Origin of the sequence: Tardiphaga sp. (assembly GCF_044340795.1) — a bacterium.
Classification (GTDB): Bacteria; Pseudomonadota; Alphaproteobacteria; order Rhizobiales; family Xanthobacteraceae; genus Tardiphaga.
Genome location: NZ_JBIISY010000002.1, coordinates 1 through 57671, shown reverse-complemented (window position 1 = coordinate 57671; position 57671 = coordinate 1). Strand labels below are relative to the sequence as shown.

Sequence of the window (57671 nt, the reverse complement as noted above, 5' to 3'; positions counted from 1 at the left end):
GTTTGCCGTCGTATTCCGCGCCGATCGGATGGCGTTTCGGATCGGACGCGGCGATGACCCGGTCGTCCGCATTCGTCACGACCGTTTCGATGGGGCGGAGGCTGCGATAGCCCGCCTGGGCACGCTCGATCGCATCGAAGACCTCCCAACTGTCCTCCCGCAAGACGGAGGGCCCGATGGCCGACGCCAGGCCGTCCAGGTAGCTGCGCGACAGGTCGTCGAACGACTGCACCTGCCTCTCGTCGAGCTTGCTCACGACCTGATGCGAGAGCAACGCTCCGACGACGACCATCAGACACACGACGGCCAGCGGCACCTTCGCGGTCAACGGCCAGGGACGTTTGGCTTTGGCGACCATGTTCATCGGGCTACCCCGCCGCGGCGACGAGCGCCGCCTTGATGGCGATGGGATCGAACAGCTCGGGAGCTTCCGAGGAGAACCTGTCCAGTTGGAGCATCTCCAGCACCGCGCGGCCGTCCTCCGTCTGATGCATGGTCAGGAGCGCGTTCTTCAGCAGCGAATGCAGCTCCGCATCCGGCGGCAGCTTCGGCGCAGCGATCGGCGGAAACCCCAGCCACTCCGACGCCGACACGATCCGGGTGCGCGAGGTCAATGCGGGCTCGAGCTTCGAGACCACGTCGTAAACATAGCCATCGACCGAGCCCGATTGCACCAGACCGGCCGCGACCGCGCGGATGACGTCGCGATGCCCGTACGTGAAGAGAGTCTTGGCGAAGAACGTTTCCGGACGGAAGCCGCGAGATATCAGGGCCGCCTTGGTGACGAGGCATCCGGAATTCGAGTCCGGGTCGGAGAAGGCGTGCACGTCTCCTCGGAGCGACGTCAGGTCCGATGCGTCACGATCGGCGTCGCAGATCGCGAGGCTGCGGTAGAGCGGACGACCACGCCATTGTGGCACCGCCAGTAACTGCAGCTCGGTCCGGTGGCTGACGAAGGGGTAGCCGCAGATCCATGCGCCGTCGATCTGCCCGGATGTGAGGAGCGTCGTCACCTCCTGATAGGTTCGGCGGTTGACGAGACGGACCGCGCATCCGGTGCTTCGCTGGAGGTAGGATTGCAGACGACCGAGCAGTTCTAGATCGGAGGTGAGGAAGACAGGTGTCAGGCCGAATTGGACAACAGCGGTCTTTGCGATGGCCGGTGTGGCCAAACGCGTAGAAACAAGCGTGGCGCCGCATAACGAAAGCACGTGACCGGCTTGGCTTCGGGTCCGGAGAATACGACACCTCGCACTCCTATCCGACCGCGCCTCTCATGGCCATTTGCCGAAAGCGCAGGTCCTAAATTCCTTGGTCGAAACACCTCACTTCGCCGGCGTACGGGCCGGAACTCAAAAACACTTAATCTGCAATCGCGCTCGAACTCACAGCGCTTTCGAGAGGCTCAACCGCTCGGACAGTTTCTCGGCCGATTCCTTGCGCTCGCTATAGCGATCGGTCAGGTAGCCGGAGACGTCGCGCGTCAGCAGAGTAAACTTTACCAGCTCTTCCGCAACATCGACGATGCGGTCGTAGTACGGCGAAGGCTTCATCCGGCCTTCGTCGTCGAACTGTTCGTACGCCTTGGCGACGGACGACTGGTTGGGGATCGTGATCATCCTCATCCAGCGGCCGAGCACCCGAAGCTGGTTCACCGCATTGAACGATTGCGAACCCCCACTGACTTGCATAACCGCCAGCGTCTTGCCTTGCGTCGGACGAACCGCGCCGACCGATAGAGGTATCCAATCGATTTGCGCCTTCATGATGCCGGTCATCGCGCCGTGGCGTTCCGGACTGCACCACATCTGCCCTTCGGACCAGGTCGTGAGGTCGCGCAGTTCCTGCACCTTCGGATGCTCGGCCGGAGCGCCGTCCGGAAGCGGAAGGCCCGTCGGATCGAAGATGCGGGTCTCGGCGCCGAAGCTCTGAAGTAGACGCGCCGCTTCCTCTGTGGCGAAGCGGCTGAAGGAACGCTCGCGCAAGGATCCGTACAATAGGAGAATGCGGGGCTTGTGCAGCGACGGACTTGCGCGGAGCGCACCTTGGTCCGGCACTGTGAACGCCTGCTCGTTGATGTTGGGTAGATCAGGCTTCGACAACTTCGCCGTCCTCCTTCACGAAACGGCCGATCTTCCGCGGAAGCAGGTCGAGGACCTGCTCCGAGGGACGGCATAGACGAACGCCCGTCGGCGACACGACGATCGGTCGGTTGATGAGAATGGGATGGGCCATCATCGCATCAAGGAGGGCGTCGTCCGACAGCGTCGGATCGTCCAGACCAAGTTCCGCATACGGCGTTCCCTTTTCGCGCAGCAAGGCGCGGACGCCGATGCCCATCGCCGCGATCAGCTCCTTGAGCCGTTCCCGGTTCGGCGGCGACTTCAGGTATTCGATCACGACCGGCTCCTCGCCGCTCTGCCGGATCATAGCCAGGGTGTTGCGCGAAGTGCCGCAATTCGGATTGTGATAGATGGTGATGGTCATCGGGGAAGCTCCGCGCTCTTGTTGCCGGCGCGATCGCTGCCGGCTTCGTACCAATCCTTGGATGCCGTCACGATCTTCACGACGGTCAGCATGACGGGGACCTCGACCAGCACGCCGACGACGGTCGCCAGCGCCGCGCCAGAGTTGAGGCCGAACAGGCTGATCGCAGCGGCAACGGCGAGTTCGAAGAAGTTGCTCGCGCCGATCAGCGCTGCGGGCGCGGCGACGCACCAGGCCACGCCGAGATAGCGGCTCATCACGTAGGCCAGTCCGGCGTTGAAGTAGACCTGAATAAGGATAGGCACGGCGAGGATCGCGATGACGGTCGGCTGCGCGATGATCTGTTCGCCTTGGAAGCCGAAGAGCAGGACCAGCGTGGCCAGCAGGGCGACGAGCGACAGAGGCTGCAGGCGCGCCATCGTGCGGTCGAAGGCGCCCTGTCCGGACGCCAACAGCGAGCGGCGCCACAACTGGGCGACGATCACCGGCACGATGATGTAGAGCGCGACGGAGAGGAGGAGCGTCGCCCACGGCACGGATACCGACGCGACGCCGAGCAGCAGTCCGACGATGGGAGCGAAGAGGAAGACCATCAGTACATCGTTCAGCGCGACCTGGCCGAGCGTGTAGTTGGGATCGCCGTTGACCAGGTTGGACCAGACGAACACCATCGCGGTACAGGGAGCCGCCGCCAGCAGGATCAGTCCGGCGATATACGATGGAATCTGGTCGCCCGGTAGAAACGGCGCGAACACATGGGCGATGAAGAAGGTGCCAAGGAGAGCCATCGAGAAAGGCTTCACGGCCCAATTGATGAACAGGGTCACACCCACGCCTCTGGCATGCTCGGTCACTTTGCCCAGCGCTCCGAAGTCGATCTTTAGCAACATTGGGATGATCATGAGCCAGATGAGGACGGCGACGGGCAAATTGACATTCGCCACTTCGGCGCCGGCGACCGCCGAGAAGAGTCCCGGCAATGCATGACCCAATGCGACGCCTGCGGCGATGCAGAGGATGACCCAGAGAGTCAGATATCGTTCGAAGATGCTCATGGACGCTTTCGGCTCGGAATGGTCGGGGTGGGTGTGATGTCGTCTCTCGTCGGCAGCGGGCCGCTACAGACGCCAGCGAAGGCTTGGGCCGTCCTTTGTGGCCTACGCCGGTCGAATTCGTTTCCAGCGCCTCGGCTGCCGACGGTAGGCGAACGCGTTAACCCCCGCCATCCGGTCGTGTCAGGCACGGGATCGCTCCTTAGTCTTCGCTTTCGTCTTGGGCGGCGCGCAGCAGGACGCAAGTTGCTCGATCACCGGCGCGCAGAATTCGGCACGTCCGCCGCAGCAGTCCTGAAGCATGAAAAGGATGATCGCCTGCAGCGAAGAGATCTCGGCGCGGTAGACGATAGAGCGACTGCGGCGCTCGCTCACGACGAGCCCGGCCCTCGCCAAAATCGACAGATGGGCCGAGAGCGTGTTCTGCGGAACCTCAAGCAGCCGTGCCAGGTCGCCGGCCGGGAGACCCTCCGGTTCGTGCTGTACCAGCGCGCGGAACGCTTGAAGACGAGTGCCTTGGGCGAGCGCGGCGAGCCCGAGGACTGCTTGTTCGTTTTCCATATATCCAGACTTACGGAAATGACGCGGCGCGTCAACCCAGCATCGGCGATAATTTCGAATATTCTAGAAATATGGTTGACTGTCTGGGGCGGCGAGCTCATCTTGCCCCCATGAAGATTGAAGACGCAGCGGCCAGGCTCGAAGCGCTCGGCAACCCAACCCGCCTCCGGATCTACCGCGCGTTGGTTCGCGCCGGCCAGGCCGGGATGCCGGTCGGCCGTCTGCAGGAGAGGCTCAAGATTCCGGCCTCGACGCTCTCACATCACATCAAGGCGCTGGTGGCGGTCGATCTGATCTCGCAGGTGCGGGAATCGACGACGCTCGTCTGCCACGCGCAGTACGCCAATATGCAGGGGCTGGTCGATTTCCTGGTCGCCGAGTGCTGCGCGGACGAGAAATGCGCGGATACGCAGTCGGCCGCGTGATGGGCTTCGTCCGTAATTTCGATGATACTAGAAGGATCGGAGAACAACATGCCGAAAACAGTGGCGATCATCGGAGCGGGCCCCGTGGGCCTGGCGGCGGCGGCTCACGTCATGGAGCGCGGCATGATGCCGATCGTGCTGGAAGCCGGCCATGCCGCCGGCGCCTCCGTACGCGAATGGGGACACGTGCAGCTCTTCTCGCCCTGGGAATACAATATCGATAAGGCTGCGGCCCGCCTGCTCGAGCCAACGGGCTGGAACTCTCCCGACCCGCACGTCTATCCGACGGGAGCGGAGCTCATCGAGCGCTATATCGAGCCCCTCGCCACGCGGACCCCGCTGTGGGACGTGATCCGGACGGCGAGCAGAGTCGAGGCCATCGGTCGGATCGGCTTCGACAAGGCAAAGTCGGCCGGCCGGGAAACGGCGCCGTTCGAAATCAGGTACCGGAACGGCAAGGGGCCGGAGACCCTCCTCGCCGATGCGGTGATCGACGCATCCGGATCCTGGTCGTTGCCGAACCCGGCTGGCGCGAACGGGCTTCCCGCGGCCGGCGAACGCGAGTCCGCAGACCGGATCGCCTACGGAATGCCGGATGTGCGCGGAACGGCACGCGGGCGCTACGCCGGCAAAACGGTGGCGGTGCTCGGCGCGGGGCACTCGGCGATGGGCACCCTGACGGAGCTCGCGCATCTCCGCGCGGACGTCCCCGATACGCGGGTGATCTGGCTGCTGCGCGGGAACGACCCTTCCAAATCCTACGGGGGCGGAGTGAACGACAAGCTGGCCGCCCGCGGCGAGCTGGGCACGACCTTCGCTTCGCTGGTGGCATCAGGCCGGATCGAGCTTGAGCAAGGATTCGCGGTCTCGCATGTGGCCTCGTCCGGAGACCGCCTGCGCGTCGGAGCCGGGTCCGCCTGCTGCGGCCGGCACGTGGTCGTGGACGAACTCGTCGTCGCGACCGGCTTCCGTCCGGACCTGTCGATCCTGAGCGAACTGAGGATCCGCCTGGATCCCGCGATCGAGGCGCCCGTCGCGCTCGCGCCGCTGATCGATCCCAACGAGCACTCTTGCGGAACGGTCAGGCCTCACGGCGCGCGCGAACTCGCGCAGGACGATCCGGGACTCTACATCTCCGGCATGAAATCGTACGGCCGGGCACCGACCTTCCTCATGGCGACCGGCTACGAACAGGTCCGCTCGATCGCCGCGGACATCGCCGGCGACCGTGCCGCGGCCGAGCGGGTCGAACTCGAGCTGCCCGAGACCGGCGTCTGCACGCGCGGGGGCGTCGAGAGCGGCGTCGCCGTGGCAACGTCGTGCTGCGGGACACCGCCCCCGGCTCCCTCCACCGGTTGTTGCGGTCCGCGCCCATGACTGCCGTCCGGACGTCGATCGTAGGCGCCGAACCTTCACGGTCGTTCCGCGAATGAGGTGGCGCGGCAATCTTCAGGGGAAGCCTGCCATCTTGGCCATGTGCGTCGGCCAGTTGGGCAATCTGCTGCCGCATGTCGCCGTGCCGTCGATACTGGCGCAATTTCTGATTCCGGAATGGGGCCTGACCGGCACGTCCGCGGGTTTGCTCGCCGGGAGCTTCGCGGCCGGATACATGCTGGCCGTCCCGGTATTGTCCACGCTGACCGACAGGATCGACGCCCGTCTGATCCTGATCGCCGGCTCTGCGTTGAGCTCGGTCGCGACGGTCGCCTTCGGAATGTTCGCGAACGGCTTCTGGTCGGGAGCGGCGCTCTGGGCCTTGGCCGGCATCGGCTTCGCGGGCGCCTACATGCCCGGCCTGAAGGCTCTGACGGACCGCCTTGAACCCGGCGACTCTTCGCGCGCGGTCACCCTGTACACGTCGAGCTTCTCGCTCGGCGTCGGGCTGTCGTTTCTCGTCTCTCAGATCGTGGCGGAGCAATTCGGCTGGCGCGCCGCATTTTACACCACCGCTCTTGGACCTTTGGTGATGATGGCCGTCTGCCTGTCCCTGACGCCCGTCACGCCCAAGGCCACCACCACCAAGTTGCTCGCGTTCGGACCGGTGCTGCGGAACAAGCCCGCGATGGGGTACGTGCTTGGCTACGGAGCGCACTGCTTCGAGCTCTACGGCATCCGGACCTGGCTCGTCGCCTTCTGGACATTCGTCGTCGCGCACAACGGCGGCGCCGGCGTCCTGACGCCGGTTGCCGTGAGCTTCGGATTCTCCCTCCTGGCGATGCCTTCCAGCATCATCGGGAACGAGCTCGCGATCCGGTTCGGCCGCCACTGCGCGGTCTCGGTCGTCATGATCGTGTCGGCTTGCGTTGGGCTGTCTATCGGCGCGCTTGCCGGGGCTTCGCCCTATGCCTTGCTTCCCCTCCTCATCCTGTACGCGATCACCGTGCCGGCCGATTCCGGCGCGCTGACCGCAGGCATGGCGATGTCCGCTCTTCCGGAGAGCAGGGGCGCGACCATGGCCGTCCATTCGACCGTCGGCTTCGGACTGTCCGCGCTCGGGGCCTGGTGCGTTGGAGCCGCGCTCGACGCGTCCGGAGGTCCCAACGTGCCGTCCGCGTGGTTCGCGGCATTCGCGGTGCTCGCCGCCGGAATTCTTATCGGTCCGCTGGCATTGAGATGGTCGCGAGCCGCTCCAATCCCGACGACATCGTCTCTCGATATGGACTCCATGGAATGACCGATCGCCAGCTTCCCATCATCCTTTCGCTCGGAACGACGCAGACGCTGGCCTGGGCATCCAGCTACTATCTGCCGGCCATCCTCGCCGATCCCATCGCGCGCGATCTCGGTATATCGAGCAACTGGTTCTTCGCAGCATTTTCCGCATCGCTCGTCATTTCGGGATTGCTCGGCCCCCGTGTCGGCCGGCAGATCGACCGCGTCGGCGGCAGGCAGGTCCTGTGCGCCTCGAACCTGCTGTTTGCCGGCGGCCTCGCGTTGCTCGGGCTGGCATCTTCGTTGTGGATGCTCGGCCTCGCCTGGTTGCTGCTCGGCATCGGAATGGGACTCGGTCTCTACGATGCGGCGTTCGGCGCCCTCGGGCGCATCTTCGGCGACAAGGCCCGGCGCCCGATCACCGGCATCACGCTTCTCGCAGGATTCGCCAGCACGATCGGATGGCCGTTGAGCACGCTGGGCCTCGATACGATCGGATGGCGGGGCACCTGCTTCGGTTGGGCGGCCGCTCACATCGTGATCGGGCTGTCGCTCAACATGCTCTTCCTTCCGAAGACCGAGCGTGCGGTCCGCAGCGAGGCGGAGCCGCCGGCCGCGAAGCCGCACGTCGCGATCGACGGCACGATGATCCTACTGTCCTTCGCGTTCGCCGCGGCTTGGACCGTCACGTCGGCGATGGCCGCGCACCTCCCCCGGATCGTCGAGAGCTTCGGAGCCACGCCCGCCCAGGCCGTGTTCGCGGGAATGATGATCGGACCCGCACAGGTGGCCGCACGCATCGTCGAGGCCGGGCTGTTGAACCGCTTCCATCCGCTCTTCTCGACGAGCCTCGCCTGCATCACGCATCCGATCGGGGCCGGCGTCATCGCGCTGTTCGGAGGGGGAGCGGCCGCGGCATTCGCGCTTTTGCACGGTGCCGGCAACGGCATCCTGACGATCGCCAGAGGCACCCTGCCTCTCTCGATCTTCGGTCCAGAGAATTACGGCTATCGACTCGGATTGCTCGGGGCGCCGTCGCGCATCTGCCAGGCCCTCGCTCCCGTCGCGTTCGGCGTGCTGATCGAGATCATGAGCGGGCGGGTGCTGATCATCACCTCGCTGCTGAGCCTCGCGGCACTATCCGCCCTTCTCCTGCTGTCGAAGCGTCCCCGCCCCGCCGGCGAGACGGCCGCAGCACGCGCGGGCTGAAGGCGGTCACGACGTTCATGATTGACGGTGAAGCGAAGCAGCGCGCGTTCGCACTGCCTACGATCGGTCCGGATTGGTCGCTGGGCGGAATCCTCGGAAGCCGCACCTCAATTTCGGGCACAAATGCAGTCCGCTGATCCGCGCGGGTCACCTACAGCGGTTCGACGCAACCCGAAGTCTCAGAAGCAGGCAACCCTTTCTTGGCTCGTCGAATTTCTTGCCGGTCCCGTCGCGTCAGGACCCTGCGCACGAACCAGAACCGCAGCGGTCGCGAGGAGCAGACGTTTCCATTGCGCATTGACTTGATTGTGATGGCCTTTGCTCGGTGAATTTGCTATCCGGGGCTGGATGCAAACTGCCATCGACAAGCGTTGTTCGGCAAGGCCGGGAGGGCGAAATCCTCCGCGGGTTTAGAATCTTTCTGGCGTTATTCTACCTGACCGCTTGCCTTACCTATCAAGTTTCTTGCGTGGATCAGGTCACCTCCGCTTTTGGCTCAGAACAGGTGTCCGACGCCTCCCGTGACGGCGGCTCGGTCCCGCAACTCGCACTCTGCGATCACTGCCCGACATGTTCGGCGGCCGTGGTCCCGTGTTCGGTTGCGGAAACGATCACATCCGCCACGTTCGGCTTCACCAGCACGCACGCGGGTCCTTTCGCGGCCTCCGACCACGCGTGGCTCGTTTTCCCGCCACCCAAACACCTGACCTGAGCTCAATCACCGGGCGCGTCGCGCCCTGAGTCCGTCCCTGTCAGGTCTCCAATATGTTATCGAAAAATGCCACGCGTATCGCGTGCGCCATCACGTTGCTCGCCTGTTTGTCGCCGGCAGGCGCCGCGCACTCGCAAACCCTCACCATGGGAGCTGCCCTAAGGCGCGCGCTCAACGCCAGTCCCCGGCTGACGGCTGCCGAGCGCGATGTAGGCGTCGCCCGCGGTCAGCGCATCCAATCCGGCGCCCTGATCAATCCGGAAATCTCATACGAACAGGACGATTCGTTCGGTACCGGTGCCTACCGGGGAACTCGGTCTGCCGAAACGACGCTGCAAATCAGCCAGATGTTCGAGCTTTCGGGAAAGAGGGATGCTCGCATCGCCGCGGGCCAGGCCGGCCTGGATCAGGCCTCGATCGAGCGGCAGGCGGTCAGACTGGAGGTGCTGGGCGAGACCGCGATTGCCTTCCTCAACGTTCTCGGCCTGCAGCGGAGGATCGAGATCCTCAACGAGCAGATCGGAGCCATCGACCGGATCACGCCACTGCTGCAGCGGCGCGTAGAGGCGGGGGCATCTTCCATCGCGGAAACGGGACGAGCGGAAGTCGCATCAGCGCTCGTCAAGGCCGATCGCGAGCGCACGAAATCGTCGCTGGCCACGGCGCGCCGCGAACTGGCCGTCCTGATGGGCGATATCGAACCCAAGTTCGGCGCGGTATCGGGACGCCTCGACACGACAGGTCGGCCCCCGGCCTTTCAGGCCGTGGTCGCGGCGATAGATGCCAACCCTCAACTGGTGCGCTGGACGGCGGTATACGCGCAGCGCAACGCCCAATTGATCCTCGCGCGTCTGAAACCCTATCCCGATGTCACGGTCTCGGCCGGATGGCGGCACTACAACTCGACGGGCGATGACGCGGTACGGCTGTCGGTCTCGATTCCAATTCCCGTGTTCGATCAGAATCAAGGCAACATCATCTCCGCGCAGGAAAGCCTGGCCAAGACAGCGGCCGAGCGGAAAGCCAACCGCAACACGCTGATCGTGGTGGCCGGCCGCGCATACGACACGCTGCAGGGCTCGCTCCGCGAACTCGCAATTCTCCGCGAGGCCGCTCTACCAAGGTCGAACGATGCGGCTAACGCTATTTTCGAAGGATACGGTCAGGGCCGCTATTCGCTGCTCGAAGTGCTGGACTCACAAGCAAGCGTCGCACAGGCGCGGCTTCGCGAACAGGAGGCCCAGCAGAATTTCCACGTCGCCGTCGCCACCATCGAGGGTCTGGTCGGCAATCCATTCGCGCTGGCGCGGGGGAGCGCACGATGAACAAGAAAACTTTCGTCATTGCCGTAGCGGCGTTCGCGGTCGCTGTTGCGGGATACGGCGTCTACGCATCCGCAGCGGGTAAGCCGTCCGAGCCTACCGGAAAGCAACAGAAGAAGGCCGAGAAAGGCGAAGACGAAGAGGGCGGTGTCGCGATGAGCGATGCGAAGGTCGCTGCCTCAGGGATCGAAGTAGCCCGCGCCGGCGAGGCGACGTTGCGAAACGCTTTGGTTCTGAATGGGATCATCCAGCCGAACCAGGAAACACTGGTGCATGTCACGCCACGCTTCCCGGGCATCGTGCGTGAAATCAAGAGGCGCATCGGTGATACCGTTGCGCAGAACGATTTGTTGGCGAAGGTCGAGAGCAATCAGAGTCTGACCACTTACGAAATGCGTGCGCCGATCTCGGGAACCGTAATCGACCGTCAGATTTCGCTCGGCGAGTACGCATCCGAGCAAAAGCCCGCGTTTACCGTCGCCGACATCTCGAATGTGTGGGTAGATCTGTCCGTGTACCGGCGCGATCTGCCGCGGGTGAAGCTTGGCGACGCGTTGATCATCGACGTCGACGACGGATCGGACCCGATAGAGGCGAAAATATCGTACGTCTCGCCGGTCGGAAGCAGCGACACTCAGAGCGCGCTGGTACGTGCTGTCGTCCCGAACGAGGGCCTGCGCCTCCGGACAGGATTGTTCGTATCCGCGCGCCTCATCCTCTCCGCCAAGACGGTGGCGGTCGCAGTAAAAACGTCGGCTCTCCAAACCCTTGAAAACCGCAACGTCGTCTTCGTCCGAGAGGGTGCCAAGTTCGAGGCGCGCGATGTCGAGATCGGGGCGCGAGACGCCGAAAATGTAGAGATACTGTTCGGGCTGCTCGAGGGCGACCGGTATGCGGCCAGAAACAGCTTCATCGTCAAGTCGGAGATGGGCAAGGGCGGTGCCGATCATGACTGATTCTCCCTATGTCCTACGCGAAGGTGCTTGGCCGCCGACCCGAGACCGCTCACTCGTCGTCGTAGAAATTGGCCCGCGCCTCTTCCCAATCGGAGGCCGACGATGATCGACTCGATGCTCGTCTTCTCGGTCCGTCACCGGTGGCTGGTGATGATCGGCGTTTTCGTCATGGGCGCCTTCGGAATCTGGAATTTCACGCGGCTGCCGATCGACGCGGTGCCGGACATCACGAACGTGCAGGTCCAGATCAATACCAGCGCGCCGGGCTACTCCCCGTTGGAGGTCGAGCAGCGCATCACCTTCCCAATCGAAACGGCAATGGGCGGCTTGCCGAAGCTCGTCAATACGCGATCGCTGTCCCGCTACGGCTTGAGCCAGGTGACGGTCGTCTTCAAAGACAGCACCGACATCTACTTCGCCCGCCAACTCGTCAACGAGCGCGTGCAGCGGGTGAAGGACAGTCTTCCTGTCGGTGTCGAGACCGCTATGGGACCTGTCTCGACCGGATTGGGGGAAATCTACCAATTCACCGTCGATTCAGCGCCCGACGCGAAAAATGCCGAGGGGAACCCATACACGCCGAGCGATCTGCGGACGATTCAGGATTGGATCATCAAACCACAGCTTCGCAACGTCCCGGGTGTCAATGAGGTCAACACGATCGGCGGCTTCGAAAAGCAGTTTCATGTCCTTCCGGATCCGAGCAGGTTGATGGCCTACCGCCTGAGTTTCCGCGAAGTGATGACGTCGTTGGCCGCGAACAATGCGAATGTGGGTGCCGGGTACATCGAAAGGAACGGCGAGCAGTATCTGGTCCGTACGCCCGGCCAAGTATCGAACATCGAAGAGATCCAGCAGATCGTCATCGGATCGCGAAACGGCATTCCCGTTCGAATCCTGGACGTGGCCGAGGTGAAGGAAGGCACGGACCTTCGTACCGGTGCAGCGACGCTCGACGGCAAGGAAGTCGTGATGGGTACGGCGATGCTATTGATCGGCGAGAACAGCCGGACGGTGGCGCAGCGCGTTTCCGCGAAGATCGATGCGATCGGCAAGTCCCTTCCCGACGGCGTGATCGTGCGAGCGGTCTACGACCGAACGCATCTAGTGGATGCCACGATCGCCACGGTCGAGAAGAACTTGGTGGAGGGCGCTCTTCTGGTCGTCGTCATTCTCTTTCTGATCCTCGGCAACTTCAAGGCGGCATTCGCCACGGCGTTGGTCATTCCCCTCGCCATGTTGTTCACCGTCACCGGCATGTTCGAGAACAAGGTCAGCGCCAATCTCATGAGCCTGGGCGCCATCGACTTTGGCATCATCATCGACGGTGCGGTCATCATCGTCGAGAACTGCCTGCGCCTGCTCGCGCACGAACAGAGCGCGCGAGGCCGCATGCTGACGCGCGGAGAACGCTTTGACACCATCATCAGAGGCTCGCGCGAGGTGATTAAGCCTAGTCTGTTCGGCACCCTGATCATCGCAGTCGTCTATCTCCCGGTCCTCACCTTGACAGGCGTCGAAGGCAAGATGTTCACGCCGATGGCTTTGACCGTGCTCATTGCCCTCCTGGGAGCGAGCATCCTCTCGATGACGTTCGTGCCTGCCGCGGTCGCGATTTTCGTCACGGGTAGGGTGTCTGAATCCGAGAACTGGTTCATGCGCCTGGCCCACCGGTCTTACGTTCCGGTATTGGACCTGGCCATCCGGTATCGGAGCCTGGTAGCGGTCGCGGCTGTCGCGTTGATGATCGTCAGCGGCTATATGGCTTCCCGGATGGGCGGCGAATTCATCCCCAGCCTCGACGAGGGCGACGTCGCCATCCAGGCGATTCGAATTCCCGGCACCAGCCTCACTCAATCCGTCGAGATGCAGAAGTCCTTGGAGAGAAGGCTTCTGGAGATCCCGGAAGTGAAGGAAACGTTCGCCCGCACCGGCACCGCGGAGGTCGCCACCGATCCAATGCCGCCGTCGATCTCCGATGGCTACGTCATGCTGAAACCGCGCGACCGGTGGCCCGATCCGAGCAAATCAAAGTTATCGCTCGTCAAGGAAATCGAGGAGGCAGCCGAAGAAATCGCCGGTAGCAACTACGAACTGTCGCAGCCGATACAGCTTCGCTTCAACGACCTGATCTCCGGCGTGCGCAGCGACGTGGGGGTGAAGATATTCGGAGACGATCTCGAAGTCCTGACCCAGATCGCCGCCCGGGCGCAGTCTGTGCTCGAAAAAGTGGACGGCGCCGCCGACGTCAAGACCGAGCAGGTCGCAGGCCTCCCTGTGCTGACCGTCAGGCTCGAACGAAGAGCCTTGGCCCGGCTCGGCATCAGCGTATCCGACGTGCAAAGCCTGGTCGAAGTCGCAGTCGGCGGGAAGAGCGCAGGTCTTGTATTCGAGGGTGACCGTCGTTTCGATCTTGTCGTGAGGCTGCCGGAGAATCTGCGCTCGGACGTGGAGGCCCTGAAAGCGCTTCCGATACCGCTGCCGCCAATCGACGGCCAAACCAGAGCCCAGCCGACGGCGCTGGTAGCGTCTCCACTCGCGCAGATGCGATACGTGCCATTGTCCGAGCTGGCCGAAATCCTGGTGGCCCCTGGTCCGAACCAGATAAGCCGGGAGGACGGCAAGCGCCGCATCGTCGTGTCCGCCAATGTCCGCGGCAGGGATCTCGGCTCATTCGTGACCGACGCGCAGAACCAGATCGCAGAGAAGGTGAAGCTGCCCGCCGGCTATTGGATCGGATGGGGCGGACAGTTCGAGCAACTCGTTTCGGCGACCCAGCGTCTCATGATCGTTGTACCGATAGCTCTGCTGCTCATATTCCTGTTGCTGTTCATCAGCCTGGGATCGTCTGCCGACGCTCTTCTGGTCTTCAGTGGTGTCCCGTTGGCGTTGACTGGTGGGATATTCGCCCTGGCATTGAGAGGCATCCCTCTTTCGATCAGCGCGGGCATCGGCTTCATTGCGCTTTCCGGCGTTGCGGTGCTGAATGGTCTGGTGATCATAACCTTTATCGAGAGGCTGCGCGGCGAAGGCAGAACCATCATGCAAGCCGTCCAGGAAGGAGCCTTGACCCGGCTGCGACCGGTCTTGATGACCGCACTCGTCGCCTCTCTCGGCTTCGTGCCGATGGCGATCGCCACCGGCGCGGGCGCAGAGGTTCAACGACCGCTGGCCACGGTCGTGATAGGTGGGATCATCTCTTCCACCGTCCTGACGCTCCTCGTCCTCCCAGCGCTCTACATCCTATTCCGGCGCGAAAGGTCGCCTGCCCGCGTGGAGACGAACTCATTCAACACGATCGAAGGAGAACATCGGTGAAGAAGATCCTGATCATTGTAGCCGTCCTGCTGACTGCCGGACCAGCCATCTCGCAACAATCCAGCCAAAAAGGTCCTAACGGCGGCCCGATGGAGGACATAGTGGGCGTCGATGTCGAAATGGTCGCGAAGGGTAAGACGATCCTGTTCAACATCTTTGACGAGAAGAGCGGCAAGGCGATGTCGGCAGAGGGGTTCTCTGGCTCAGCGCTCCTTGTATCCGGCAGCGATCGCGAAGCGATCAAGCTCGTTCCGGACGGAAATGCGCTGAAAGCCGAGGTCAAAAAGGAAGTCGCGCCAGGCTCCGCGATCAGCATAACGCTCAAGAATCCCGAAGGCAGGTCCGGACAGGTCAAGTTCAAGAATTGAGGACCTCTGCCCAGGCCGTCGTCGATTGCGAATGCAACGGGTCAAGGCATGGAATAGCGCCAACGGAAGCGGGGTGCGGGCATCCAGACCCGATGCCCGCGTTGCGACAAGGTTGATCATCAAGGCGGATCGCCGGGGTCGATGTTGAAACTGGTGGCAAGGCGATGATTGAGGAAAGTGCGATGAAGAAAGCTACGGCAGTCAAGACCCGCTTGCGCGTGGCCGGAATGGATTGTGCCTCCTGCGCAATGAAGATCGAGAATGCGCTACAAAGGCTGGATGGCGTTTCCAGCGTCAACGTTTCGGTTCCGACCGGGACAGTCACCGTCGATTACGCCGGGCCTGATCGCGATTTGCTGCGGCAACGCGTCGAAGGACTTGGTTACAAGGTGATCGATCTCGGACGGGGAGCGGAGCCGAGCGGCTCGATCCCCGCCGCAGACAACCAAGCGGCAGCCGGCGGTGGAGAGATGGCTTGGTGGCGGACGGGAAAGGCGCTCTTGACCGCCGCGTCCGGAATGGCCTTCGCCAGCGCCTACGTGTCGGGGCAGCTTTTTCCTCAGACCGAGAGATGGGCGTTTTTAGTTGCTCTGCTTGTGGGGCTCGTTCCCATCGCGCGGCGCGCGGTCGGGGCCGCTCTGACGGGCACGCCCTTTTCCATCGAGATGTTGATGTCGATCGCCGCAATCGGCGCGGTGTTCATCGGCGCGGCCGAAGAGGCGGCGGCGGTGGTCTTTCTCTTCATGATTGGCGAACTGCTGGAGGGGGTCGCCGCGGGGAAAGCGCGGGCCAGCATCCAGGACCTGACCCGCCTCGTTCCGAAGACGGCCAGGTTGGAAGAAGACGGTCAGGTCCGCGAGGTCCAAGCCGAAGCCCTGGCGGTGGGTTCTGTCATCCTGATCCGACCGGGAGACCGGATCTCCGCCGACGGCGTCATCGTCTCCGGAGAGAGCGCGATCGACGAGGCTCCCGTAACGGGAGAGAGCACTCCGGTGCGCAAGGGACCGGACGCGAGGCTGTTCGCGGGAACGATCAATGGTGACAGCTTGTTGCGCATGCGGGTGACCGCTGCTGCCGCCGACAATACAATCGCGCGCATCGTCCGCTTGGTCGAGGAGGCGCAGGAGTCGAAGGCGCCGACCGAACGCTTCATCGACCGCTTTTCGAGGTACTACACGCCCGCAGTCGTCGCGGTCGCGGTGTTGGTGGCGGTCGTTCCGCCTGCGCTTTTCACCGGCGGCTGGAGTGACTGGATCTACAAGGGCCTGGCCGTTCTTCTGATCGGCTGCCCGTGCGCGCTGGTGATCTCGACGCCGGCCGCCATCGCGGCCAGCCTCTCGGCGGGTGCACGCCGCGGCCTTCTGCTGAAAGGCGGCGCCGTCCTCGAACGGTTCGGAAAGGTGACGCTCGCCTGCTTCGACAAGACCGGCACGCTGACGGTTGGAAAGCCGCAGGTGACCGACATCCTTACTTTCGGCACTGCCGAAACGGACATCATCCGCTTTGCGGCGGCGCTTGAGACCGGGTCTAGCCACCCGTTGGCCAACGCCATCTTGGCGCGAGCCTCGGCCGATAAGGTGACACCGCCCGCGGCGACGGATGCCGCCGCCATCGGAGGCAAGGGCGTCACAGGCTTGGTGGAGGGCAGAAAGGTTTTCCTCGGCTCGGCGCAAGCTGCGAGCGAGATCGCCCCGCTTCAAGTGCACCTTGAGCGCATCGCAGAGCTGAACGACCAAGGCAAGACCGTCTCCGTTCTTCTGATCGACGGAAAACCGGCGGGCGCGATCGCGATGCGAGACGAACCCCGTCCGGATGCAGCCAGCGGGTTGGCACGCTTGGCGGACGCAGGGATCCGGACGGTCATGCTGACAGGGGATAATCGCCGGACCGCCACGGCAATCGGGCGGCAGCTTGGGATGGATGTCGAGGCCGAACTGCTGCCGCAAGACAAGCAACGGATCGTCGCGAGATTTCGGCGCGACGGCTTCACCGTGGCGAAAATCGGGGACGGAATCAACGATGCACCGGCGCTTGCAGAAGCGGATGTCGGCATCGCCATGGGCGGCGGGACCGACGTCGCCTTGGAGACCGCGGACGCGGCCGTACTGTACGGGCGCGTTTCCGATGTCGCTGCGATGGTAGAACTGTCGAAGCGTACGATGGCGAACATCAAGCAGAACATCGCGGTAGCGCTGGGCCTCAAGGCGGTGTTTCTGGTCACGACGGTCGCCGGTGTGACGGGCCTATGGCCAGCGATCCTCGCGGACACCGGGGCCACGGTGCTCGTCACCCTGAACGCGCTGCGCCTTCTCGGTTCGCCTCCATCCGGCGAAGATCGGGCTGCGGGCTGATGGACGGGAGAACTGACCCGCAACGGCTTAGCTCACCACCGAAGCGTGTAGCGGTCTCGTCCGACCGCCGCGCTGTTCCTCTATAGCCGGTTCGGCCACAACAGCACCGCTTCGTCACAATCGGCACCGGCAATGCCGAAGAGACCGTCTTGGCGCGTCGATTAGAATGGATATGAGATGACACGCGGATCAATCTTCATGTTTCAGAGAACAACACGCATTGCTCTTGCGACACGCGATTGGATGCGCGCTGCCGGCTCCGGAATGTCACGGTGTCTCGCTTCGTGTTTCCTGGTGTTCTTTCTGGCCGTCGCCTCGCCGGCATGCGCGGAGACCGCTCCCGCGCAGACGATCTGGCGTCTCCTCGACTACATCGCGGTCGATTATCCGGAGGCGGTAGCCAACGGCGAAATCGTGAACCAAGCCGAATTCGACGAAATGCGCGAATTTTCGTCGACCGCTCACAGACTTGTCAAAGAGCTTCCGGAAACGTCTTCGAAGGGAATGCTCGAAAGACGATCGGCCGAACTGGAAGACCTGATCGCCTCGAAATCACCTCCGCCCGCAATCGCGAAAGCCGCAAGGTCGCTGGCTGCCGATCTGCTGACGGCCTATCCCGTTCCGTTGGCGCCTACGGTCGCGCCCGACCTGAAACGCGGCAAGGCATTGTACGCGCAGCTTTGCGCCGGTTGCCACGGATCTGCCGGCGATGGCAAGGGTCCGCAATCGGAAGGGCTGGATCCGCCCCCGATCGCGTTCACCGAACAAGCCAGGGCACGCGAACGCAGCGTCTTCGCGCTTTATCAGGTGATCGAACAGGGCCTCGATGGGACCAGCATGGCCAGCTTCTCAGACCTGCCCGCGCAGGAGCGATGGGCGCTCGCATTCTATGTTGGCACACTTGCATATCCGGATGAGGCAACCGCGCGTGGAAAAGCCTTGTGGGAGGCCGACGCAGGCCTTCGGAAACGTCTCGGTCTCGAAAAACTGGTCGGTATCACGCCAGCAGCCTTCGCCGAGGAGTTCGCCTCGGTCAACTCCCCGGACCTCGTCGCTTTCCTTCGTCGGCATCCCGAGGTCCTTGATGCCGGCCGGGCGTCGGGAAGCCTCACACTCGCGCGTACGAAGCTCGACGAAGCATTGGCTGCATACGGACGCGGAGACAAGAAGGCGGCGACGCAAATAGCGTTATCCGCCTATCTCGACGGCTTCGAGCCTGTGGAAGCGCTACTGTCGGCACGCGACCATGCGCTGATGGTCCGTATCGAAGGCGCTATGGCTGAACTGCGCGGCTCCATCGCTGCGGGTGAACAGGTCGATGCCATCCGGGAACGCGTGAACACGGTAGACGGGCTCTTCGAACAGGCTGAGAAGGTGCTGGCGGACCAGGCATCGGCCACGTCGAGCTTCATAGCGGCCTTTACCATCCTGGCTCGGGAGGGTCTGGAGGCGTTGTTGATCGTCGTCGCCATGATCGCCTTCCTCAACAAGGCCGGCCGCCGAGACGTGCTCGGCTACGTGCACGGCGGCTGGATAGCGGCTCTCGGCGTCGGAGCGGGAACCTGGGCGGCCGCTACATGGCTGATCACAATCAGCGGAGCCAGCCGCGAATTGACGGAAGGATTCGGGGGAATCTTCGCCGCAGCCGTTTTGATTTGGGTAGGCATCTGGATGCATGGCAAGAGTAGTGCCGATGCGTGGCAGCTATACATCCGTGAAAAACTCGGGAGAGCCCTCGATCGCCGCTCCGCATGGTTTCTCTTCCTCCTCACTTTCGTGGTCGTCTATCGCGAAGTGTTCGAAACGATACTGTTCTATGCAGCGATCTGGAGTCGTGGCGACGCCGGTGCGGTCGTTGCCGGCGCGCTCACGGCGACGGTCGTATTGGCGATCGTCGCGATCGCCATGCTTCGGTTCAGCAGCTATCTGCCGGTCGGCAAATTCTTCGCTTACAGCTCCTTCCTGATGGCGATCCTCGCCGTCGTTCTTGTCGGTAAAGGCGCTGCAGCGCTCCAGGAGGCTGGCTATCTGCCGGTTACCCTCTGGCGCGGGTTGTTCCGGAACGAGATGCTCGGCATCTATCCCACGCGAGAAACGTTGCTTGCGCAGCTCGCTGTCATCGCCTTGCTCGCGATCGGCTTCGGACGAAACCGGCTTGCTTCGGTCGGCTCCCCGCATGGTCACACAGGTGGAGGTTCAGGAATCGAACATGGTCGGCAGGACGAATGAAGCGCGCGCGAAGACGCAAAATGGTCATTTGGTTCCGGCCGGTCCAACGATCTCGCAGCACGTCCCAACTCAGCCCAGCGAACCCAATGCCGGAAATGTCTCCAGAAACCAAATCGCTAGGGTCGCGAGGTCCCCGGTCATCATCGCAACGCCCATGGCAATCATGATGCCTCCGGCCAGCAGGCGGAGAACGCGTCCAGCTTTCCGCAAGGCAGCCGCGCGCTTCATGAAACCGGTGAGAAACACCGCTGCGAGAACGAAGGGTAAGCCCAGACCGAGCGAGTAGATGGCAAGCAGCGTAACGCCCCCCGAAGACGACGCGGCAAGGGCGAGGATCGCGCCCAGAACGGGGCCGATGCAGGGGGTCCATCCGAAGGCGAACGCCATTCCCAGAAGGTATGCCGGCAGCGGCCCGGAGCGCGGCAGACGCGCATGTACCCGGAGCTCGCGTTCGGACCACGCCGGCCTCCACAGCCCCAGCGTGAAAATCCCGAACAGGATCACAAGAGCGCCGCTGACGAGTGTGAGCTGGTGACGGTAAGGGGCCAGAGCGGCGTTGAGAACATTCGCGCCGGCGCCGAGAATGACAAAGACGGTCGTGAAGCCGAACACGAAGAACAGGCTGAGCCAGAGCGAGCGGGCGCGCTTCTCCGCCCGCCCCTCCACGGATTCGCCGGCGATGTATGAGACGTAGGCCGGTACCAGCGGCAATACGCAGGGCGAAAGGAACGACATCGCGCCGGCCGCGAACGCCGTCGCGATTCCTACGGTGGAGAGGTCAACCGTCATGACGTACGCAGCGCAGAGGCGCCAAAGCCAGAAACAGGAGCATTGCCCCGATCGTTATGCATACGTCCGCGAGGTTGAATATCGGGAAATGGTACTCGCCCAAGCGCACCGATATGAAGTCGGTGACATATCCGTCAGGTATTCTATCAGCGATGTTGCCCAATGCCCCTCCAAGTATCAGCGCCAACGCGACCCGCTCCGTCGGGATCCGCGCGGTCGCCATCACGCAGACGATTGCCAACGACAGCAACGAGGTCGCGACCAAAATGACGTATCTATTCGCCCCTTCGTCGGAGGCGAACCAGGAGAAGGCGATGCCGGAGTTGAATCCGAGACGTAGGCTGAGAAAGGACAGAAGTTCGCGGGTAGTCTCGGCCAGACTGCGCTGCGCCCAAGCTTTCGAGGAGGCGTCGAGCCAGAACGAGGTCGCCGCGACGATGAAAGGAAATATCCACTTCACGCTGCGCGGCTTTCAGATGCGACCAGATCCATATCGCGCCGCGCATCGCGAATGATGACGAAGGCGGACTGGAGAAACAGGCCTGCGATGACGGCGGCGACGACAAGGTCGGGCCAAGGTGAATTCGTCCATCCGACCAGACCGGCGGCGATCACGACAGCGAGATTGCCGAGCGCATCATTCCTGGAAAACAACCACACCGCTCGCACGTTCGCATCTCCGTGGCGATAAGGAAGAAGCGCGACCGCGGCGAGCACGTTCACCACAAGGGCAATCGCGCCGAATAGTCCCATCAATTCGGCGCCGGGCGTGTGCAGCACGAACACGCGGAAAATCGTGGTTGCGACGACTCCCACACCCAGCAACGCCAGAAACACGCCTTGAGCGTAGGCAGCTTTGGCGCGGGCCGACATGCCCCAACCGATAGCGATGAGCCCGAGCCAGGAAATGAGTCCGTCGCCAATGAAATCCAGGGCGTCCGCCTTCACGGCTTGGGAACCCGCGACGAGACCGCCAGCGAGCTCGACCGCCCCGTAGCCCGCGTTGAGAAGGACCACGATCCATAGCGCCCGCTTGTAGCCGGGCGCGAGGTGCGACGCGTTCGAGGTCTGATCTACACCGCTTCGGTCCAAGCGCGTCAGGGAATAACCCAGTCCCGAGACCGCGCTTTCCAGGTCGGCAAGCCCCCGTGACCCGTCACCGAGCTTCAGGAACATCTCTCCCGAAGCGATAGAGACGCGGACCTCGAGCACTCCTGGCTGGGCTTTCGCGACTTTTTCGATTTTTGCAGCGCATGCACTGCAATCCATTCCTGTCACGCGAAAGCGTGCCGCCGTTCCGGACATCGGAAATCCTTGTGTTGATTCCCTCGAACGTACATCCTGTAGTGACTACAGGAGCAAGAGACGATGATATCGATCGGTGCACTTTCGAAGGCTTCGGGCGTTCACATCGAAACGATCCGGTACTACGAACGGTCCGGATTATTGCCGAAGCCCGCGCGCGCCACTAACGGCCGCAGGGTCTACGACGACGGTGACGTCCGTCGCTTGCTGTTCATCCGGCACGCCCGCGATCTCGGCTTCGACCTCGGTGCGGTGCGTGACCTGCTTCAGTTGCAGGAGCAGCCCAATCAATCCTGCAATGGTGCTTGGCGGTTGGCATCGGCGCATCTCGAAGCGGTCGAGGGCCGGCTCCGACTTCTCGAAACGCTTCGCGCGGAACTTACGCGGATGGTCGCCTCCTGCAGATACGGGAGAGTCTCGGAGTGTCACGTCATCGACGCGCTGGCGACTCCTCAATTCGGTCCGTCGGCTGGGATAGCAAACTGCCGTTCGTTGTAGGATTGGCGTTGGCGATCCGCCCTGCGTGCCAATGGCCATGTCGTCACGGCGTGCTTTTTGTAGACGTGGTGGATGGTCGATCTTCCGATAACCGCGCTGCAATTGATTCATGCAGCGCTTCGTTTGTCCTGGCTGCATGCCCACCGGAACATCTCCCGGCGGTGGCGGATTCAAGTTGCAGCCGATCGAAGCTCCCGTCTCCCGGTTGACAGATCGTCGTATTTCGCGCCCCAAGATGTCGTCGGGCGCTCAATGTGCTGCTACAAATTTCTGAGCTTATCAAGCTGCCAAAGACGAGCGCTGCGCAGACGCAGGGCGTTCCCCACAACGGTTGCGGAAGAAAGCGCCATCGCCGCAGCGGCGATGATGGGCGACAGCAGCATCCCGAAGGTCGGATAGAGCGCCCCGGCCGCGATCGGAATTCCTGCCGCGTTGTAGACGAACGCGAAGAAAAGGTTCTGCCGGATGTTGCTCATGGTCGCCTGCGAGAGCCGGCGGGCGCGGACGATGCCGTTGAGATCGCCCTTCAGCAACGTGACGCCCGCGCTCTCCATGGCCACGTCGGTGCCGGTGCCCATGGCGATGCCCACGTCCGCGGCGGCGAGGGCGGGTGCGTCGTTGACGCCGTCGCCCGCCATCGCGACCACGCGGCCCGCCCTCTGCAGCTTCGCGACGACGGCGCTCTTCTGGTCCGGCAAGACTTCCGCCTCGACTTCCGAGATGCCGAGACGCCGCGCGACGGCGTCCGCGGTGGTTCGGTTATCCCCTGTCAACATGATGACCCTGATTCCCTCGGCCGCCAGCGCCTTCAGCGCGTCGGGCGTGGTAGCCTTCACGGGATCGGCGATGGCGAATATGCCGGCCAGGCTGCCTTCGACCGACATGTTCACGACCGTCGCGCCCTCGCCGCGCAGCTTCTCCGCCGAGCGTTCCAGGGCCGATGTGTCCACGCCGGCGGCGTTCATGAATTTCGCGTTGCCGAGCATCACGGCCAGGCCGTCCACGCTGCCGGTCGCCCCCTTGCCGGTCGGAGAATCGAAGTCCGTGACGGGCGCGAGATCGACGCTCCGCTCCTTGGCCGCGTTAACGATCGCGTCAGCCAGCGGATGCTCGCTCGAGCGCTCCACGCTCGCTGCGAGCCGCAGTATCCCGGCTTCCTCGAATCCTTCGGCCGGCACGATTGACACGACCTTGGGCTTGCCTTCGGTCAGCGTGCCAGTCTTGTCGACGACAAGCGTATCCATCTTCTCCATGCGCTCCAGGGCTTCGGCGTTCTTGATCAGGACGCCCGCGGCCGCACCGCGGCCGACGCCGACCATGATCGACATCGGTGTCGCGAGGCCGAGCGCGCACGGGCAGGCGATGATCAGGACGCTGACCGCGGCGACCAGGCCGAACGCGAGACGCGGCTCCGGGCCGAACCACGCCCACGCCGCGAAAGCCGCGACGGCGACCACGATCACCGCCGGCACGAACCATCCGGCCACTTGGTCGGCGAGGCGCTGGATGGGCGCGCGCGACCGCTGGGCCTGCGCGACCATCTGCACGATCTGCGACAGCAGCGTGTCGCGGCCGACCTTTTCCGCCCGCATGACGAAGCCGCCCGACTGGTTCAGCGAGCCGGCGACGACCTTCGCGCCGGGCTCCTTGGTGACCGGCATGGATTCGCCCGTGACCAAGGATTCGTCGATGGTGGACCGGCCCTCGATCATGATTCCGTCGACCGGCACCTTCTCGCCCGGACGGACGCGAAGCCTGTCGCCGACGCGCAGGCTGTCCAGCGTGACCTCATGGTCCTCGCCCGCGTCGTCCACCAGCCTCGCGGTCTTCGGGGCGAGGTCGAGCAGCGCCTTGATGGCGCCCGACGTCGCCTCCCGGGCGCGCAGTTCGAGGACCTGACCGAGCAGGACGAGGACTGTGATCACCGCAGCCGCCTCGAAGTATACCGCGACGGCACCGCCATGCCCCCTGAACGCCGGCGGGAAAACTCCCGGCAGCACCGTGGCCACCAGGCTGTAGACGTAGGCGACGCCGGTGCCCATCGCGACCAGGGTGAACATGTTCAGATTGCGGGTGACGAGAGACTGCCAGCCGCGCACGAAGAACGGCCATCCGGCCCACAGGACGACGGGCGTCGCGAAGGCGAGCTGGATCCAGTTGGACAGGCCCGCGTCGAGCAGGCCATGGCCGCCGGCCAGATGGCCGCCCATCTCGAGCACGACGGCAGGTGCGGCCAAGGCGAGGCCGATCCAGAACCGGCGCGTCATGTCCGCGAGTTCGGGATTCGGCGCATCGTCCAGAGAGACCAGATCCGGTTCGAGCGCCATGCCGCAGATCGGGCAGCTTCCCGGACCGATCTGGCGGATCTCCGGATGCATCGGGCAGGTGTATATGGTGCCCTCGGGCGCCGGAGCAGCAGGCGTGCCGGACGACGACTTCTGCAGGTATCGCTGAGGGTCTGCGGCGAACTTGCTTCGGCAGCCCGCCGAGCAGAAGTGATGGGTCTCGCCGGCGACTGCGAACCTATGCGGGGTCTTGTCCGGATCGACGGTCATTCCGCAGACGGGATCGATCGTGCCGGCGGTGGCGCCGTGGGCATGTTCCCCATGGGAGTGATGGCCGTTATGGGCGTGGCCAGTCCCGCCGCAGCAGCCGGACGCGCCGGATTCCGCCGGAGCCGTTTCCTTCTTCGAGCTGCACCCGCAACCACCCGAGCCGTGCTTCTTCGCATCCGACATGACATCCTCCAGCGAGATGAAAACCCATACCCAGTAGGGGTATATGAACCGGTCAGGCGACAAAATCAAGGCGATCGCGAGCGCCGGAGCAGCCGATATGGACCTCTACAGCACGGCGCCTCACTGCTGCACGCCTGCGACGAGTTCCGTAGATGGCGGAAACCGGGAGACAGAGGTATCGTTCGCACGTCCATCCGCGCGGGACTCCGCCACTTGCAACCCGTACCCAGTAGGGGTATAATGGCTGTATGCGCGAGGACATCAAGGCATCGGTGAAGAAAAGGCTCGGCCGGATCGAGGGGCAGGTCCGCGGCCTGTCGAAGATGGTCGAGGAAGACCGTTACTGCATCGACGTCGTCACGCAGATCTCCGCCGTGCGCGCCGCGCTTCGCCGAGTCGAGGAGGAGGTCCTGAAGGACCACGTCTCCCATTGCGTCGAGCATGCGATCGCGAGCGGCGACAAGGCGGATCAACGTCAGAAGATCACCGAACTGATGGCCGTCATCGGCAGGGCGGAGCGATGATCCGTCCGCCGGTTTCCAGCTTGGCGTATCGGTTTTTCGGCGATATGGTCCCGAGGTCGCGTCGCGCGACCAATGGCAGCGGATCCGGAATGTTCGTCAGGTTCACCACGAAGCAGCGCAGAAAGGCCGGGTGGATTGCCGCCCTGGTCTACGTGCTCTGCATCTTGGCGCCGACGCTGTCCTACGCGTTGCCTGGCCATCACGCCGTCGTCGACTGCATGACGATCGAGGGCGTCGCGACTGGGGCAATGCATATGCATTCCGTCGGCGAGCCCGCGCACGATCATGCATCCGCTCCGTCGATGGACGATGGCGACGATGCGTCGGCGATATTGGCTTCGTCCTCCGACGAGGCTCCGGCGAAGAAGAATCCTCACATGTCGGGCCAGTGCTGCGCCCTGATGTGCCTGACGGTTCTGCCGGCGCCGATCGTCGAGGTTACCGTTCCCTCCGTCCCGACCCTGATCCGCGTCGCGACATCGTACAGCGCGCCGGCGGACAACGCGCCGGTCGTCCACTACCGTCCCCCCATCGCTTCCTGATCCGACCGTTTCGACGCGGTGCCTCGCCCCTGGTGGGCGGACAAGGCCCGTGGTCCGCCGTCATTTCAGGAAGAGAACATGTTTGCGCAGTTTGGGGCGAAGTTCGCCGCCGTTCGTTCGGTGGCCGAGGGACTATTTCATAAGCGGGTGAGGACGCTGGCGGGACTTTCCGCGGGGGCGCTGATCCTCGGCGGCTGTCTCCCGGCGACGGGACCGCTGTTGAGGGCGGACCCCGCCGATCCGGGCGTGCCGGTGCCGAAGGTCGGATACCGTTCGGTGGTCGGGCCGTACACCTCGATGCGGCCCGTGTCGCCGTCGGAATGGCGGCAGCGCAACGATCGCGTCGCTCCCTCGTCAAAGTCCGGCGAGTAGGGGCGCATCATGCCGATCAAGCATCACTCACGCATGACTTCCCACTACCGCGGACGCGTCTCGGCCGGCGCTCTCCTGCTCTCGGCCCTGCTGCTCTCCGGCTGCGCCAGCTTCTCTCCCGACAAGGGCATGGGAGTGGTCGCGGCTGTCACGGACGACGCGATCCGCAAGGACGTGATCGCCATCCGCTCGGCGGACGATGCGCCTGTCGCGGAGCAGACGATAAAGAGACTGAAGGCGCGCACGCTGACCGTCGACTCTGCGGTGCAGATCGCACTCCTCAACAATCGCGGACTTCAGGCGACGTACAACGAACTCGCGCTCGCCGAAGCCGACATGGTCGCCGACAGCCTGCCTCCGAATCCTTCGTTCTCGATATCGCGGAGCGTGAGCGGCGGCTCGGTCGAGGTCTCGCGCCAGGTCGCCGGCGACATCCTGGCCCTCGCCACGTTGCCCTTCCGTTCCGAGATCGCGCGCGAGCGCTTCAAGCGCGCGCAGCTCGCCGCCGCGGAGCAGACGTTGCGCCTCGCCGCGGACGTCAGAGAGGCGTTCTACCGCGCATCGGCAGCGAACGAACTGGTGGCGGTCCTTACGGAAGCCAGGACGATCGCCGAGACCACCGCACAGCTCGCCCACAAGCTCGGGCAGACGGGATCCCTGAACAAACTCGACCAGGCCCGACAGCAGGCCTTCTATGCGGAAACCACCGCGGACCTGGGATCGGCCAGGCAGGAAGCGTCGAGCTCGCGCGAGCGCCTCATCAGGCTGCTCGGGCTTTGGGGGACCGATACGGACATCAGGATCCCCGGCAGGCTGCCATCGCTTCCGCGCCGTCCGTCCTCGCTTCCGCTGATCGAGGTGCAGGCGGTGGAGCGCAGGCTCGACCTCCAGATGGCCCGCATCGACCTTCTGGCGCTCGCCAAATCGCTTGAACTCACGCAGGCGACACGCTTCGTCACCCTGCTGGACATGTCGGGATCGCAGAGCAAGGAGCTCGGAGGGTCCGGACGGAGCCGCAGCGTCTCCATCGACTTCCAGATCCCGATCTTCGACGGCGGCGAGGTGCGGGTCAGGCAATCGGCCGAGATCTACAATCAGGCGTTCAATCTCCTGACGGAGAAGGCGGTCAACGTCCGCTCGGAGGCGCGCGACGCCTTCCGGACCTACCGCGCGACCTACGACGTCGCCTCGCAGTACCAGCGCGAGGTGCTGCCGCTGCGGCAGGTGATCTCCGAAGAGCTGCAACTGCGCTATTCGAGCATGCAGATCGACGTGTTCGCGCTGGTCGTCGAGGCGACGGCGCGGATCGCCGCGCAGCGCACGGCGGTGGCTGCCAAGCGCGACTTCTGGCTCGCGGACTCCACGCTGCTGACCGCCGTCAACGGCGGCGGACGAGGCGAATCCACATCCCAATCGACGGGCACGACGACCGCTCAGGCGTCGGCCGGCGGAGGCCACTGATGAACGATCCCATCCTTTCCCGACGCAACTTCCTCGGCTCCGCCACCGCGCTGGCGGGCGCAGCGGCGATCTCCGGGCGCGCGCAGGCGGCGAGCATTCCCGAGGCGCCTACCATGGAGAAGACGTCGATGCAGCCGCCGCTGCATCCCTCCTCGGGCCCCGACTACAATCCGGTGGTCACGCTGAACGGCTGGACGCTGCCCTGGCGGATGAACGGCGACTGGAAGGAATTCCATCTGGTCGCGGAGCCGGTAGTGCGGGAGTTCGCCGAAGGGATGAAGGCGCATCTGTGGGGCTACAACGGCCAGTCTCCGGGGCCGACGATCGAATGCGTCGAGGGCGACAAGGTCCGCATCTTCGTGACCAACAAGCTTCCCGAGGCGACGACGGTCCATTGGCACGGCGTCATCCTGCCGTCCGGCATGGACGGCGTCGGTGGGTTGTCGCAGCCGCACATCCCGGTGGGGAAGACGTTCGTCTACGAATTCGAGATGAAGCATAGCGGCACCTTCATGTACCACCCGCACTCGGACGAGATGGTCCAGATGGCGATGGGCATGATGGGCATGATCGTCGTGCATCCGCGGGACCGCAGCTTCCGAGCCGTCGACCGCGATTTCGTCTTCATCATGAGCAGCTACCTCATCGACCCCGGCACGTTCCTGCCGAAGGTCACCGAGATGACCGACTTCAACATGTGGACGTGGAACAGCCGCGTGTTTCCCGGAATCGACGTCATGCCGGTGCGGCTCGGCGACAAGGTGCGCGTCCGGATCGGCAACCTGACCATGACCAACCACCCGATCCATCTGCACGGACACAAGTTCGCCGTGAGCTGCACCGACGGCGGATGGGTGCCGGAAAGCGCCGCGTGGCCGGAGACGACGACCGACGTGCCGGTCGGCGCCATCCGCGCATTCGACTTCCTCGCCGACAATCCCGGCGACTGGGCGTTCCACTGCCACAAGTCCCACCACACCATGAACGCCATGGGGCACGACATGGTGAACCTGATCGGCGTGTCGAAGAAGGACATCGCGAAGGCGCTCGGCAAGGTTGCGCCCGACGGCATGGCGATGGGATCGACGGGCATGGCCATGGGCGAGATGGAGATGCCCATGCCCGACAACACGCTGCCGATGATGACCGGCAGCGGCCAATTCGGGCCGATCGAGATGGGCGGCATGTTCACCGTCGTCAAGATCAGGGACGGGCTCGCGCGTGACGACTACCGGGATCCGGGTCCCTATCAGTTCCCGAAGGGTACCGTCGCCTGGGAAGTGCAGACGCCGCAGGCCACTCCCGCGCGTCAGGACGGCGGAAAGCCGCCCGCCAAGCAGATGCCGAAGACGATGAACCACAAGGGAATGAAGGGGATGTGATGGTCCGCCCGGATAAAAAGGAGACACTTATGAGAAGACTGAAGGTTTCGGTGGTGGTCGTCGCGGCAGCGCTCGCCTCCGCGGGTACGGCGCTCGCGGCCGGCGAGCACGCCGGTCACGCGCAGCATGCCGAGACGTACGCGACCGGCGAGCCCGGCGACGCGAAGAAGGCTGCCCGCATCGTTCAGGTCTCGCTGACGGAAGCGAACGGCAAGATGCTGTTCGTCCCGGCGAAGATCGAGGTCCGCAAGGACGAGCAGATCCGGTTCGTGCTCCGCAACGGCGGACAGCTCGACCACGAATTCGTCCTCGGGACGACCGAGGAGAATCTGAGGCACGGGGCATCCATGGCGAAGAATCCCGACATGGAGCACGACGACCCGAACGCCAGAAGGCTGGCTCCGAGCAAGACGGGCGATCTCGTCTGGCGGTTCAGCAAGGCGGGCGAGTTCGAATACGCGTGTCTCATACCCGGCCACCGCGAAGCGGGAATGGTCGGTACCGTCGTCGTCAAATAGCAATCGAAAGGAAGAAAGATGATCAAGACCAACAAGCTCGCCGCGGCCGTCGTCGCTCTCTCGCTTCTCGCTCCTTCTCTCGGCCTCGCGCAGGAGGCGATGGTCGCCGGCGAGGTCAAGAAGGTCGACGAGGCGGCGAAGAAGATCACGCTCAAGCACGGCCCGATCAAGAACCTCGGCATGGACGAGGACGGCATGACGATGGTCTTCAAGGTGCAGGATCCGGCGATGCTCAAGCAGGTCAAGGCCGGCGACAAGGTGCAGTTCGTCGCCGAGCGCGGCAACGACGGCATCGCAATCACCAAGATCCAGAAGAGCAAGTGAGCCTGCTGCGGCGTCCCCGGCCACCGAGGGGACGCTGCAGACGTCGCCGACCGGCGGAGGGGACATCATGGCTTTCGAAGCGGAAGTGCGGACGACGGGGCGCGGTCAGGCCGATGACGTTCTCGTCTTCGACCGCGCGGCGGACCGGCTGACGGGCGCGGGCGCCGCGGAGCGGATGGCCTTCGCGGTCCTCCGCCTCGGCTCGGTGCTGACGATGCCCTTCGGGCATCGCGGCTATCGGCTCGGATGCGCGGTCGTCGCCGGCGGCATCAAGACCCGCGACGTCAGGGTTCGGCTGAACGGCGACGCCGTGTTCTCGATTCCCTTCGGCGACGGCTATTGGAGCCGTCTCCTCAATCCGGCCTACCGTTACGAAGACGAGATCGAGATGTTCCTCCGCGAAGTCTCGGACATCGACTATGCTTTCGTCGATTGCGGCGCCAATTTCGGCTACTGGTCGGTACTCGTCTCGAGCAGGCCCTTCGGCTCCAAGCAGGCCCTCGCCATCGAGGCCGCGCCCGCCAACATGCGGCGCCTGGCGCTGAACTACGCGCTCAACGGCGGCCGGTTCGAATGCCTGCATGCCGCGATCGGCAGCTCGGAGGGTCTCGTCCGGATCGTGGGCGACCGCCACGAGGCGCTCGCGACCGAGGAGACGGACACGGCCGACGGATCGGTGCGAAGGGTCTCGCTTGACGGTCTCGCGGCCGCCGGAGCCATCGAGCGCGGCAGGCCCGTCGTGGTCAAGCTCGACGTCGAGGGCGTGGAGATCGACGCACTCGAAGGCGCGCGGAGCCTCATGGCCGCCGACGCCCTGTTCGTCTGCGAGGAGCACGGCAACGATCCCAACCACACTGTGTCTAGACATCTGCTCGGCAGCACCCCTTTGGCAGTCCACGCGTTCGATCCAACCGCCGGCCGGTTCGTCGCCGTGAACGACCCCTCGGTCCTGGACGGGATCAAGCGGCATCCGTGGGTCGGCTACAACGTGTTCGCCACGGCGAGCCCGATGTGGCGCGACGCTCTGGACCGGATCAACGGGAGGTCCGCATGATCGCGTTGCCCTACGACTACTACTTGATCGCCTGGTTCGTCGTGGCCGCCGCGTCCGCGGCCTACGTCGCCTACGACCAGTTCGCCGGCAATCCCGAGCCGACGGTGATGAAGTGGGGCTTCATCCTCGTCACGCTGTACATGGGTCCCTTCGGTCTCCTGCTCTACGTGCTCGCCGACAAGGAACCGCGTCCGGGCGAGCATGAGAGCTTCACGGCGCCGCTGTGGAAGCAGGGCGTCGGCAGCACCATCCACTGCGTCGCAGGCGACGCGACGGGCATCATCCTGGCGGCGGTGGTCACCGCCTCGCTCGGATTGCCGATGTGGATCGACCTCGTCGTCGAGTACGTGGCCGGCTTCTCGTTCGGCCTCTTCATCTTCCAATCGCTGTTCATGAAGAAGATGATGGGCGGCACCTACTGGGAGAACGTGCGGAAGAGCTTCACGCCCGAATTCATCAGCATGAACGCCATGATGGCCGGCATGGCTCCCACCATGAGTCTGCTGATGATGGGACGTGACATGCGGGCGATGGACCCGCTCGAACTGGTCTTCTGGGGCGTGATGTCGCTGGGCGTGATCGTCGGCTTCGCGACGGCCTATCCGTTCAACGTCTGGATGGTGAAGAAGGGGATCAAGCACGGACTGATGACGGTGCGCGCCGGACACGGAAACGGCGGCCATGCCGAGCACCAGTCAGGTCATTCCGGACACGACGGAGCGCACGGCGGGGGCGCCGACAAGGGCGGACACGCAATGGCGGGCGAAGCGACGCGGCCTCAACTGGCGGCGTTGGCCGGCGTCACCGGGTTCATGCTGGTTTCCGGAATGGTCCTTCCGGGCTTCTCGGTCAACCTGTTCCTGAGTGCCCGCGATGTGGACGGCGCGATCATGCCGCCCGGCATGATCAACACGTTTGACCTGCCGGGCGAGGCCATGAAGGACATGGCGGCGGTGAAGCCGAGGCAGGTCACGTTCGAGGCGGCGCCGGACGCGAAGGGCGACCGTGTCCTGCAGCCGCGCATAGAAAACGGCGTGAAGATCTTCGATATCGAGGCATCGATCATACGCTGGAACATCCTGCCGGACGTCGCCGTCGAGGCCTACGCCTACAACAGACAGATTCCGGGCCCCCGTCTGCAGTTGACCGAAGGCGATCACGTGCGGATCAACTTCCGGAATGCATTGCCCGAGAGCACGACAGTGCACTGGCACGGGCTCATCGTTCCGAACGAGATGGACGGGCCGGCGAACGTCACGCAGAAGCCGGTGCCGCCGGGCGGCACCTATACCTACGAATTCGATGTCGGCCAGAGCGGCACCTATTTCTACCACAGTCACGATCATCCCGACCGCCAACAGGGCCTCGGTCTCTACGGCGCCATCCTGATCGCACCCAAGGATTCGAGCGCGGAAGTCAAAGCCGACCTCGACTACACGATCCAACTTCAGGAATGGCTCAAGAGGGAATGGCGGACGTTTCCGGCCATGATCATGGAAGGCGCGCTGCCGAACTACTTCACGATCAATGGCAAGGCCTATCCGTCCACCGACACGGTCGACATGAAGGTCGGGCAGACGATCAAGCTGCGCTTCATCGGGACGAACAACAACTTCGTCCATCCGATGCACGTGCACGGCGGCCCGTTCGAGGTCGTCGCCGTCGACGGCGTCACGCTGAACCAGAGCGCGCGATACCAGGCGGACACGGTCAATGTCGGACCGGGTCAGCGCTACGACGTCGTCTGGACCGCCAGAAGGCCCGGCAAGTGGCTCGTCCACTGCCACATCCCGCATCACACCGCCAACAACAACGTCGAACGCGACGGCGGCGGAGGCCTGATGCTCGTTCTCGACGTGAAGTGACGTCCGGACCGATCGATCCATCCATCACTTCGACCCAAGTCAAGCCAGAGGACCACCAATGCCCAAGACCATCATCGCAGCCGCCGCCTTCGTGGCGGCCACGCTCGCAACCGGCGCGGCGCTCGCCCATCCGGAATTCCAGTCGGCCGAGCCGCCTGCCGGAAAGACCTCGGCCGCACCGAAGCAGATCCGCATCCTGTTCAACGAAAGCGTCATTCCGCAGTTCTCCGGCATCGAGCTGAAGGATCAGGCGGGCAAGCCCGTCGCGACTGGCAAGGCGACCGTCGATCCGGCCAACAAGAAGTTGATGATCGTTCCGCTGAAGGACCAGTTGGCGCCGGGCGACTACAAGGTCGAATGGCACGCGGTGTCGGACGACACCCACAAGGTCAAGGGCACGTACTCCTTCGGCGTGGCGCGCTGATGATCGAGTTCGGTCTCGTCCTGTCCCGCTTCCTCCACTACATCGCGACGACGTCGCTCGCCGGGGCGGCATTCTTCCCTCTGTACGCCTATGCGGGGACGGAGCCCGAAAGGCTGGCCCGTTGGCGTGGCAGGGTGCTGGCCTGGTCGGCCGTCCTCGCGCTCGCCGCGGGGCTCGGTTGGTTCGCCTTCGCGGTGGCCAACATGAGCGGAGCGCTGACCGACGTCGCCGACACGGAGGTCGTCGGCGCCGTCGTCCGCGAAACCGGCTTCGGTGCCGTATGGACGGCTCGCACCGCCATCGCCGTCCTGCTCGTCGGTCTCACGCTGCTGCTGCCGTCGCGGACGTCCGTTGGCCGGGATCTGCTGACCTCGTTTCTCGCAGCCGGACTCCTCGCCTCCCTCGCCGGAGCCGGTCATGCGCAGATGGAGGAAGGCTGGCCCGGGGCGCTGCACGTCGCGGCGGATGCGGCCCACCTCCTCGCCGCCGGTGCGTGGCTCGGAGGCCTGATCCCTCTTGGATTCATTCTGCTGGGCTACGACGGCAGGAGGACGGACGGCGCTGCGCTCGACGTCGACGGGGTGCTGATGCGCTTCTCCGGCATGGGCTACATCGCCGTCGCGACGCTGGTTGGAACGGGTCTGGTCAATAGCTGGTTCCTGGTCGGGTCCGTCTCCAGCCTCCTTGCCAGCGCCTACGGATGGATCCTCATCGTCAAGCTGGCGTGCTTCGCCGGAATGCTGGGTCTGGCGGCGGCGAACCGCTTCTGGCTGGTGCCCGCGCTCGAGGCCGCCGGTCGGAAGGCACCGCCTGAGAGCGCCGTCTGGAAACGTAAGCTGCGAATCCACGTGCTGAGCGAGCAGGCCCTCGGTCTGTTCGTCCTGTTGTGCGTGAGCATCATCGGCACGATCCGGCCGGCGATCGGACAGTAGGGACGTCGAACGGGACGCCGAGCGCGTCCCGTTCGACGCAGGAGACCACGATGAGCACTTCGACCGACAAGCCTGCCGACACCCGCGACCTCCGCCTCGACCTGTTCCGCGGTCTCGCGAACTGGGCGATCTTCCTCGACCACATTCCGAACAACGCCATCGCGTGGCTGACGACACGGAACTACGGCTTCAGCGACGCCGCCGACATCTTCGTTTTCATCTCGGGATATACGGCGGCGTTCGTCTACGCGCGGAGGATGGAGGTGCAGGGCGTCGTCGCCGGCGCCGCTCTCCTGCTGCGCCGGGTGTGGCAGCTCTACGTCGCCCACATTCTCCTATTCGTGTTCTACGCCGCGGCGATCGGCTTCATCGCCCAGCGCGGACATTCTCACCTGCTCGACGAGTTCAACGTCAAATGGCTCATCGAACAGCCGGTGGCGACACTGACGCAGGGACTGGCCTTGAAGTTCAAGCCGCTGAACCTCGACGTGCTGCCGCTCTACATCGTGTTGATGGCATGCTTCCCGCCGTTGCTGGCGGTCATGAGGCGCTTCCCCGATCCGGCGCTGGCGGCATCCGCCATCCTCTACCTGACGGCCCGTTGGCTGGGATGGAACCTGCCGGCCTGGCCGTCGGGCGACTGGTACTTCAACCCCTTCGCCTGGCAGCTTCTCTTCGTCATCGGAGCGTGGGTCGCGATGGGCGGCGGCGGTCGGGTGAAGGCGGTCGTCCTTTCGGCGCCGATGGTCGCGCTAGGCGCCGCCTATTTGGCCTTCGCGATGGCCGTCACGCTGGCCGTCCGCATCGACGCGACGTGGATATTCCCGTCCGCGCTGATCGATCTGTTCGACCCCAACGACAAGACCAACCTGGCACCCTACCGGATCCTTCACCTGCTGGCGCTCATGATCATCCTGGTACGTCTCGTTCCAAAGGACTCGATCGTCTTGCGCTCCGCCATGGCGAGACCGCTCGTCGTCTGCGGACAGCGTTCGCTGGAGGTGTTCTGCGTCGGTATCTTCCTGTCGTTCGTCGGTCACTTCATCCTCGAAATGTGGTCGAACGCCTTCGTCACCCAGGTCGCCGTGAGCCTCGCCGGCATCTCGCTGATGACCCTCGTCGCCTCATACCGGACCTGGTCCCGCGCTTTGGATTCCCGGCCTGCCTCCCGTAGACCGCCGCGCGCCGGACGCGCCGAAGAAGGAATGACGAGATGAAGGGGAGGTTGATCGCGGGTACCGCGGCAATCTTGGCCGCGCTTGGGGCATCGAGCTTCTACGTCGTCTCCGGAGCCTACGACTTCGGAGCGGACACGCCCCATTGGGCCCTCACGCGCGTGGTGATCGAGACGTTCCGCGACCATTCGATCGCGGTGAGGACCCGTGACATCGTCGTCCCAGACTTCGGCGACGAGAAGCTGGTGCTGAAGGGCGCCGGCCAGTACGCCGCGATGTGCGTCAACTGTCACCTCGCGCCGGGCATGAAGGATTCAGAAATACGGCCGGGCCTCTATCCGCAACCGCCCAACCTTTCCGAGAAGCGGGTGGATCCCGCACGGGCCTTCTGGATCGTGAAGCACGGCCTGAAGATGAGCGGCATGCCGGCTTGGGGGCTCGGTCACGACGACGCCGCCATCTGGAGCATCGTCGCCTTCGTGACCAAGCTGCCCGGACTGTCCGAGGAACACTACAAGCAGATGGTCGCCGACGCCCCGCCGGACGAGGAGATGGGCGGGATGAAGATGGATGGCGACAAGGCAGGGACGGGCGGCAATCCGGCTCAGGACAAAGGTGGCGCGAAGCCCGTGGGCGGTCACCAGCATTGATGGCCCAGGAAGCGATGGTCGGCACCTGACGGCGGAAGGACGAGAGACGTATGGTATCGCAGGGGAGCGAGGAACGACTGAGGACTTCGATAGAGGCGTGGCGGGCGGATCCCGGCGCGACCTATCGGACGTGGTTCCTGTGGGAGGAGCGCTTGAAGAACTTCCGCTCCATCCGCCGCGGCATCGAGCAGGTCGTAAGGCAGATCGAGTGCGGGTCGTTCGGGAACGTCTACAAGGGTTCCTCGCTCGAGGTCGCCGTGAGGTCCGTCGCCGAGCAGCGGCAGATATTCAAGGGCGCGGATCACGCGTTCTTGTGGAAGCCGAAGCTGCGGATTCCCGACATATACGAAGACCCCGACAACCAGCGCGCCTTCGGCCGTTTCCTCGACGCCTGCTGCTGCTGTTCGACGGAGGAGCAGGTGCTGCACGCCGTGACGACCCTCGACGCCCGCCGCATCAAGGGACTGGGTCCCGCGGCGGCGAACCTGCTTTACTTCCTGCATCCCACGATCGCCGTGCCCTTCAATACGGCTATCGTCAGGGGGTACAACGCGGTCACCGGGTCTCGGACGAAGCTCGGGAGCTGGCCGGACTATCTTGCGATGCGTGCCGGAACGCTGCGGCTCAATGAGCGCCACCGGGACCTGCTCTCGAACGATCTCGGGGCCATCGCCGGATTCCTGTTCGACGTCGGAACGGGCCGATATCCCGCACCGCCGCTAGACGAGGCCGACGCGGTCGCGGTCTGGGAGCGCGATCTGGCCGCTGTACGCGAGAGGGCCGTCGAACTTCTGCCGACACGCGAACCGGAGAGTGACCGGTCCCACACCGATATGCAGGGCCTGTTGCGCGATATCGGCCTCGGGCTCGGATACGACGTCTGGATCGCCGCCAACGACCGTAACCGCCCGTATGGCGGAGGGCGGCTGTCCGACGGATGCGCCGGCGACTTGCGGCCATTCGACGGGTCCGCCGGCATCGACGCCGTACGGCTGATTGACGTGCTCTGGCTGGACAAGCGGGACGGCGCCATCCATGCGGCCTTCGAGGTGGAGCACTCGACCTCCATCTATTCCGGAATCGTGAGGATGCTCGACCTCGCGCTCGGCCCGTGCGGCAATCTCTTGAAGGGCATCTTCCTGGTGGCGCCGGATGCCCGCGAGAGCGAGGTCCGCGCGCAGATGGCGAGGCCCGCCTTCGCCGCGGTCGTAGGCTTGGACGTCCGCTATCTCGCCTACGGCGAACTCGAACGACATCGGGACTCGATCATCCGTTTCGGCGAGGGGCTGAAAGCGATCAGGTCGATCTCGAAGTGCTTGCCATGATTCAGACGCGGCGGGTCGGTTAGTGCCCTGCGCGATACCCACAGTCACGAAACCAGAGGAGTGTGCGATGCATGAGATATTCGAATCCGTCACGCGCCGGCGCGCGCTGGCCCTGCTTGCCGCCGGCATCGCGGTGTCGCCGGGGCTGGCCCGCGCAGAGGCGCCGGCCGTCCTTGTCCACAAGGATCCGGACTGCGGCTGCTGCGGCGGCTGGGTGAAGCACATGCAGGCCGCGGGGTTTGCGGTGACTGTCGATGAGACGGCCGATCTGAGGGCGGTCCGGACGCGGCTTCGTGTGCCGCCATCGTTGGCCTCCTGCCACACCGCGGAAGTGTCCGGCTTCGTCGTCGAGGGCCACGTGCCCGCGCAGGCGATCCGACGGCTCCTCGCACAGCGCCCGGCCGTCCTGGGACTTGCGGTCCCGGGCATGCCCGCCGGATCGCCCGGTATGGAAGGTGGAACGCCGAGGGCGTACGATGTCCTGACCTTCGGAGCCGACGGCCAGAAGCCGTTCATGCGGTTTCTGGGCACGGAAATCGCGACCTGAGCCGACGCGGTTAACCAGATCGGCCGTTTCGTTGGCGCCGCTGGCGAAGACGTGAACCGACGGCCCTTCCCTGTAGCCGCCGCCCATGTGATGGTCCTGCCATGGATATTCGACGTACCATCGGTCGTCTGCTCGCGGTCTTCGTGATCGCAGGGCTCGCGTTCGCGCCGATGGTGACGCCGGCGACCGCAAAAGGCGCGGCCTCCGCCGTGACGGTCGACATGTCCGCGATGTCGGCAGACATGCCGTGTTGTCCCGACGAGCAGAAGAGCGACGGCTGCAAGGATTGTCCGTTGCTCGCCTTGTGCATGCTGACGGTCGCACAGGCGGATCTGTCGGCGGCGAACGGCATCCGGATATCCTTCCAGGTCGGCCGTCTCTCGTTCGCGTTCGACGACCTTGCGGCCGACGGCCTCGTCGGCGACCCTCCGGACCATCCTCCTCGAACCTCGACCTGATCGGCGTCAAAACGCCGTCTGCTGCCGTTCCGGCCCAAGGCCGTGCGGTTGAACATGCATGCCGCTATCCGCGGTACATCAGGACATCGAGGATCTCATCATGAAGAGCTGCAAATCCACGCGCGCCCTCCGGGCCGCGGCGGTCTGCCTTGGCTTGGCCGTCGGAGCCACGACAGCACGCGCCGACGTCAAGGACTACGAATTCCAACTCGTCGACAAGACCGTCAAGAAGGGCGAAGCGGTCATCGCCGTCCGCCTCGTCCACAAGCCGGACGGCAAACCGGTCCCGGACGCCGTCATCTTCGCCAAGCGGCTGGACATGGCTCCGGACGGCATGGAGTCGATGAAGACCACCATAGATGCGATGCCTAGCACAGAGCCGGGAGTCTACAAGTTCAAGGCCGCCGTGACGATGGAAGGCGGCTGGCAGTTGTCGCTTGGCGCTAAGGTCCAGGGCGAGACGGGAACGGTCGAGAACAAGCTCGTCCTGAAGGCGACGCCGTGACAGCGGCGGCCTCCATCGCGCGTTTTGCGATTGTAGGAGCGACCACAGCATTGCTGTGGTCGTATCCCGCCGCCGCTGCCGAGCGGAACGAGCTCGGTGCCACGGTGGAAAGCGTCGTCGCTTTCGCCCGGCGTCTCAATCCGACGGTTGCCGCCGCGTCGCTCGATTTCGACGCGGCGGTGCACAGGATCGGAACGATGGGCGTCGTAGCCGATCCGACGCTCATCCTCGAAGCATGGGACGTCAACCGGCAGGGCGTCGGTCAGCGCCGCGTCGGTTTCGATCAGGAGATCAAGCTTTGGGGAAAATACGGCCTGGAACGCGACATCGCGCGTTCGGACGCGGATGCCGCGAAATTCCAGGGGCGCGCGACCGTGATCGAATTGGTCGCGCAGGTCGTGGCCGCGCACGGCGAATACAACGCCGCCTATGAAGCCATCGGCATCGCGACCGACATCAGGCGACGCTACGACGAGATCCTCGGCCTGCTGCGCTCCCGCTACGGCACGACATCGGTTGACCGGCAGGACGTCATCAAGGCCGAGATCGAGGCCGCCTCCGCCGAGGGTGATCTCGTCCGGCGGCAGGGCGAACTGAAATCCGCCGCGGCGCGGCTGAACGCGTTGATCGGCCGACCGTCCCTGGCGCCTCTGGCGGCACCGACGGGCTTCCGGATGCTCAAGGTGGTCGGCCTTGCCCAGGTTCAGACGCTCGGGCGGTCGGCGAACCCGATGTTGGCGCTCGCAGGGGCCCAGAGCAGTGCGGCGGCCCAAGCCAAATCGCTGACCGATCTGAACTACTATCCCGACGTCAACGTCGGTGCGAAGTACGTGCAACGACCGGCAGCGGAGTCGACTGGCGAGTTCACGCTGGGGGTCAAGCTACCGCTGCACTACGACGTGAAGGACGCCGAACAGCGCGCGGCCGGCGCACGCCTCTCTGCCGCTCAGGCTCGAAACGAGGCGCTTCGGCTGCGGATCGACGGACAGATCGCGGACGCCTGGTTCGGCGTCGATGCTTTGCGCAAGGTCGTCCAGATCTACGCGTCCCGCCAACTGCCGCCCGCGCGCTCCTCGGTGGAGAACGCCCGCAACGGCTTCCAGGCCGGCTCCTCGGATCTCTCGCTGCTCTTCGACTCGGAGCGCCGTTTCCGGGCCGTCCAGCTCGACCTGCTCAAGCTCAAGGTCGAATTGCAATCGAAGTATGCCGAGCTCGAGCGGCTCGCGGGAGGTTCGCTATGAAGCGTTCGTCGACCTTGATCCTGATCGCTGCCGTGGCGACGACCGCCGGCGGCGCCGGCTTGGCGTTCGGTAGGTTGAACCATCCGCTGCCGGCCTGGCTGTCGGCCGTGCTGCCTGCGGCCGCCGACATGAGCCCCGCTCGCCCATCGCCGACCGGACCGGTCGTGTACTACCGCGACCCGGACGGGAAACCGAAATACTCGCCGGCGCCGGCGAAGACCGCTTCGGGCAAGGAATACTTACCCGTACGCAGCAGCGAGGACCTGAGCTTCGAGGAGGCGCCGCAGCCCGTGGCCGAGAAGGGTGCCGAGCCCAGACGCATCAAGTTCTACCGCAATCCTATGGGGCTTCCGGATACCTCGCCGGTCCCGAAGAAGGACTCGATGGGGATGGACTACCTGCCGGTCTACGACGGCGAGCAGGACGACGACGCCTCGGTGAAGGTCAGCGCGGGCAAGCTTCAGAAGGCGGGCGTGCGGACGGAAACGGCGGAGCTCCGCACGCTCAACACGATGGTCAGGGCGCCGGGGACGCTGCAGCAGGACGAGCGGCGCGTGTCGGTCGTGTCGCTCCGCTTCGAAGGATTCATCGACACCGTCGCGGACGTCACCACCGGCTCGCATGTCCGCAAGGGGCAGCCCCTGATGCGGATCTACGGGCCGAACCTGTCGAGCGCCGCCGCCGAATATCTGTCGGCGCTGAACGCCCGGAGCGACGTCGGCATCGGCGGCCAGGCGCTGAAGGGCGCGCGCCGCCGTCTCGAGAATCTCGGCGCGCCCGACGCCTTCATCGCGGACATCGAACGCACGCGGGAGATTCCCGTCTATCTGAATTGGCCCGCGCCTCAGGACGGCGAGATCGTGGACCGGACCGCCGTCAACGGCATGCGGGCCGCACCCGGCGACATCCTGTTCCGGATCGTCGACCGCGGTGTGGTGTGGGTGATGGTCGACGTCTCGGAGCGGGATCTGGCACTGCTGGAGGTTGGTCAGAAGGCCGTCGTGCGGCCCCGGGCCTATCCCGACCGGCGCTTCGCCGGAAAGGTGACGGTGATCTATCCGAACCTGAGACCCGAGACGCGCACCGCGCGGGTCAGGATCGAACTTCCCAATCCGGACGAGGTGCTGCGGCCGGACATGTACGCCGACGTGGAGATCGCCACTGGGACGGAAGCGCCCGTCGTGACCGTGTCGAGCAGCGCCGTCATCGACAGCGGCGAGCGCCAATTGGTGCTGCTGGACAAGGGGGAAGGCCGGTTCGAACCGCGCGCAGTCAGGCTCGGACGCCGCGGAGAAGGCCGGGTGGAGATTAAGGAGGGGCTTGCCGAACACGACAAGGTCGTCGTTTCCGCGAACTTCCTGATCGACGCCGAAAGCAACCTGAAGGCCGCACTCTCAGGCCTCGATACGGGAGAGAAAACGCAATGATCGCGCGTCTCATCGACTGGTCGGCCCGCAACCTGATGCTGATCCTGATCGGAACGGTCTTCGTCGTCGCGGGCGGTCTATACGCCTTGAAGCACTCGGCCTTGGACGCGATACCGGACCTCTCCGACACCCAGGTGATCGTCTATACCGAGTACAAGGGGCAGGCGCCCCAGGTCATCGAGGACCAGGTGACCTATCCCCTGACGACGGCCATGCTGACGGTGCCGAAATCGAAGGTCGTCCGCGGCTTCTCCTTCTTCGGCGTGTCGTTCGTCTACATCATCTTCGAGGACGGTACCGATATCTACTGGGCACGCTCGCGCGTGCTCGAATATCTCAACGCCGCGGCGCGCAGGCTTCCGGCCGGCGTCACGCCGACATTGGGTCCGGACGCTACCGGGGTCGGCTGGGTCTACCAGTACGCGCTGCAGTCGAAGGATCGGTCGTTGGCGGACCTGCGGTCGATCCAGGACTGGACGATCCGCTACGGCATTGCGAAGGCCGAGGGCGTAGCCGAAGTCGCCAGCGTCGGCGGCTTCGTCAAGCAGTACAACATCGTGGTGGATCCGAACCGGCTGCGGTCGCTCGACATCCCGCTGGCGAAGGTGCGGGACGCGGTCCGCGGCAGCAACATGGACGTCGGCGGGCGCACCGTCGAGCTCTCGGAATTCGAATTCGTGGTGCGGGGCAGAGGATACGTCAAGAGCCTTTCCGATCTGTCGAACATCGTGCTCAAGGTCGACAAGGGCACGCCGGTGCTGCTGAAGGACGTCGCGCGGATCGAGCTCGGTCCGGACGAGCGCCGCGGCATCACGGAACTCGACGGAGACGGCGAAGTCGCCAGCGGCATCGCCCTGCAGCGCTTCGGGCAGAACGCGCTCGACGTCATCGACAACGTGAAGAGGCGCCTGGCCGAGATGGCGACCGCGCTCCCCAAGGGCGTCGAGATCATCCCGGTCTACGACCGCTCCGAGCTCATCCATAGCGCGATCGAAACGTTGAAGCGGACGCTGACCGAGGAAAGCATCGTCGTCGCCCTGGTCTGCATCGTATTCCTGCTGCATGTGCGCAGCGCGCTCGTCGCCATCGTCATGCTTCCTGTCGGAATCCTCATGGCTTTCGGTGCCATGAAACTGTTCGGCATCGGATCCAACATCATGAGCCTCGGCGGCATCGCCATCGCGATCGGCGCGATGATCGACGGTGCCATCGTCATGATCGAGAACGCCCACAAGCACCTCGAACGCGCTCCCCCCGAAAAGCCGCGGCTGGAAGTCCTGATCGAGGCCGCGAGCGAGGTCGGCCCGGCGTTGTTTTTCAGCCTGCTGATCATCACGGTCTCGTTCCTCCCGATCTTCACGATGGAATCGCAGGAAGGCCGGCTGTTCAGCCCGCTGGCGTTCACCAAGACTTTCGCGATGGCGGCTGCCGCCCTCTTGTCGATCACGCTGGTGCCGGCGCTGATGGTGCTGTTCGTGCGAGGCCGGATCGTTCCGGAGCACCGGAATCCCATCAACCGTTTCCTGATCTGGGTCTACCGGCCGCTGATCCGCGGCGTGCTGAAGGCCAAGATTCTGACGATCTTGCTCGCGCTCGCCGCGCTGGCGGTCAGCCTTTGGCCGGCGCGGCAGCTCGGAACGGAGTTCATGCCGAGTCTGAACGAAGGGACGTTGATGTACATGCCGACCACGCTGCCGGGTCTCTCGGTGACCAAGGCGGCGGAGATCCTGCAGACACAGAACCGGATCATCAAGAGCTTCCCCGAAGTGGCCTCGGTCTACGGCAAGGCCGGACGCGCCGAAACCGCGACCGATCCGGCGCCGACCGAGATGTTCGAGACGATCGTCAATCTGAAGCCCAAGGAGCAGTGGCGGCCAGGTCTGACCGTCGACGGCCTGATCGCCGACATGGACAAGGCGCTGCAGTTCCCCGGCGTCTCCAACGCCTGGACCATGCCCATCAAGGCACGCACCGACATGCTGGCGACCGGCATACGTACGCCGATCGGCATCAAGGTGCTGGGGACGGATCTGGTCGAGATGGAGAAACTCGCCCGTCGGATCGAGACCGTCGTCAAGGCCGTGCCAGGTACGTCGAGCGCATACGCGGAGCGCGTCATCGGCGGCTACTACCTCGACATCGTTCCCGACCGGGATGCGCTGGCGCGGTACGGCCTCATGATCAGCGACGTTCAGGATACTGTGTCCTCAGCTCTGGGCGGCGAAACCATCACCACCACCGTGGAAGGCCGCGAACGCTACGGCGTCAATCTGCGGTATCCGCGCGATCTGCGCAGCGATCCCCAGTCTATCGCCCGGGACGTCCTGGTCGGGCTGCCTGGCGGGGGCACCGTGCCTCTGGGAGAAGTCGCCGCGATCAAGCTTACACGGGGGCCGACGTCGATCCGGACGGAGAACGGTCAACTTGCCGTCTACATCTTCGTCGACATCCGGGATCGCGATCTCGGCGGCTACGTCGCCGACGCCAAGGCGGCGGTCGCCGCCAGCGTGCAGTTTCCGCCGGGCAACTACGTGGTCTGGAGCGGGCAGTTCGAATATCTGGAGCGCGCGACGGCACGTCTCAAGATCGTCGTGCCGGTCACGTTGCTGATCATCTTCCTGCTGCTCTACCTGAACTTCCGGCGCCTGACCGAGACGCTGATCGTGATGCTGTCGCTCCCGTTCGCGCTCGTCGGCGGGCTTTGGCTGATGTGGTGGCTGGGTTTCAACTTCTCGGTCGCCGTCGCCGTCGGCTTCATCGCGCTGGCCGGCGTCGCCGCGGAGACCGGCGTCATCATGCTGATCTATCTCGATCACGCGATGAAGGAGATCCAGGTCGCGCGGGCGGCGGACGGCAAGCCGTTCACGCGGTCCGACCTCAACGCAGCGATCATGCTGGGGGCGGTCGAGCGGGTCCGTCCGAAGATGATGACCGTCGTGGCCATCATGGCCGGCCTCATCCCGATCCTGTGGAGCACTGGGACGGGATCGGAAGTCATGCAGCGCATCGCGGTGCCGATGATCGGCGGCATGATCTCGTCGACCATCCTGACGCTCGTTGTGATTCCGGCCGTCTACGCCCTCGTCAAGGGTCTCCGGCTGCCTCGACGGCCGGGAGTTGAGGTCTCGGAGGCGCCGCCCGACGCCAGCCGGACCGTTCCGACCGACCGATCACAGGCGGCCGAATGAGACCTCGCGGGCTCACCGTCGGTCTTCGTTGGCTTCCGCCTTTTTTCGCGGTCGCGTGTAACCGCGGACGTCAGCGCTGCGAACTCATCGCAATGGACCCGTCATGACCGCCACTGAAAATGAACTTAGGAAGCTCATGCTCGCGAGCCTGGACGGCGACGCAGCCGCGCATCGCGTATTGCTCGGTCGGCTGAGCGGTCACCTGCGTGCGTACTATAGAAGCAAGCTCGTCCGGGCCGGACGTTCGGCAAGCGAAGCTGAGGATCTCGTTCAGGAGGCGGTTCTGGCGATACACCTCAAGCGGCATACCTACGATCCCGACGAACCGTTGACGCCGTGGGTACAAGCCATCGCGCGCTTCAAGCTCATCGACTACCTGCGGCGGACCAGGAAATCCGTCAAGAACCTACCGATCGACGCCGCGGAGAACGTGACGGCCGGCGACGATCCGTCGGCGGTCGAGAGCAGCCTGGATCTGGGGCAGATCTTGGGACTGCTGCCCGAAAAGATGCGCTGCTCGATCGTCGCGGTGAAACTCGACGGCCGCAGCGTCTCCGAGGCCGCCGAACGGTGCGGCATCTCGGAGCCGTTGGTGAAGATCAATATCCACCGCGGCCTGAAGCGCCTGGCCGCCCTGATCGCGAAGGAGACGCGCGCGTGAAGACGGACGAACTTCTCGACCTGCTGAGCACGGGAGATGTCCGCATCGACCGCGGATCACACTCGCGGACGATCGGCACCGCCGCGATGATCGGTGTCGCCGCGGCCGTGGCTGGCGTCGCCGCGGTCCTCGGCTTCCGCCCTAATTTCACAGACCTTCGAGCCATAGGCTTACTCGTCCTCAAGCTTTCGTTCACGGTCACGATCGTCGCGCTCGGATTTCTTTACCTCACGAAGCTCGCGCGCCCCGGGGGAGAGCGGAGGACGAGACCGGTGCTGGTCGTCGTCCCGTTCGTCGTCGTCTTGGGCATCGGCCTGGTGAACCTGTCTCTCGCGCCCCCGTCCCACTGGGAGGCGATGATCGTCGGGGATCAATGGCTGGAGTGCCTACTGTCGATACCGATCATCGCCGTCATCCCCTTCGCCGCGACGATATGGGCCGTGAGAAAGGGAGCACCGACGGATCTCAGGCTCGCCGGCGCGGCGGCTGGTCTGTTCGCCGGCGGCGTGAGCGCGATGGCCTACGCGCTGCACTGCATGGACGACTCCCTCCCCTTCGTGACGGTCTGGTACGGCGGGACGATCCTGTTGTGCACGCTTGCCGGTGCCGTACTCGGTCCGCGCCTGCTGAGGTGGTGAGTGGATCGGGATCACGGATGCGCGAGCCTGTAACCGTTCGTCTTCAGCCTGCGAACTCATCTGTGAAAGCGCGATGAACCCGCTTTCTTCAACGAATGGAGTTCGAACATGTCACGCAAGAAGTTGCTCGTTTCGGCCGTCCTGGCCTCCGCCGTTTCGTTTTCCGCTGCGGCCAATGCAGGTTCCACGATCACGGACAAGAGTTACTGGCCGGGTGAAATTCGGCAGCAGAGCCAGGCGGTCGGCTCCGCCAGCCCGCTGCAGTCCTTCGCCTACGATGGCCGGTCCGACGGCAGCGCACCCAAGGCTCGCGCAGGAGCTTGGACATACAATGGCGGGCCCAAGGGTCGATGACGGCGCCGTGGCGATCTTCATTTCCCGGACGCGCGTCGTGACGGCGCGCTCCGGCGATGGGCCCCGTGCGGCATCGAAGCGTTTCCGCGTCGTGCAAGGACCTCGCGGTTGGAGTGTCGTCGACGACAGCACCGGCCTCGCGCTCGAAATATCCCTCGGCGACGAACATCCGCTCATGCGGACCGAGGCTGAAATCCTCTGCGGTTGTCTGAATTCATGTCCAGAAGCCGGTAATATCTTCGGCCGGAGAGACGGGCAGATCGCCGGCTTTCCGGGGCGGCTACCGGTCGCGTCCGCGTCCCGCGAAGACGACTGACTCCGATCGACCTCCCGCGACATAGACGAATTTCGCCGCCGGCAGCGCTCCAGGAAGCTGCGGCCCCTCGATCATCGCGGATGACGGCGACAAGCACGATCAGTCGGACGATCTGCGCGCGCCCACCTATCCCTCGTCGGCAGCCGTCGCTCTGGTGGCGCCCCCACAGCTTTAAATCATGACCTATGCCGTCCGTGAGCAAAAGGAGCGTCAGCAGACCCGATTTCGACGGGGAGGTCATAGAGTCGGTCGGGCATCCACAGCACATGGCGAGATCGCGCCGATCCAATCGTTCCGCAAGGTTGACTTGGACCATTCCGCGGCCTCTACAGTCCCGCTCGCGGAAACCGGGGAAACGATGGGTATCAACATATCCGGCGACAACTTCGTCGCGCACGATCAGACGCACGAAAAGCGCGTGAACACCTCGCTGGACGCCAATCCGACCTCGAAAAAGCTGGGTGGCGTGACCGTCCACCACGTCTTCCGCAGGAACAAGACCGGCGATCTCGATCGCGACGGCAATCCTCTCATCTATGCACTGAAAGGTATGGGCGGCTACAACATCGTGGCGATGTACCGCACGCAGATCATGGCGCGAGCGCGCGAAATTCTGGAGAAATGCACGGAGCTTCAGGGCACTGACTATGTCATGCCGATGCCGTCGAGCTACGGTTTTTCCGAAGAATTTGCCCAGATGGTGTGTCAGGTGACGGGCACGCCGTATCTGGGCTGCGGGTTTCTCAGGAAAAAGACCGTAGCCGAGATGCTGGCGCAGTACGGAGACAGTATTCCTAAAAATTTAGGCGGTCAGCGCGAAAAGGACTACAAGAGTCAGATGCACACTTGGCGGCAAATGAAGCCCGGACAACTGGCTTCGATGAAAGAAATCGGACCCAAAATACGGCGGTATTTCGATCCGTTTGAAGTCGGCGGTGGAGCACCCGATATCAGCGGAAAGAACGTACTGGTCGTCGATGACATCATGTCGTCCGGGGCTTCGCTTTCCGCCATGATCGAGCTGTTGACGGCCAAGACAGGCTGCAAGATAGATAGGGCGGCCTGTTTCCTCAGCGGCTTATAGTTCCCGTAAGTATAGGAAATTTCGCTGAGATCTCTCCTTGACTTGGGACGCCGGACGGCAGATATTCTCGGGTACGTTGGTGGAAACACCATGACCGTATTTACGCCTTACGGTCATAAAACATCAGGTGTGGTGAAAGCTGCACAGGTCCGAGCGAGCGCCAGATGAGGCCGGCCCATAGGGGGCGAGTATCACAAGCCATGGATCGGGTGGCAGGTATAAAGGGAAGCCCGCCAGCGATGGCGGGCTTTTCTTTTGGGGCAACGATGATCCCTGACGCTATTTTGCTGCAAGCATGGCCTTCTCGTCCACGAGCACCAGGCTGAGGGTCTCGTCGCGGGCCGTCCGGATGGTCTGTTCCCGGACATCGAAGCGGTTTGCATCGAAGCGGTTGAGCCAGGTCGCCGCGCTCACCTTGCGTGGCGCCGTGTCGTCGGGGCGGCCTCCGAACTGCACGCCGAATGCGGAGCTCTTTGGGTCGAGGTCGTCCCGCGGCAACCACGCCCGGTCGATGCTCCGTGCCCGCGCGAACCACTTTCGCCCGCGAGGCGTATGGCACACCACGAATCCTTGAAGATGGCCGAGTTCGACGAGTCGGATCGCGGTCGCGGTGACGCTCGTCTTGAAGGTCTCGGCCAGTTCGCCGATCGTTTTGAACGTGAACGTGCCCACCTGTCGGGCCAGCGGCTCGAAAAGGTAACGCGGCATCAGGAGGTCGGCCGCGTATCCATCCGCCACCTTCTCGGCGGATTGAGCTTCCCGCGGCCGATATTCGTCGACCCGGCAGACCAGCGTCTTGCCGCGATGGAAGCGCCAGTGACCGAGTTCGTGCGCGATCGAAAACCGCTTCCGGCGTGCCGAGCTTCCGGATTTCACGGTGATGATCGCCTTGCCGCCGCGCCCCAGAATATGCGCTTCGCAGCCGTTCAAAGGGCAATATCTGACGCGGGCGCCCACGTGATGCGCGATCGCCTCTAGATCTATCTCGGCCGGCGACGTGATGCCGAGTTCGCGCAGCAGGACTTCGGCCGGCGTCACAGACACGGCCTCACTTGATGATCCCCAGTTCGCGCATGGCCTGCAGCATGTCGAGAACGTCGGCGTCCGACAATTCGGTTTCCTTGCGGGCGGCCAGCGTGAAACTGTCGTCGTGGGCATTGGAGGCGAGGGCCTGCCGCAGCCGTTCCCGTGCCTCGGCTATGGGAATGACCGGCTGAGGCTGGGTCGTCTTGTTCGCGGACGCGCCGGCGCGGGCGGCGTGAAGCCTATCCTTGTTCGCCAGCAAAACCGTTCTTTCGACCATCGCGCGCATCCGCGCGGCGTTCGCCTCGGGCTCTCCGATGTCTTCGGCATACTGGGCGAGGATCTCGTCGTCTGAGGCCTGCATGATGTCTTCGACGAAGTGCCGTCCGATGCCTCGGAAACCGCTCTGTCTCTGCTTTCCGCGGGTCATGTCCGGTATCCCTTGGGACGGAGTTTGAGAAGTCTGCGCCGTATCAGGGTTCGCTTGGTTGCATAGGCTGTGCCGTCCAGTCCCGTAAGTTCCTTGAGCTGATCGGCATCGAACTCGGCCAGGATACCCTCGACGAGATCGCGCGCCACGGTATCGTCGTCGAAAATCGCCAAGATTTCGTTCCGCCCGTCGTCGTAGGCCTTCTGCTCTTCCGCCGACCACTCCGCTGCGGGCGAGTCGATCCCATCCTCGATCCCCGCCTGGACGGTGGGCAGATGCACAAGCTGATTGTGCGCCTTTTCCCTCTCTCCGTCCGCGATGCTGCTCATGGTGTCGATCAGGTGCTTCACGACATCGACCTCCACCGGACAATTCCGGGTGCCCCGCAACGTCCGGAAGACGGCCTCCTGCGACAGGTCGTCTGACTCCCATCCCGTCCCGAACGAGAACGACCTCGCGACGGAATCGATCCTCGCCCATTCGGCGGTGCTGAGGCCGCAGATCGCGGCCTCCACCTCCTGGCGGGATCGGACGGCCTTCTGGTCTTGGCGTTGCAAGCGTTCCCCCTCCTCTCCCATGCGGCGCGCTGCGGCGGGCTCGGACATGCTCGCTGATTATTTTTTTGGCGCATGTCCGCGGGCAGGGTTCGGCCCCGCATAGGTCAATAGGAACCGCCTTCTTGGAGCAACCCAGGGGCGAATACAACCGTCGGCTCCGGCCGAACGGTGCGATGGGCGGAATCACCGTCAGCCGTCGCCGGTCGGGAACGGACTGACGGATCATGAGGACCACGATGGCAGTCAAGACATCACATTTCAAAGTCGACAACGGAGACATGACGCTGATCGAGCTGGAGTCCGGTCGCCGGATCCTTGCGGACATCAACATCCGGTGCGCCGCCGACGACGAGGACGACGACACGCCGGACGTCGCCAAGCAGCTCCGCAAGAGATTGGACCGCGACGACAAGGATAGGCTGTTCGTGGACGCCTTCCTCAACACCCATCCCGACGCAGATCACATCCGCGGTCTGGAGAAGCATTTCCATCTCGGCGACCCGTCGACCTGGTCGAAGGCTGACGACAAGATCATCATCCGCGAGATGTGGTCGTCGCCGATCGTGTTCCGCCGTGCCAAGGCCAAGGACGAGGACCACGTGCTCTGCGCGGACGCGGAAGCCTGGCGCGACGAGGCGCGCCGGCGCGTGAAGAAGTACAGAGCGGACGGCTCGCTCGCCGACGGCAACCGCATCGTCATCCTGGGCGAGGACGTCGACGGCAAGACGGACGATCTCGGCGCGATCCTGGTGAAGGTCGACGAGGTCTTCTCGAAGATCTGCGGCCAGACCGACACGTCGTTCGAGGCCCGGCTGCTGGCGCCGATGCCCGCGGCCGACGACAAGGAGGAGGATGTCCTCACCAAGAACAATTCCAGCGTCATCATCCGCATCGACCTGAAGGTCTCGAAGGCCGTCAAGGCGCGCTACCTGCTCGGCGGGGATGCCGAGGTGGCGATCTGGGACCGCATCTGGGATCGCAATGCGAAGACGCCGGAACGTCTGGAATACGACGTGCTGATCGCGCCGCACCACTGCTCCTGGCACAGCCTGTCCTATGATAGCTGGTCGAAACTGGGCGAGAAGGCCAAGGTGTCGCAAAAGGCGCGCAACGCGCTCGGACAGGCCCTGAGCGGCGCCCTGGCGGTGTCCAGCAGCAAGACGGTCGTGGACGACGAGAGCGACCCGCCCTGCATCCGCGCCAAGCGTGAATATCTCGACATCCTCGACGACGTGAAGGGCGAATTCAAGTGCGTCGCCGACGGCCCGGGCGACGACCCGCTGGTGATCGAGGTCACTTCCGCGGGCCCGCGGCTGAAACGGGCGGTGTTCGGTGTGAGCGTCGCCGCCGGCACCGGCATCGGGAGCCAGCCGCTGGCCCATGGATGACCGCATGTCGGAGGTCGAGACCGAACGGATCCCGGTAAGCGTGCGGCGTGCGCTCCGCTTCCTGGAGGCGCACCCCTCGGTGGAGCGCGTGACGGCGCATCGTGTCGAGAGGAGCGATGTCACGGTCGCCGTCGTCGAGATCCGGACCGAGCTTGCGAACGCATGGCGGGCGGCGGGCGTCAGCCCGTCCGGCGTGCGCGCCGTCGAACCGGTGTCGTTCGTGTTCAGTGCCGCTTACCCTCTGAGCGCGCCGCGCATCCTGCTGCGGCGCGATTTCAACCGCAGCCATCCGCATATCCAGCCCGCCCATGCCGGCACTCTTCCCGAACCCTGCCTCGTCGCCGGCTCGCCGAGAGAGGTGCTCCGGGTCAGGGGAATGGCGGGCCTGTTCGAGCAGCTCGTCGATTGGCTGGACAAGGCCGCCACGGCTCAACTGATCGATCCGCAGCACGGTTGGGAGCCGGTCCGACGCGACGGGATTGACGACTTCGTGGTCGCGGATGCGGAATGGCTGACGTCGCTGCCCGGCCGCGACGGCCGGTGCGCCGTGTATCGGGCATGGTACTACGCAGCCACGGAAGGCGAGCATACGACCTACCGCATCGGTTTGCATCAGGCGGATCCGGTGCCGCTCGGTCCCAAATTCGCCGATGGCTGGGCCTATGAGCCAGCCGGTCCGAACGCACGCACGGGCACGACGCATGCGATCGTCGCGTGGTCGGGCAGGTTGCCATCCGGCAAGCCGTTCGTGGCTGGCGAATACCAGCCGGAGAACGTCACGACGATCGACGAGCTTCTGGCCCGCGCCGAGACGCTCGGCTGCCGCGAGTTTCTCGCGCCCAAGCTGGCGATGCTTCAGAGCCGGATGCCGGGGTCCGGGCTCCGCAAGAGCCAGCCGGTCGCGGTGCTTCTGCTGGCGAGGCGCCCGTGCGACGTCATCGGCACGGGCTCCCCGATCGAGATCTGCCCCTACGTGGTCGAGCTGCGGAAGGCCGAGGCCCTGACGCCGGGAAGCGACACGGCGGTTCGGACGGCGATGCACCGCGACGAGATATCGTCCCGTCTGCTCCGGCGCGCGGCGGGAGATGCCGGCGATGCCGTCCGTCCCTGGACGCTGATCGGTTGCGGCAGCGTCGGCTCCAAGGTCGCCGTGCATCTGTCGAAGTCCGGACGGGGGCCAGCCTCGGTCGTCGATAGCGCCGACATGCAGCCGCACAATTTCGCCCGGCACGGGACGCTGCCCTCCGACAGCAAGGTGGAGAGCTTCTGGTTCGTGCCGAAGGCGCACCATCTGGCGGAATCGCTGGCGCCGCTCCGTCAAATGGCGGCTCCCCATCAGACTGACGTGGTCAGCCTCGCGTTCTCGGAGCGGTCGATCGCATCGGTTGTCGCGCCGGACAGCTTCGCGGTGGTGAACACGACAGGGTCGGCCAGCGTCCGCGAAGCGCTCGTCATGGCCGACGTCGCAGCAAACCGTCCGCGCCTGATCGAGGCCTGCGTCCTCGGCATCGGCAGCGTCGCGATGGTGTCCGTCGAGGGGCCGTGTGCCAATCCCTCCTCGACCGACCTGATCTGCGAAGCCTATCGCCAGATCAACGCCGACGCCGGCCTGCGGGCCGATGTCTTCAACACGGCGGCCGAGGCCATCGCGATCGGACAGGGCTGCTCGGCCGCGACGCTGCCGCTCTCCGATGCGCGGCTTTCGGCACTGAGCGCGCCGATGGCGGAGCGGATCATGCAGCTCCAGCGGCAGGGGCTGCCGGAAGCAGGCGAGCTGTCGATCGGCAGGATCGCCGAGGACGGCCTGAGCCAGACATGGCAGCGGAGCGAGGTCGCGCCGCGGATCGTCGTCAGCAAGGAAGGGATCAGCGAGGTGCGTCTCGGCCCCGACGCCGACAGGCAGATCCGGGACGCGGTCGCTGCACGCCGAGGCACCGAGACCGGCGGCATCCTGATCGGGCGGTATTCCGACGTAAGCGACACCTTCCACGTGGTCGACGTATTGCCGGCCCCGCCCGACAGCAAATTCTCGCGCGACGAATTCGTCCTCGGTACTGAAGGTCTGCGCCCGGTGCTGCGCGACCTCATCGAGGGATCCGGCGGCGCTCTCTACGCGCTCGGCACCTGGCACAATCACCTGGTCCCGAGCGGACCATCGGCACTCGACCTGAGGACCGCCGCGCTCCTTTGCGTCAGCCAGTTCTTCCCGTTGCTGATGCTCATTCACACGCCGGCCGGCTACACGCACTTCACCGCCGAAGCGCTGTCGGAGGCCGCCGCACCGAAGGTTCTCGAAGACGGAGCAACGCGATGAAGTACCCGACGATGCCTACACGATGCGTGCCCGACTCGTTCCTGCGGTGATAGGCGGAGCGCCCGCCTTCGCGTTCGTCGCGATCTTCATCGCATGGGGAGGCATCGCGCTGACGAACCTGATCGCGGGCACCGCGCTCATCGTCCTGTTCGGCGTATTCGCCGATGTGGCGCGCCGCCGCGGCCGGGCGATCGAGCCGGCGATCATCGAAAAGATGTGCGGTCTGCCGACGACGGTGACGTTGCGGCATCGCGACCCAACGTACGACGCGGCGACCAAGTCCGGTTTCCATGCATTCATCGCTCGGAAGCTGGGCGAAGCCGCTCCGTCCAGCGACGAGGAAACCGCCGATCCCGAAGCCGCGGACGCCTTCTATGAGCGCGGGACCGCATGGCTGCGCGAGAACACCCGGAACAGGAAGAAGTTCGACATCCTCTTCAACGAGAATGTCGATTACGGCTTCCGCCGCAACCTGCTCGGTCTGAAGCGGCCCGCGTTCCTTATCAACGCAGTGGTCATCCTCGTCTGCATCGGGATTTTCTGGTACCGGTGGCCGGTCGATCTCGCGAACAGCTTCGATGCAAGGCTGCTGGTGGTGATCCTGATCGCCCTGATCCATGCAGCCTACCTTGCTCTGTTCGTGACGGAGCAGGGAGTGTTCGAAGCTTCCCGGTCCTACGCGAGACAACTGCTGCTCTCCACGCGTTCGCCGCACTTGAACAAGGATTCGAAAAGGGGTCCTGCAGCACCGAAGACATCCAGGAAGCGCGTGTCCCGGCCAATCACCGAACAAGGAGCATGACGGCCATGACGGTCTCGGAGAGGATTCCCGCAGCAGACTCCGGCGCTATCGTGCCGGACAGGTGGGACGACGACGACACCCCGTACCGGATGCCCGCATTTTCCGGCCGCAACATCCTCGTCTTCTCTGACGGCACGGGGCAGGCCGGCGGCGTCGAGGTCGATGAATTCAGGAGCAACGTCTACAAGCTCTTCAGAGCGACGCGCTGCGGTCCGGACACGATCATCGATCCGGATCATCAACTGGCGTTCTACGACCCCGGCCTCGGCTCCAAGCTGGCCGGCGACGACATCAAGGTCCCCGTCATGCGTCGCGTCTACAACGGCCTCAGCAGCGTGACCGGCCTCGGGATCACCGGCAACCTCGTCGATTGCTACGCCGCTCTCATGCGCCTGTGGCGTCCCGGCGACCGCATCTTCCTGTTCGGCTTCAGCCGCGGCGCGTATACGGTCCGCTGCCTTGCCGGCGTGCTCGGCTTGTGCGGAATCCCGACCCGGATGCCGGACGGTTCCCCGCTCCTGCGGGACCCCGACACGCTGAAGGCGGTCGCGACCGAAGCCGTGAAGCGCGTCTACCGACATGGCAGTGGGGCGGCGGACAGGGACGAAGACAACGCGACGGATCGCACCAGGTCTCTCAAGGCGCAGCGCGCCGTGCTTGGCGATCAGTTCAGGCAACGCTATGCCTCCGAGGAAGCCGGCGTCTCCAACGCCGTGCCGCACTTCATCGGCGTGTGGGACACCGTCGCCGCGATCGGCGTCAGTTCGTCGCTCGTTCCCTGGCTATGGACGGCGGCTGCCGTCATCGTATGCGGATTGTCGGCGCTCCTTGCATGGTTTCTCACACGATACGATTTCGTCTTCTGGATGACGTGGGTCGAGACCGTTGCCGCCGTCGGCTTCGCGGGTCTCGCATCGTACTATCTGCTGCGGCTCAAGGTCTCGTTCGGCGTACCCGGTTTCAAATGGTGGCAAACGGTGCATCTGACGAACGTGCAGATGAAGTTTTTCGATCGTCACCTGAATCCGCAAGTCCGGTACGCACGCCACGCTCTTTCCCTCGACGAACGGCGAGCTGACTTCGACCGCGTGCCTTGGGCGAACGATGCGGATCCCCCCAACCGGGAGGTCGAGGAAGGCGCGTATCTGAGGCAGCTATGGTTCGCGGGCAACCATTCGGACGTCGGGGGCAGCTATCCCGAAAACGAATCCAGATTGTCGGACATCGCACTCAAGTGGATGGCGAACCAGGCGAAGAAGGCGGGCCTGCTGGTCAACGAAAACCTGTTGTCGACCTACGGCCGCCATACCGGGCAGCAGCACGACGAATGCAGGACTGGCGTGCGGCTGCTGTTCTGGCGACTGAAGTGGAAGGAAAAGGCGCGGAAGATCGTTCCCAAGGCCACTTATCATCCCTCGGTCATGCGGCGTTTCAAGGAAACCCGCGTCCTCGTCTATGACAAGGAGCAACCCTATCGACCGGATCTTCTCGCCGGCCATGTCGATTTCAAGGACGTCTACGCAGCAGAGACGAGCCCTCCTCAGACTGCGACCAGCTAGGCGCTCCGGCGGCCTTCGCCGTGACGGCAAACGGATGCGGGCCAGCAGGCTGTCGACGCGCATCCGGATTGGGACTTGGGATCCTGGCGAGACTTGTCTCCGGCGAAAATGTGGTACACAGTGGTAGCCACAAAAAATACGCCGGTCTTCCGGAAATGCCTTGTTTTAGGGGTTTTCTTGGGTGCCTGCGGCCACCGGCTGAGAATCCCCCCCTCTCCGCCAGCCAAGCGAAATTCGCAATGAAATCAATAGGTCATTGAAAGCGTTGTGCTTTCTGCCGCCCGATTGGTACACACGGGTGGTACACATGGCTTTGCAAATGTCTCGTCCTTGGAAGCATCCAGACAGCGGGTATTACTGGTTCCGGCGCCGCGTGCCGGATGATCTCCGGGCGCTGGTCGGCAAACGCGAAGAGCGGCTGAGCCTGGGTACCCGCGATCCGGTCGAGGCGAAGCGTCTCCACGCCTTGAAACTTGCCGAGATCGAAGAGCGTTGGTCAAATCTCCGAAAAAGCCGTCGCTCGCTTTCCGCAGATGAAATTGCCAGGGAGGCGTCTTTGGCTGCCGGTGCGGTACGGCGCCAGTTAGATCTTGATCCCTATCAGCCGCTCGATTGGGATCTCGATGTGGGAGCAACTCTCTGGACAACTCATCTGGCACGCGGCGAACTTTACACCGATGTTCGCGGGGCCTTGCCGTCGGCAGATCTGCGTCGGACCAAGCATCGGGACACGTGCTATGCCCTTATTGATCGACATCTGCATGGTCGGGGTCTTGCGCCGCACGAAGACGATCGAGAGCGCTTGGCCAGAGCCTTTACGCTCGAGATGCAAAAATTGATGCAACAGCATCAGGCGTTGCTGCTTGGGAAGGTCGACGTCCGCTACGAGCATCAAAGGCCGATAGAGCGGCCGTCTCTGCCTGCTGTGATGCCGCTGTCCTTCGAAACCCTTCTGGATGGCTGGAAGCTAGAAAAAAAGCCAAATAAAAAGACTGAGTATGTCTGGAAGCGAGTTCTGGGCGAATTCCGTGCGTTTGTTGGCCACGATGACGCGAGTCGCGTGAAAGCCGAAAACTTTGTTGCTTGGAAAGCAGATTTGCTCGGCAAAGGGCTGGCTGCAAAAACGATCCGGGATGGCAAACTGGCCCCAGTCCGTGCGATATTTCAGTGGGCGGCTGACAATCGAAAGCTTGATACCAATCCCGGGGCTCGTGTCACGATAGATCTGAAAGCAAACGCATCTGAACGCCGACGTGGCTATTCCGACGAAGAGGCCGGTCTTGTTCTATCAAAGGCCCGCAACGAGACGGACAGCCATCTCCGCTGGGCGCCTTGGATCAGTGCTTATACTGGTGCACGGATCGCGGAAATTTGCCAGCTGCGAGGGGAGGACGTCAAAGAAATTGGAGGCGTCTGGTGCATTGCCTTCGCGGCTGAAGCCGGGTCGCTCAAGAATGCCAACTCAGAACGAATTGTGCCGATCCACCCTGCACTCGAAGCCGAGGGGTTCCTGAAGTTCGCGGGGCGAAAACCTGCGGGACCGCTATTCAACGATTTGCGTCCCGACCGATTTGGCTCTCGCGGTGGCACCGGTACGAAAGTGATTAGCAGATGGATTCGGTCGCTTGGGATCACAGATAAGCGCATCTCACCCAATCA

54 protein-coding genes (1 of these 54 running past the window's edge) are annotated in these 57671 nt (G+C 64.2%); 41 read left to right on the top strand and 13 right to left on the bottom strand.

From position 1 onward, the window contains the following. From ACIQ17_RS00715 to ACIQ17_RS00690, 6 genes are all read right to left on the bottom strand, one after another. Window positions 1-364, bottom strand: the 5' end (the start) of a protein-coding gene (locus ACIQ17_RS00715; RefSeq protein ID WP_398464321.1) for a sensor histidine kinase. Its footprint begins 1079 nt before the window's first position; only the first 364 of its 1443 coding nucleotides appear in the window; it begins with the start codon at window positions 362-364; its stop codon lies beyond the left edge, outside the window. A 4-nt stretch (window positions 365-368) separates the two neighbouring features. Next, window positions 369-1172, bottom strand: a complete 804-nt coding sequence (locus tag ACIQ17_RS00710; RefSeq protein ID WP_398464319.1) for a PhnD/SsuA/transferrin family substrate-binding protein — start codon at window positions 1170-1172, stop codon at window positions 369-371. Between the two features lie 213 nt (window positions 1173-1385). Next, window positions 1386-2102 carry an arsenical resistance protein ArsH gene (arsH, locus tag ACIQ17_RS00705; RefSeq protein WP_398464317.1) on the bottom strand — a complete coding sequence of 239 codons (717 nt, stop codon included), beginning with the start codon at window positions 2100-2102 and terminating at the stop codon, window positions 1386-1388. Continuing rightward, window positions 2089-2487 (bottom strand): arsenate reductase (glutaredoxin), encoded by a 399-nt coding sequence (gene arsC, locus ACIQ17_RS00700; protein WP_398464315.1) that lies wholly within the window; start codon window positions 2485-2487, stop codon window positions 2089-2091. The genes arsH and arsC overlap by 14 nt, the downstream gene beginning before the upstream one ends. Continuing rightward, complete coding sequence (gene arsB / locus ACIQ17_RS00695; protein WP_398464313.1) at window positions 2484-3542, bottom strand: ACR3 family arsenite efflux transporter; 1059 nt, start codon at window positions 3540-3542, stop codon at window positions 2484-2486. Before arsB ends, arsC begins: the two co-directional genes overlap by 4 nt. Before the next feature lie 180 nt (window positions 3543-3722). Then, window positions 3723-4100 (bottom strand): ArsR/SmtB family transcription factor, encoded by a 378-nt coding sequence (locus ACIQ17_RS00690; RefSeq protein ID WP_398464311.1) that lies wholly within the window; start codon window positions 4098-4100, stop codon window positions 3723-3725. Window positions 4101-4210: 110 nt separating this feature from the next. Between ACIQ17_RS00690 and ACIQ17_RS00685 the strand changes: the two genes are divergently transcribed. The 10 genes from ACIQ17_RS00685 (at window position 4211) to ACIQ17_RS00640 (ending at window position 19642) form a co-directional block, all read left to right on the top strand. Further along, on the top strand, window positions 4211-4525 hold the full coding sequence (locus tag ACIQ17_RS00685) for a helix-turn-helix transcriptional regulator (protein WP_211911374.1): 315 nt from the start codon (window positions 4211-4213) through the stop codon (window positions 4523-4525). 48 nt (window positions 4526-4573) lie between these two features. Beyond that, window positions 4574-5902 carry an FAD-dependent oxidoreductase gene (locus ACIQ17_RS00680; RefSeq protein WP_398464308.1) on the top strand — a complete coding sequence of 443 codons (1329 nt, stop codon included), beginning with the start codon at window positions 4574-4576 and terminating at the stop codon, window positions 5900-5902. Between the two features lie 97 nt (window positions 5903-5999). Continuing rightward, window positions 6000-7199: an MFS transporter gene (locus ACIQ17_RS00675; protein ID WP_398464363.1), complete on the top strand. Its 1200-nt coding sequence runs from the start codon at window positions 6000-6002 to the stop codon at window positions 7197-7199. Next, the gene (locus ACIQ17_RS00670; RefSeq protein ID WP_398464306.1) at window positions 7196-8386 is read left to right on the top strand and encodes an MFS transporter; all 1191 of its coding nucleotides are present in this window, start codon (window positions 7196-7198) and stop codon (window positions 8384-8386) included. The genes ACIQ17_RS00675 and ACIQ17_RS00670 overlap by 4 nt, the downstream gene beginning before the upstream one ends. Window positions 8387-9151: 765 nt before the next feature. Beyond that, a complete protein-coding gene (ihpA, locus tag ACIQ17_RS00665) occupies window positions 9152-10423 on the top strand; it encodes a divalent metal ion exporter subunit IhpA (RefSeq protein WP_398464304.1) in 1272 nt (423 codons plus the stop codon). Then, window positions 10420-11376 (top strand): divalent metal ion exporter adaptor subunit IhpB, encoded by a 957-nt coding sequence (gene ihpB / locus ACIQ17_RS00660; protein WP_398464301.1) that lies wholly within the window; start codon window positions 10420-10422, stop codon window positions 11374-11376. Before ihpA ends, ihpB begins: the two co-directional genes overlap by 4 nt. 102 nt (window positions 11377-11478) lie before the next feature. Further along, window positions 11479-14694, top strand: a complete 3216-nt coding sequence (locus tag ACIQ17_RS00655; protein ID WP_398464299.1) for an efflux RND transporter permease subunit — start codon at window positions 11479-11481, stop codon at window positions 14692-14694. Next, window positions 14691-15062, top strand: a complete 372-nt coding sequence (locus tag ACIQ17_RS00650) for a hypothetical protein (RefSeq protein WP_398464297.1) — start codon at window positions 14691-14693, stop codon at window positions 15060-15062. Before ACIQ17_RS00655 ends, ACIQ17_RS00650 begins: the two co-directional genes overlap by 4 nt. A gap of 182 nt (window positions 15063-15244) precedes the next feature. Next, window positions 15245-17413, top strand: a complete 2169-nt coding sequence (locus ACIQ17_RS00645; protein WP_398464295.1) for a heavy metal translocating P-type ATPase — start codon at window positions 15245-15247, stop codon at window positions 17411-17413. Window positions 17414-17611: 198 nt separating this feature from the next. After that, window positions 17612-19642: an FTR1 family protein gene (locus ACIQ17_RS00640; RefSeq protein ID WP_398464293.1), complete on the top strand. Its 2031-nt coding sequence runs from the start codon at window positions 17612-17614 to the stop codon at window positions 19640-19642. A gap of 69 nt (window positions 19643-19711) precedes the next feature. Here ACIQ17_RS00640 and ACIQ17_RS00635 read toward each other — a convergent pair whose 3' ends face one another. From ACIQ17_RS00635 to ACIQ17_RS00625, 3 genes are read right to left on the bottom strand one after another with little or no spacing between them, the layout of a single operon-like run. Beyond that, entirely contained in the window at window positions 19712-20431 is a 720-nt protein-coding gene (locus tag ACIQ17_RS00635; RefSeq protein ID WP_398464291.1) for a cytochrome c biogenesis CcdA family protein, read from the bottom strand. After that, the gene (gene lspA / locus ACIQ17_RS00630) at window positions 20421-20891 is read right to left on the bottom strand and encodes a signal peptidase II (protein ID WP_398464289.1); all 471 of its coding nucleotides are present in this window, start codon (window positions 20889-20891) and stop codon (window positions 20421-20423) included. Before lspA ends, ACIQ17_RS00635 begins: the two co-directional genes overlap by 11 nt. Then, window positions 20888-21736, bottom strand: a complete 849-nt coding sequence (locus ACIQ17_RS00625; RefSeq protein ID WP_398464287.1) for a cation transporter — start codon at window positions 21734-21736, stop codon at window positions 20888-20890. Before ACIQ17_RS00625 ends, lspA begins: the two co-directional genes overlap by 4 nt. 63 nt (window positions 21737-21799) lie before the next feature. Here ACIQ17_RS00625 and ACIQ17_RS00620 point away from each other — a divergent pair, with 63 nt between their 5' ends. Then, window positions 21800-22234 carry a helix-turn-helix domain-containing protein gene (locus ACIQ17_RS00620; protein WP_398464284.1) on the top strand — a complete coding sequence of 145 codons (435 nt, stop codon included), beginning with the start codon at window positions 21800-21802 and terminating at the stop codon, window positions 22232-22234. A gap of 260 nt (window positions 22235-22494) precedes the next feature. Here ACIQ17_RS00620 and ACIQ17_RS00615 read toward each other — a convergent pair whose 3' ends face one another. Then, window positions 22495-24972: a heavy metal translocating P-type ATPase gene (locus tag ACIQ17_RS00615; RefSeq protein WP_398464282.1), complete on the bottom strand. Its 2478-nt coding sequence runs from the start codon at window positions 24970-24972 to the stop codon at window positions 22495-22497. A gap of 248 nt (window positions 24973-25220) precedes the next feature. On the opposite strand from ACIQ17_RS00615, the gene ACIQ17_RS00610 reads away from it, so the two are divergent. From ACIQ17_RS00610 to ACIQ17_RS00490, 25 genes are all read left to right on the top strand, one after another. Continuing rightward, entirely contained in the window at window positions 25221-25496 is a 276-nt protein-coding gene (locus tag ACIQ17_RS00610) for a metal-sensitive transcriptional regulator (protein WP_398464280.1), read from the top strand. Between the two features lie 89 nt (window positions 25497-25585). Next, window positions 25586-26038 (top strand): hypothetical protein, encoded by a 453-nt coding sequence (locus tag ACIQ17_RS00605; RefSeq protein ID WP_398464278.1) that lies wholly within the window; start codon window positions 25586-25588, stop codon window positions 26036-26038. 78 nt (window positions 26039-26116) lie between these two features. Next, window positions 26117-26410 (top strand): hypothetical protein, encoded by a 294-nt coding sequence (locus ACIQ17_RS00600; protein ID WP_398464276.1) that lies wholly within the window; start codon window positions 26117-26119, stop codon window positions 26408-26410. Window positions 26411-26443: 33 nt separating this feature from the next. After that, window positions 26444-27871 carry a TolC family protein gene (locus ACIQ17_RS00595; protein WP_398464361.1) on the top strand — a complete coding sequence of 476 codons (1428 nt, stop codon included), beginning with the start codon at window positions 26444-26446 and terminating at the stop codon, window positions 27869-27871. Window positions 27872-27882: 11 nt separating this feature from the next. Beyond that, entirely contained in the window at window positions 27883-29253 is a 1371-nt protein-coding gene (locus tag ACIQ17_RS00590; protein ID WP_398464359.1) for a multicopper oxidase family protein, read from the top strand. 29 nt (window positions 29254-29282) lie between these two features. Then, the gene (locus tag ACIQ17_RS00585) at window positions 29283-29771 is read left to right on the top strand and encodes a plastocyanin/azurin family copper-binding protein (protein WP_398464357.1); all 489 of its coding nucleotides are present in this window, start codon (window positions 29283-29285) and stop codon (window positions 29769-29771) included. A gap of 18 nt (window positions 29772-29789) precedes the next feature. Then, entirely contained in the window at window positions 29790-30095 is a 306-nt protein-coding gene (locus ACIQ17_RS00580; protein WP_233024179.1) for a copper-binding protein, read from the top strand. Between the two features lie 67 nt (window positions 30096-30162). Then, complete coding sequence (locus ACIQ17_RS00575) at window positions 30163-31149, top strand: FkbM family methyltransferase (RefSeq protein WP_233024180.1); 987 nt, start codon at window positions 30163-30165, stop codon at window positions 31147-31149. Beyond that, window positions 31146-33014: a DUF4396 domain-containing protein gene (locus ACIQ17_RS00570; RefSeq protein ID WP_233024181.1), complete on the top strand. Its 1869-nt coding sequence runs from the start codon at window positions 31146-31148 to the stop codon at window positions 33012-33014. The genes ACIQ17_RS00575 and ACIQ17_RS00570 overlap by 4 nt, the downstream gene beginning before the upstream one ends. A 58-nt stretch (window positions 33015-33072) precedes the next feature. Next, complete coding sequence (copC, locus tag ACIQ17_RS00565) at window positions 33073-33438, top strand: copper homeostasis periplasmic binding protein CopC (RefSeq protein ID WP_398464272.1); 366 nt, start codon at window positions 33073-33075, stop codon at window positions 33436-33438. After that, window positions 33438-34370, top strand: a complete 933-nt coding sequence (copD, locus tag ACIQ17_RS00560; protein ID WP_398464270.1) for a copper homeostasis membrane protein CopD — start codon at window positions 33438-33440, stop codon at window positions 34368-34370. Before copC ends, copD begins: the two co-directional genes overlap by 1 nt. Before the next feature lie 50 nt (window positions 34371-34420). Further along, on the top strand, window positions 34421-35587 hold the full coding sequence (locus ACIQ17_RS00555) for an OpgC family protein (RefSeq protein WP_233026078.1): 1167 nt from the start codon (window positions 34421-34423) through the stop codon (window positions 35585-35587). Then, window positions 35584-36195, top strand: a complete 612-nt coding sequence (locus tag ACIQ17_RS00550; protein ID WP_398464268.1) for a c-type cytochrome — start codon at window positions 35584-35586, stop codon at window positions 36193-36195. Before ACIQ17_RS00555 ends, ACIQ17_RS00550 begins: the two co-directional genes overlap by 4 nt. Window positions 36196-36245: 50 nt before the next feature. Beyond that, on the top strand, window positions 36246-37520 hold the full coding sequence (locus ACIQ17_RS00545) for a type II restriction endonuclease (RefSeq protein ID WP_233024185.1): 1275 nt from the start codon (window positions 36246-36248) through the stop codon (window positions 37518-37520). 67 nt (window positions 37521-37587) lie between these two features. Then, a complete protein-coding gene (locus ACIQ17_RS00540) occupies window positions 37588-38067 on the top strand; it encodes a DUF411 domain-containing protein (RefSeq protein ID WP_233024186.1) in 480 nt (159 codons plus the stop codon). A 101-nt stretch (window positions 38068-38168) separates the two neighbouring features. After that, the gene (locus ACIQ17_RS00535; RefSeq protein WP_233024187.1) at window positions 38169-38525 is read left to right on the top strand and encodes a hypothetical protein; all 357 of its coding nucleotides are present in this window, start codon (window positions 38169-38171) and stop codon (window positions 38523-38525) included. 100 nt (window positions 38526-38625) lie between these two features. Beyond that, complete coding sequence (locus ACIQ17_RS00530) at window positions 38626-39030, top strand: FixH family protein (protein WP_233024188.1); 405 nt, start codon at window positions 38626-38628, stop codon at window positions 39028-39030. Beyond that, on the top strand, window positions 39027-40271 hold the full coding sequence (locus tag ACIQ17_RS00525) for a TolC family protein (RefSeq protein ID WP_233024189.1): 1245 nt from the start codon (window positions 39027-39029) through the stop codon (window positions 40269-40271). Before ACIQ17_RS00530 ends, ACIQ17_RS00525 begins: the two co-directional genes overlap by 4 nt. Further along, window positions 40268-41698 carry an efflux RND transporter periplasmic adaptor subunit gene (locus ACIQ17_RS00520; RefSeq protein WP_398464263.1) on the top strand — a complete coding sequence of 477 codons (1431 nt, stop codon included), beginning with the start codon at window positions 40268-40270 and terminating at the stop codon, window positions 41696-41698. The genes ACIQ17_RS00525 and ACIQ17_RS00520 overlap by 4 nt, the downstream gene beginning before the upstream one ends. Next, complete coding sequence (locus ACIQ17_RS00515; protein WP_398464261.1) at window positions 41695-44886, top strand: efflux RND transporter permease subunit; 3192 nt, start codon at window positions 41695-41697, stop codon at window positions 44884-44886. Before ACIQ17_RS00520 ends, ACIQ17_RS00515 begins: the two co-directional genes overlap by 4 nt. A 103-nt stretch (window positions 44887-44989) precedes the next feature. Next, on the top strand, window positions 44990-45547 hold the full coding sequence (locus tag ACIQ17_RS00510; protein WP_398464259.1) for a sigma-70 family RNA polymerase sigma factor: 558 nt from the start codon (window positions 44990-44992) through the stop codon (window positions 45545-45547). Beyond that, entirely contained in the window at window positions 45544-46185 is a 642-nt protein-coding gene (locus ACIQ17_RS00505; RefSeq protein ID WP_398464257.1) for an NrsF family protein, read from the top strand. The genes ACIQ17_RS00510 and ACIQ17_RS00505 overlap by 4 nt, the downstream gene beginning before the upstream one ends. 108 nt (window positions 46186-46293) lie before the next feature. Further along, window positions 46294-46539: a hypothetical protein gene (locus ACIQ17_RS00500; RefSeq protein WP_398464255.1), complete on the top strand. Its 246-nt coding sequence runs from the start codon at window positions 46294-46296 to the stop codon at window positions 46537-46539. Then, the gene (locus ACIQ17_RS00495) at window positions 46517-46855 is read left to right on the top strand and encodes a hypothetical protein (RefSeq protein ID WP_398464253.1); all 339 of its coding nucleotides are present in this window, start codon (window positions 46517-46519) and stop codon (window positions 46853-46855) included. Before ACIQ17_RS00500 ends, ACIQ17_RS00495 begins: the two co-directional genes overlap by 23 nt. Window positions 46856-47033: 178 nt before the next feature. Continuing rightward, window positions 47034-47939 (top strand): phosphoribosyltransferase family protein, encoded by a 906-nt coding sequence (locus tag ACIQ17_RS00490; RefSeq protein WP_398464251.1) that lies wholly within the window; start codon window positions 47034-47036, stop codon window positions 47937-47939. Between the two features lie 279 nt (window positions 47940-48218). Here ACIQ17_RS00490 and ACIQ17_RS00485 read toward each other — a convergent pair whose 3' ends face one another. The 3 genes from ACIQ17_RS00485 to ACIQ17_RS00475 are packed head-to-tail and all read right to left on the bottom strand — an operon-like array spanning window position 48219 to window position 49997. Continuing rightward, window positions 48219-48977 (bottom strand): ImmA/IrrE family metallo-endopeptidase, encoded by a 759-nt coding sequence (locus tag ACIQ17_RS00485; protein ID WP_398464249.1) that lies wholly within the window; start codon window positions 48975-48977, stop codon window positions 48219-48221. A 10-nt stretch (window positions 48978-48987) separates the two neighbouring features. Continuing rightward, window positions 48988-49392 (bottom strand): hypothetical protein, encoded by a 405-nt coding sequence (locus ACIQ17_RS00480; protein ID WP_398464247.1) that lies wholly within the window; start codon window positions 49390-49392, stop codon window positions 48988-48990. Beyond that, window positions 49389-49997 (bottom strand): hypothetical protein, encoded by a 609-nt coding sequence (locus ACIQ17_RS00475; RefSeq protein ID WP_398464245.1) that lies wholly within the window; start codon window positions 49995-49997, stop codon window positions 49389-49391. The genes ACIQ17_RS00480 and ACIQ17_RS00475 overlap by 4 nt, the downstream gene beginning before the upstream one ends. A 188-nt stretch (window positions 49998-50185) precedes the next feature. On the opposite strand from ACIQ17_RS00475, the gene ACIQ17_RS00470 reads away from it, so the two are divergent. From ACIQ17_RS00470 to ACIQ17_RS00450, 5 genes are all read left to right on the top strand, one after another. Then, window positions 50186-51337, top strand: a complete 1152-nt coding sequence (locus ACIQ17_RS00470; RefSeq protein WP_398464243.1) for a metallohydrolase — start codon at window positions 50186-50188, stop codon at window positions 51335-51337. A 4-nt stretch (window positions 51338-51341) separates the two neighbouring features. Next, window positions 51342-53651: a thiamine biosynthesis protein ThiF gene (locus tag ACIQ17_RS00465; protein ID WP_398464241.1), complete on the top strand. Its 2310-nt coding sequence runs from the start codon at window positions 51342-51344 to the stop codon at window positions 53649-53651. A 22-nt stretch (window positions 53652-53673) separates the two neighbouring features. Then, on the top strand, window positions 53674-54453 hold the full coding sequence (locus ACIQ17_RS00460; protein WP_398464239.1) for a hypothetical protein: 780 nt from the start codon (window positions 53674-53676) through the stop codon (window positions 54451-54453). 5 nt (window positions 54454-54458) lie between these two features. After that, window positions 54459-56012 (top strand): DUF2235 domain-containing protein, encoded by a 1554-nt coding sequence (locus ACIQ17_RS00455; protein ID WP_398464237.1) that lies wholly within the window; start codon window positions 54459-54461, stop codon window positions 56010-56012. 307 nt (window positions 56013-56319) lie between these two features. Beyond that, on the top strand, window positions 56320-57671 hold a 1352-nt coding region (locus tag ACIQ17_RS00450), incomplete at its 3' end, for a DUF6538 domain-containing protein (protein ID WP_398464235.1).

Bases quoted from the DNA above. Each gene is read 5' to 3' on its own strand.
- ACIQ17_RS00465 (WP_398464241.1), top strand. From the start codon at position 51,342: ATGTCGGAGGTCGAGACCGAACGGATCCCGGTAAGCGTGCGGCGTGCG.
- ihpA (WP_398464304.1), top strand. From the start codon at position 9,152: ATGTTATCGAAAAATGCCACGCGTATCGCGTGCGCCATCACGTTGCTC.
- ACIQ17_RS00670 (WP_398464306.1), top strand. From the start codon at position 7,196: ATGACCGATCGCCAGCTTCCCATCATCCTTTCGCTCGGAACGACGCAG.
- ACIQ17_RS00640 (WP_398464293.1), top strand. From the start codon at position 17,612: ATGTTTCAGAGAACAACACGCATTGCTCTTGCGACACGCGATTGGATG.
- ACIQ17_RS00625 (WP_398464287.1), bottom strand. From the start codon at position 21,736: ATGTCCGGAACGGCGGCACGCTTTCGCGTGACAGGAATGGATTGCAGT.
- ACIQ17_RS00585 (WP_398464357.1), top strand. From the start codon at position 29,283: ATGAGAAGACTGAAGGTTTCGGTGGTGGTCGTCGCGGCAGCGCTCGCC.
- ACIQ17_RS00600 (WP_398464276.1), top strand. From the start codon at position 26,117: ATGTTTGCGCAGTTTGGGGCGAAGTTCGCCGCCGTTCGTTCGGTGGCC.
- ACIQ17_RS00475 (WP_398464245.1), bottom strand. From the start codon at position 49,997: ATGTCCGAGCCCGCCGCAGCGCGCCGCATGGGAGAGGAGGGGGAACGC.
- ACIQ17_RS00595 (WP_398464361.1), top strand. From the start codon at position 26,444: ATGACTTCCCACTACCGCGGACGCGTCTCGGCCGGCGCTCTCCTGCTC.
- ACIQ17_RS00545 (WP_233024185.1), top strand. From the start codon at position 36,246: ATGGTATCGCAGGGGAGCGAGGAACGACTGAGGACTTCGATAGAGGCG.
- ACIQ17_RS00575 (WP_233024180.1), top strand. From the start codon at position 30,163: ATGGCTTTCGAAGCGGAAGTGCGGACGACGGGGCGCGGTCAGGCCGAT.
- copC (WP_398464272.1), top strand. From the start codon at position 33,073: ATGCCCAAGACCATCATCGCAGCCGCCGCCTTCGTGGCGGCCACGCTC.
- ACIQ17_RS00605 (WP_398464278.1), top strand. From the start codon at position 25,586: ATGTTCGTCAGGTTCACCACGAAGCAGCGCAGAAAGGCCGGGTGGATT.
- ACIQ17_RS00520 (WP_398464263.1), top strand. From the start codon at position 40,268: ATGAAGCGTTCGTCGACCTTGATCCTGATCGCTGCCGTGGCGACGACC.
- ACIQ17_RS00540 (WP_233024186.1), top strand. From the start codon at position 37,588: ATGCATGAGATATTCGAATCCGTCACGCGCCGGCGCGCGCTGGCCCTG.
- ACIQ17_RS00580 (WP_233024179.1), top strand. From the start codon at position 29,790: ATGATCAAGACCAACAAGCTCGCCGCGGCCGTCGTCGCTCTCTCGCTT.
- ACIQ17_RS00515 (WP_398464261.1), top strand. From the start codon at position 41,695: ATGATCGCGCGTCTCATCGACTGGTCGGCCCGCAACCTGATGCTGATC.
- ACIQ17_RS00490 (WP_398464251.1), top strand. From the start codon at position 47,034: ATGACCTATGCCGTCCGTGAGCAAAAGGAGCGTCAGCAGACCCGATTT.
- copD (WP_398464270.1), top strand. From the start codon at position 33,438: ATGATCGAGTTCGGTCTCGTCCTGTCCCGCTTCCTCCACTACATCGCG.
- ACIQ17_RS00550 (WP_398464268.1), top strand. From the start codon at position 35,584: ATGAAGGGGAGGTTGATCGCGGGTACCGCGGCAATCTTGGCCGCGCTT.
- ACIQ17_RS00675 (WP_398464363.1), top strand. From the start codon at position 6,000: ATGTGCGTCGGCCAGTTGGGCAATCTGCTGCCGCATGTCGCCGTGCCG.
- ACIQ17_RS00645 (WP_398464295.1), top strand. From the start codon at position 15,245: ATGAAGAAAGCTACGGCAGTCAAGACCCGCTTGCGCGTGGCCGGAATG.
- ACIQ17_RS00535 (WP_233024187.1), top strand. From the start codon at position 38,169: ATGGATATTCGACGTACCATCGGTCGTCTGCTCGCGGTCTTCGTGATC.
- arsB (WP_398464313.1), bottom strand. From the start codon at position 3,542: ATGAGCATCTTCGAACGATATCTGACTCTCTGGGTCATCCTCTGCATC.
- ACIQ17_RS00620 (WP_398464284.1), top strand. From the start codon at position 21,800: ATGATATCGATCGGTGCACTTTCGAAGGCTTCGGGCGTTCACATCGAA.
- ACIQ17_RS00470 (WP_398464243.1), top strand. From the start codon at position 50,186: ATGGCAGTCAAGACATCACATTTCAAAGTCGACAACGGAGACATGACG.
- arsC (WP_398464315.1), bottom strand. From the start codon at position 2,487: ATGACCATCACCATCTATCACAATCCGAATTGCGGCACTTCGCGCAAC.
- ihpB (WP_398464301.1), top strand. From the start codon at position 10,420: ATGAACAAGAAAACTTTCGTCATTGCCGTAGCGGCGTTCGCGGTCGCT.
- ACIQ17_RS00685 (WP_211911374.1), top strand. From the start codon at position 4,211: ATGAAGATTGAAGACGCAGCGGCCAGGCTCGAAGCGCTCGGCAACCCA.
- ACIQ17_RS00530 (WP_233024188.1), top strand. From the start codon at position 38,626: ATGAAGAGCTGCAAATCCACGCGCGCCCTCCGGGCCGCGGCGGTCTGC.
- ACIQ17_RS00570 (WP_233024181.1), top strand. From the start codon at position 31,146: ATGATCGCGTTGCCCTACGACTACTACTTGATCGCCTGGTTCGTCGTG.
- ACIQ17_RS00500 (WP_398464255.1), top strand. From the start codon at position 46,294: ATGTCACGCAAGAAGTTGCTCGTTTCGGCCGTCCTGGCCTCCGCCGTT.
- ACIQ17_RS00610 (WP_398464280.1), top strand. From the start codon at position 25,221: ATGCGCGAGGACATCAAGGCATCGGTGAAGAAAAGGCTCGGCCGGATC.
- ACIQ17_RS00510 (WP_398464259.1), top strand. From the start codon at position 44,990: ATGACCGCCACTGAAAATGAACTTAGGAAGCTCATGCTCGCGAGCCTG.
- ACIQ17_RS00460 (WP_398464239.1), top strand. From the start codon at position 53,674: ATGCGTGCCCGACTCGTTCCTGCGGTGATAGGCGGAGCGCCCGCCTTC.
- ACIQ17_RS00690 (WP_398464311.1), bottom strand. From the start codon at position 4,100: ATGGAAAACGAACAAGCAGTCCTCGGGCTCGCCGCGCTCGCCCAAGGC.
- ACIQ17_RS00680 (WP_398464308.1), top strand. From the start codon at position 4,574: ATGCCGAAAACAGTGGCGATCATCGGAGCGGGCCCCGTGGGCCTGGCG.
- ACIQ17_RS00495 (WP_398464253.1), top strand. From the start codon at position 46,517: ATGGCGGGCCCAAGGGTCGATGACGGCGCCGTGGCGATCTTCATTTCC.
- ACIQ17_RS00455 (WP_398464237.1), top strand. From the start codon at position 54,459: ATGACGGTCTCGGAGAGGATTCCCGCAGCAGACTCCGGCGCTATCGTG.
- ACIQ17_RS00480 (WP_398464247.1), bottom strand. From the start codon at position 49,392: ATGACCCGCGGAAAGCAGAGACAGAGCGGTTTCCGAGGCATCGGACGG.
- ACIQ17_RS00655 (WP_398464299.1), top strand. From the start codon at position 11,479: ATGATCGACTCGATGCTCGTCTTCTCGGTCCGTCACCGGTGGCTGGTG.
- ACIQ17_RS00635 (WP_398464291.1), bottom strand. From the start codon at position 20,431: ATGACGGTTGACCTCTCCACCGTAGGAATCGCGACGGCGTTCGCGGCC.
- ACIQ17_RS00615 (WP_398464282.1), bottom strand. From the start codon at position 24,972: ATGTCGGATGCGAAGAAGCACGGCTCGGGTGGTTGCGGGTGCAGCTCG.
- ACIQ17_RS00555 (WP_233026078.1), top strand. From the start codon at position 34,421: ATGAGCACTTCGACCGACAAGCCTGCCGACACCCGCGACCTCCGCCTC.